This window comes from Paenibacillus sp. VTT E-133280, from assembly GCF_002264385.1.
GTDB classification, from domain to species: Bacteria; Bacillota; Bacilli; order Paenibacillales; family Paenibacillaceae; genus Paenibacillus_AQ; species Paenibacillus_AQ nitricinens.
Genome location: NZ_NFUX01000048.1, coordinates 1 through 57457 on the forward strand (window position 1 = coordinate 1; position 57457 = coordinate 57457).

Below are 57457 nucleotides of genomic sequence, written 5' to 3' on the forward strand. Positions count from 1 at the left end.
TACTTTATGTCTTATATTTCTCGCTTAAACACTCACCGTCCTTAAAAGGACGCCGAGAGCGTTTATACTTGGCGGACTCTCTTATTTGGAGGGACAGGTGCTAGATATGCTATAATAGAACCAATTTGAGAGTAGAGGAGATCATAGAAACAATGTATCCGCCGCGATCGCGTTCTAGACAGAAGAGCAAACATAAGAGCAAGCGTAAGCGCAGAACGGCCTGGATGTGGGTCAATGCAGGTCTACTTCTGATGATTATTGTGGCGCTCAGCTATAGTTTTTTGGATGACAGATTCAAGGGAAGTTCTGAGCCGCCTCCAGTGGCACAAATGACGGCTTTGCCTACGCCGGATAGTACTGCTCAGGAGACAGCACCTGTAGTGACTGCAACGCCTGAAGCCACGGAGTCTCCCATTCCTTCTCCAACGGTAACTCCGGAAGCTACACCTACACCCGAGCCAAAGAGAGAAGAAAATGTTGAAACACAGGCACCTGTACCAACTGAGACCCCTTCGCCAGATGAAGGTAGCTCCCAAGTCGCAGATAGTGGTTCTGTGTCTGGACTTCCATCAGATGACCAGGCTTCTGGCACTACAGTGACCTTGAATTTTGGTGGAGATGTTATTTTTTCGGGGAAAGCCGGGGAATTGCTCGAAAAGAAAGGTTACGACTATTCGTATGCCGCGCTCGATGGAATGTTCAAGAAGGATGACCTAACGGTCGTGAATCTGGAGACTCCTGTGACCACGGGTGGGGTTGGCGCCGCTAATAAGCAATACGTATTCAAAGGCTCGCCTAAAGCACTAGATGCTCTTAAAGCAGCCGGAGTGGATGCAGTAAATATGGCGAACAATCATACGCTGGATCAAGGGGAAGAAGGTCTGCGAGACACGCTTAGTCATCTGTCAGAAAGAGGCATTCCTTATGTTGGTGCTGGACTCAACAGTAAGGAAGCATTCTCAGCACAATATTTTGAGCGTAAAGGGATTAAGATCGCCCTGCTGGGGTTCACACGGGTGATTCCTGCATCGGACTGGATGGCGGGTAAAAATAAACCGGGGCTTGCTTCAGTATATGATAGTAGAGAAGGAATTAAAGCGATTGCTGCAGCTAAACAAAAAGCTGATTTGGTTGTCGTAGTTGTCCATTGGGGCAAAGAACGGGTAGAGCAGTTTGATAATATTCAGCAGACCCTTGGACGTAGTTTTGTCGATGCGGGAGCCGATCTTGTCATTGGTGGTCACCCGCATGTATTGCAAGGTGTGGAGCCATACAAAGGCAAGTGGATCGCCTACAGCACCGGTAATTTTATTTTTACGAGATCAACAGTACCCGCCACTTGGGAAACTGCTGTTTTTCAGGCGGAATGCAGTAAAAAAGGTCAATGTTCATTACAGCTGAAGCCTATGACTGCTGAGCTAGCTCAGCCCGTGCCCATGAATCAGGTGAACGGACAGCTTTTGCTGAAAAAAGTAGAGTCTTTATCTGCTGGTCGAGTTAAGATCGACAGTGACGGTAAAGTCACTCAAGTTACAAAATAGGGTTCCTGGGAGGTCCTTATGATGAACAATTTGTGTGTTGCCCATCGGGGATTTTCCGGTAAAGCTCCGGAGAATACATTAGCAGCAATCCGGATGGCCATTGCCATGCCTTTTGTCCACTGGATGGAATTGGATGTCCAGCTCTCCAAGGACGGTGTTCCTGTTGTCATTCATGACTTCACACTGGACCGTACAACCAATGGTCATGGTAAGGTGAAGAATATGGATTGGGAACATATCCGGCGTCTCGATGCGGGTAGCTGGAAAGGGCGTTCTTTTCGGGGAGAGCGGGTGCCTTCCTTGGAAGAGGTGCTTACCTTAGCCTCTGGTAGACTGCGTCTCAATATTGAACTGAAAACAGTGGGTAATATGTATCCTGGCATCGAGCAGAAGGTGACGGATCTTATTTCCTCTAAAGGCATGCGGGACGACGTGATTTTGACCTCTTTTGACAAAGATGTGTTGAAAAAAATCAAGGAAATAGACCCTCACTTTCGTACAGGCTTAATTTTTGATTCAAGATTTGGTAATCCTGCTCGAAGGCTGCGTGAACTGGAATGTTCTCTTTTGTCGATTAGCTTCTCGCGTCTAAATCCTAGATTGGCTAAGGTTTTGACGGAGCAAGGGGTGAAGATTATGGCCTGGACTGTGAACAAAGAGAAAGAGATGCGTCGCTTAGCAGATATGCATTCTGATATAATGATTTGTACAAACCGTCCGGATATCTGGGGCGACACATTTCTAAAAGTATAAATAATCCAATTCGATGGGAAAGAGAGCTGATTGTCTGTGTGCGCTGCTGTTAATAATTTGTATTGTGTTGGACGGAACTACAAGCTACATGCGGAGGAATTAGGAAATAACGTCCCCGTAGAGCCACTCATTTTTTTGAAGCCCTCACATGCGGCGGTTTCCCTCGATAAAGCAGTCATTCAGCTTCCAAAGGATTCAGGCCAGGTTCATTATGAAGGAGAGCTTGTGCTACGGATCGCGCGTGATTATGTACCGGGTATGAGCGTGGAGGATCTGGTGGATGTTATGGCACTGGGACTAGATTTCACACTGCGTGATGTGCATAATGATCTGCAGAAGAAAGGTCTGCCTTGGACACCGGCTAAAGGCTTTAAGAACGCTGCTCCACTCACACCTTACATTGCATTTCCTGACAAGGAAGAGCTAGAAGGAACGGATTTCACGGTTTTAAAAAATGGTGTTGAAGTTCAGCGAGGAAATGTTAAAAACATGATTTTTTCGCTCCAAAAAGTTGTCGATTTTATCGCTGCGCGTTACGGGCTGGGTAAAGACGATGTGATTTTCACAGGAACACCAGAAGGTGTAGGCCCTACCGTATCAGGAGATTCTTTTGAATTGTACTGGGGTGACAAGCTGATGGGGACTTGCCTGATCGGCTAAAAACATCTGTTGGAGTTGAATCTATGTTATGGATTATTGGCGCCCTTGGCGCTTTGTTAGTTGCGGGAGCGGCTTATAGGAAACAATCCTTAAGTCTCTCCGGCATGCTTGCCGCGGTAGCTATGGGGACCATCTATTTTGGTGCTGGAAATGCCTTTTGGTTTGGAATATTGTTAATTTTTTTCATCTCTTCAAGCCTGTTGTCTAAGCTTCATCATGATAATAAGGCAGAGCTTGAGCAGACTTATGCCAAGACGGGTCGCCGAGATGCTGGGCAGGTCTTTGCTAATGGCGGGCTTGGGATGGTTTTCGTTCTACTGAATGCGATGGTTCCGATGGAACATTGGGAATTTTTGTTTATCGGGGTGATGGCAACGGTAACCTCTGATACATGGGCTACGGAGATTGGTACACTCAGCAAGAAGTCACCTCGGTCTGTCCTCACAGGTAAAATACTTCCGGCCGGTGCCTCGGGTGGCGTATCCAGCCTGGGCACGCTGGCCGCTGCCGCAGGAGGTGCACTTATCGGTGCATCTTCATGGCTGCTGCGGATGATATCCGGCATGTCAGATCAATCCTTCTTGTTGCTTACATTGGCTGGACTCACTGGAGGTCTTGCGGGTGCGTTCACGGATTCTATTCTTGGGGCAACCGTTCAGCAGATGAATCGCTGCACCGTATGCGGACGCGAAGTGGAAAGTACACATCACTGCGGTAAAAAGGTTGAAAACGCACGTGGCTGGAAGTGGATGACCAATGATGCAGTTAATGCTATTAGCTCTATCGTCGGAGGGGCTATTGCTTTACTGTGTGGAATGATGTTTTAAAGGAGGAACCGATGAGCAGCACGTCCAATCATAAACATACTGCCATTCTGGATGCCGCATACGAGCTCTTCGGTTCAGGTGGATTTTACGAAACGAAGATGTCGGAAATTGCGGTTCAGGCCGGAATTGCTAAGGGCACCGTTTACTTATATTTTAAGAGTAAAGAAGAATTGTTCATGGCGGTAACGCGCCGGGATTGTGAGGGATTCCTTCAGCAATTACAGGAAAAGCTGAAGGATAGTGATACTTTGGCAGGTAAACTGTCGATCATCGCCAAACATCATCTTTACTATTATTATGAGCGAAAGCGACACACGAAGCTCTTTTTCCGTGCACCTAACAATAACCCAGAGCTTGTGGCGTATATGACGCTTTTTATGGAAGAATATATGCAGGCAGTGGTGAAGGTGTTGCTGGAGGGCGGAGCGTCTGAGCCTGAGCTTATGGCGCAGTCCTACATAGGGATGTTGGATCGGCTGAAGATGGATATTTTGTTCGATCCATCTTTTAAGGAAGAAGATGCGTATAAACGTGCTGGTTTCGCTGCGGGTCTTTTTATTAAAGGGGCAATGGATTACTTGAATTTAGGTCAGGACGATAGATCGGTGGAATAGCAGCACTATGCTGCGACCGGTTTTATGAAAATATAAGGCAAGCGAGGAAATAGCATGAATATTATGACCGTGGAACATCTTTCCAAAAGTTATGGTGAGAAAGTACTTTTTAGTGATGCTTCATTTGGTATGGACGATCGGGATAAAATTGGTTTGATCGGTGTGAATGGAACGGGTAAATCAACGTTTTTACGTATTATTGCCGGTCTGGATACTCCGGATGGTGGGCAAATTGCGATCGGAAATAATGTTAGAGTGCAGTACTTGGCACAGAACCCTCCTTATGAGCCGACAAATACGGTACTGCAACAGGTCTTCGCCGGAGAGGATCCAGATCTTGCTACCATGCGTGAGTATATGGAGACTATGTCTCGCCTTGAAAAAGAACCAGGTAACGCAGAACTGGAAGGCAAACTGGTGCGGATTGGACAGGCTATCGATGCGGCAGGTACTTGGCATTTGGAGAGTGAAGCTAAGAGCGTGCTTACTAAGCTGGGTATAGTGAAATTCGATGCACTGATGGATACACTGTCTGGTGGTCAACGGAAACGTGTAGCACTTGCGGCTGCCCTGATTACGCCATCTGAGCTACTTATTCTGGATGAGCCTACGAACCATATTGATACGGACTCCGTGGCTTGGCTAGAGCAATATTTACAGAAACGGCGTGGCGCCCTCTTAATGGTAACGCATGATCGTTACTTCCTGGAGCGTGTCGCAAGTGTCATGCTAGAGCTGGACGGAGGACAGTTATACCGTTATGAGGCCAACTATTCCCGTTTTCTAGAGCTAAAAGCCGACCGTGAAGAACGTGAAGCTTCTGCGGAGCAAAAGCGTAAGAACCTGCTACGTACGGAGCTTGCTTGGATTCGTCGTGGAGCTAAAGCTCGATCAACGAAACAGAAGGCAAGAATCGACCGTTTTGAGAAGCTGAAAGAAAGTACAGGTAGCAGTTCGAACGGTTCGCTGGATATTTCGGTGGCATCCACACGTTTGGGTCGTAAAATCATTGAAATCAATGAACTGTCGAAATCGCTGGATGGCCGTCAGTTGATTAAAGATCTGACCTATATTGCTGTACCCCAAGACCGCGTAGGTATTGTAGGTCCGAATGGCAGCGGTAAATCAACCCTTCTGAATCTGATTGCAGGTAAGCTGCAGCCGGATAAGGGAGAGGTTCAGCTTGGCGCGACTGTTAAGTTGGGTTATTTTACGCAAGAACATCAGGATATGGATGACAGCATGCGAGCGATTGAATATGTGAAGGAAGAAGCGGAAGTCATACGAACGGCTGATGGTAGCGTCATTACGGCAGGCCAAATGCTTGAACGCTTCTTGTTCCCTCCTGCGATGCAATGGACGCCGATTTCCAAACTGTCAGGTGGCGAAAAAAGGCGCCTGTATCTGCTTCGTGTATTGATGGGAGCTCCAAACGTGTTGCTGTTGGATGAGCCTACGAACGACTTGGATATCGGAACGCTGGCTGTTTTAGAAGACTATCTGGATGAATTCCCGGGCGTAGTCTTCACAGTATCCCATGACCGTTATTTCCTGGATCGTACAATAGATAAGCTGATCGCTTTTGAAAATGGTGATATCCGGATTCATGTTGGCGATTATACGGAATATGAAGAATGGCTGGCCAAAAATGTCTCTTCACGCCATGCAGAATCGAACAAAGATGACGGAAATGCAAAGCGTAAAGAGACTACAGATGCTAGTAATAACACAGCGCCATCCTCAGCGCCTAAGACCAAACTCAAATTCAGCTTTAAGGAACAGCGTGAATATGAGGGAATTGACGAGCAGATCGAGCTTGCAGAGCAGCGCTTGACGGATATTAGTGCCAAGATGGAAGCAGCGTTTGCTGACTCTGGGAGACTGCAGGAGTTAATGGAAGAGCAGCGGCTTGCCGAAGCCGAGCTGGAGCGTCTAATGGAGCGCTGGACCTATCTGAATGAGCTTGCAGAGAAAATCGCTGGTAAAGCATAAAACGGATTGTCTTGGTGTGACGATAAGGGAGGGCTCAGTTTGAAGAATCAACTTATGTTAGCTGTAACCCTGCGAAACGAAGGTAAAGCTGAAGAAGCCAGAGTGATGCTGTTAGAGCTATATGAGCAGAATAGTAATGATGCTGAACTTCTGTATCAATTAGCTTGGACGCATGATGTGCTCGGCCTGGAACGCGGGGCAGTACCCTATTATGTGAAAAGCCTAACACTAGGCTTATCTTCGGAGCAGAGAGTCGGCGCTTTATTGGGACTGGGCAGCACCTACCGAACACTCGGAGAATATGAAAACTCCAAATTAATATTGGAGCAGGCCGTTCATGAATACCCAGAGAATAAGGAGTTTCCGGTGTTCCTTGCGATGACCTTGCATAATCTCGGAGATCATAGTCTGGCTATGGGGATTTTGCTTAAATTGCTGGCTGAAACCTCAGCGGATGAAGGAATAAGAAGCTATAGTAAGGCCATTTCATATTACTCAGATAGGCTGGAGCAAGTCTGGGATTGATCCCGGACACAGTTACTGCCAGTCAACAAAAAAACAGAGTAGGGTGCTCCAATTATTGGAGAATTCCTACTCTGTTTTTAATTGCAAGAGACTATTCCAGCATCCTTTATTTCGTTCCGTCCACCGCAATCATTTGCACCACAGCACGAGAGTCGCCAGGTAAGATGATTTCATCAGCATTCATCTGTGAGGAGCCATCTCCATCAAGAAAGATACCTTCGAGACCTTCAGCAGGCACGCTCTGTAGGATGGCTGTGCGGAACTCTGCCGCCGTCGAGAGTGTTGGCGTAACAATCAGCCACAGCTTGCCATTATCATCATACAGCATGCCTGAGCGCATTCGTTGCTCATCAGCATAAGGAAGATGTTCTTTCGCGATCACAGCTTCCCAGACATCTTCATGCTTAAGATTCATACTAATGCCGCCTTGCGCAAAATAATGCTGGCGATCCGTAACGTTCAATTCTTCTCCCGATGAGACGACTTGTACCGAAAAGCTACGACTGGCACCATCCCAGACCAGGGTTCCGCGTGCATATTTAGCGTTAAACCAGCCGGAGCCGTATGCCTTTTTAACCCCGTTAGTGGGGACATCATTCATTATAGCAATAGAGAGGAGTGCGTCTTCATAGAAGAAGCCTCCATTAATCCCATAAGCCATAACTTGCTGAAGAGGTGCACCAGCGGCTCTGAGTTGAACATCATCTGGCGAAAGTGACATCATATAGAGTTGAACATTTTCTGGACTTACAGCCTCTGAATAGGAGTAGGCGTGAGGAAGATCAGCAAAGGGATCTTCCGTGAGATTTCTGGATAACAGGATCATTGAGAGCACTGACGCTGCTACCAAGAGCAGCAGAAGTGAAACGATCAGCCATTGTCTACGTCTCCAGAGCTGCGTTAGCTTGCCAGTGCTTGACTCAGTTAGTGCCCACATAAGCAGCGAGAAGCTTAGCAGTGTTTACTACAGCTTGCTTATGTGTACGTTCCATGGAGTGGGAGGCGTGTACGCCTGGGCCGATCAGTGCGGCACGAATATTATTGCCGCCTCGAAGGGCAGCGGAAGCATCAGAGCCGTACATGGGATAGATATCAACGGCATAAGGAATAGCAAGTGCTTCTGCCAGCTCAATCAAACGGCCAGTCATAACATAATCATAAGGGCCGGAAGAATCCTTTGCACAGATGGACACATCGGTTTCTTTACAGCTAAGATCATCGCCCATAGCACCCATATCGACTGCGATCATTTCATTAATCTCGCCAGGAATCCAAGATGTGCCATGTCCCACTTCCTCATAGTTGGAGATGAGGAAAGAAAGGTTGTGGAGCGGTTTCCAGCCTTCGCGCTTCATGCTTTCCAGCAGGCCAAGAAGGGCAGCCACGCTAGCTTTGTCATCCAGATGCCGGGATTTAATATACCCGCTAGGTGTAATCACCGCACGTGCATCGAAGGAAATGAAATCACCAACAGAGATGCCTAGCTTAAGTACATCTTCTTTGTTAGATACTGGCTCATCAATCCGTACTTCCATGTTCTCTTCTGAACGTTTGAAATCACGAGCATCAGGATATACGTGAACGGATGGATGGCTGGTTAAGATGGTTCCAGTATAGGTTCTGCCGCTGCGGGTATGGATCACACAATATTCATTCTCGATGCTGTGCATTGTGAAGCCACCAACAGAGGTTAGTCGCAGTGTACCATCAGATTTAATAGAGCGAACCATGCCTCCAAGGGTATCCACGTGAGCACTGATGCCGATTGTACGGGAAGGATCTAGGCCTGGGACGGTTAGAATTACGCCGCCTTTTTCATTCCAGCTTAGCGGTACATTTAATGCTGCCGCTTCTTCGGCAACAAGGTTCATTACTTGTGCTGTGAAGCCGCTGGGGCTCGGTGTATCAAGTAATTTTTTTAGGATTGAGAGTATGTAATCTTCGTTTGGTTGAATAGTAATCATTAGTTAAGTCCTCCTGTTAGGCCATCATTGTCTGTGTTAAAAGAATCTAAAGAAGTGTCGGCATCACGAAGTTTGGTTAGCTCAGCATTTAAGCTTTTAATTTGTTTTTGTAGCTTGTACTGGCGAAAAATACCGTAAGAACCCACGATGATTCCACCAATTAACGCGCAGCCCAGAATAACTAGGATCAGCGGTATATTAACTACATCAAAACCGAAATTGACTTGAACGGGATCCACGTTGATGACTGCAAATATGGCTGTTAGCAGCGCGAAGATTAGACCTGCAATTAAAGACCATTGAATTCTCATTGAATTCTTCCTCCTCAGGGGATATAACAGAATAAAATCCCTTGCCCAAATAGGGCAAGGGATTAATGCAATACTAAGCTCTCTGCCTTATTTGGTCAACTGTTCCATTTGAGCGATAACATCTTCGAAGACACTCATTGCTTCGCGAATCGGCTCAGGAGAAGACATATCAACACCAGCTTTAGACAGAATATTAATGGAGTAGTCACTGCCGCCACTCTTCAGGAAGCCGAGGTAACGATCCACCGCAGGTTTGCCTTCTTCAAGAATTTGTTTGGCAAAGCTAGTCGCTGCTGAGAAGCCGGTTGCGTATTTATAAACATAGAAGCTGTTATAGAAATGCGGAATCCGCGCCCATTCCATCTCGATATCTTGATCTACAACCATTTCTTTACCATAGTATTTAACATTCAGGTCATAGTAGATGCTCGAAAGATCTTGTGGAGTAAGCGATTCACCTTCTTCAACACGCTGATGAATGATTTTCTCGAACTCAGCAAACATCGTCTGCCGGAAAATCGTTGTCCGGAACTGATCAGCATAGTAGGTGAGCAAATACATTTTTTCTTTAGGATCTGTAGACTTTTTGAGTAAATAATCCATTAGCAACGCCTCGTTAGTAGTAGAAGCAACCTCTGCTAGGAAAATCGTATATTGCGCATCCCGATAATTCAGAGCGTTATCCGAAAAATACGAGTGTAATGCATGGCCCATCTCATGTGCCAGTGTAAACATACTGTTTAAATTATCATTATGGTTCAGCAGTACGAAAGGATGCGTACCATATGGCCCCCAGCTGTAAGCCCCGGACCGTTTATTCTCGTTCTCATACACATCGATCCAACCGTTGTCGTAGCCTTTTTGCAGCACATTCAGATAATCTTCACCAAGCGGTTTGAGACCCTCTTTAGTGATTTTCTTGGCTTCTTCATAGGTGATATCTAATTTATATTCATCAACAAGCGGTGCAAACAGATCATACATATGTAACTCATCGACACCCAGCAGCTTCTGACGCAGTTTCATATAACGGTGCATCAATGGAAGGCTTTCGTGAATCGTATCAATCAAGTTGGTGTAAACCTCTTTAGGAATGTTATCTCCATAGAGTGACATTTCCATTACAGAAGGATATTTGCGAATCCGTGAGTAAAAGACATTTTTATTCACATTGGCGCTAAGCGTTGCTGCGATCGTGTTCTTCTGCTTCCGGTAGGTATCATAGACTGCCTTAAAAGCATTTCGGCGAACCTCACGGTCGCTACTTTCGAGAAACTTGATATAGTTGCCATGAGTCAGTTCAACTTCTTTGCCATCCTCATCTTTGATCTTAGGGAATTTCAGATCCGCATTGTTCAGCATACTGAAAATATTCTGAGGTGCTTGAGCTAAATTTCCGACCTGAGCGAGCAGTGCTTCTTCAGCCTTAGAAAGCACATGGGCTTTTTCACGTTTCATTTCAGTTAAGGTGAATTTATAAGCGGATAGGTTCGGATCAGCGATGAATTGGTTGAGCTTCTCAATTGGCAACGCCAGAATTTCTGGGGTTACAAAAGATAAGGCTTCACCTGCTTCAATACCAAGCTTTTTCGCTTTGGAGGACAAAGCTTGATATTCAGGATTAGCTGTGTCTTCATCTTGACGCATATGTGCATACACGAAGAGTCGTTCAGTTAAGATGGACAACTTGTCATCCAGCTCAAAACATTTTTTTAGAGCATCTGCGGAATCTAGTGTACCCTGAAAATCCGCAGCTTTTTTGATTAGGGATTTTGCTTCAGCAAATTCTGCATCCCAATCCTTCTGAGAAGCAAACACATCTTCAAGCTTCCAACGATTCTCAGCAGGTACTTCGCTTCTTTTCAATAATTGTTCCATAGAAACCCTCCTAGAATGATGAGATGTAGTAGGCATAATCTCCCTCGGCAATACTGTAGATGATAAATCACCCGGTAGCAAGCTGAGCACAAGTAGAAGAGGGATGGACTTGGGTGAAATAGGCATAACGTCCTCCTCTTGAAAGTAGAGTCGGCTTATTATGCCCTGTTAAGTCCTGATTATTAATATTTAGTGTTCTTTAAATATATGAAAGGATAAGTTATGCCAATAAGCTATAAATAACAAAGATGAAGGCGAACAGAATCATAATGACTGCAGTTAAGGCCATGCCCCGCTTAAACTGCGGCGGGACACGATCCTTGGTCATAATTAGAACTGCGCCTAGACATAAGACTAGGACAACATAAATCGCGATATTTTCTGTGTTCATATTCTGTTATACCTGTTTGAAAGCTGCGATGATATTTTTGTACTCTTCTTCATTATCTTTATAAGATTCTTTGTTGAATCGGTTGTTCACCCACTGCATCATAGCTGGACGACTAAGGAAAGTATGTGTTTCTTCTCCCCATTGATCGGAGATTTCGCGAAGTACAATATAACGTCCTTGAACTTCTACCGTCATCATATTCCATTTGTCTGTTTTGTATATTTCATGTTTTTTGATCATTATCAATACCACCCTGGCGATTTTTGGCTTTTGGCTCAATGATAACGCACTGGTGAAGGGAAAAGCAAATTAAATCACATATTTATAGGTTGAGATAGATTGATTTGAGCAGAAGATTGCAGTATAATATAGTTATACGCCATATATGGCGGTTATTTTTTAGGAGGTTGTTCAATTGAAAGGTACAGTAAAATGGTTTAACGCAGAAAAAGGTTATGGCTTTCTTCAAGTAGAAGGCGGCGAAGATGTATTCGTACACTTCTCAGCAATTCAAGGTGAAGGATTCAAAACTTTAGACGAAGGTCAAGAAGTTGAATTCGATATCACTGATGGTAACCGTGGACCGCAAGCTGAAAACGTAGTGAAATTATAAGAAACGGCAAAGGCAGCTAAGCTGTCTGCTATAAATATATAATTTACTTGGCAAGCCCTTGCAAGAGTGGTTACCAACTATAAAACACAGTTCTTTCGGGAACTGTGTTTTTTTACGTCTAATAGACATCAATTTAGATGAAAGGTCTTCGCACTCCCAAGTGAAGGGATAGCAAAGACCTTTTTAATATTTTTGAATATCAGAAGTGTTCTATTATAGAGAAGCTTTTTTGTTTTTTTTCTTAAAATAGCGCATTGAATCTCGATGGGTATCCAATAAATGCTGTCCTAAAAAGCCTACAAAGGCAAGAAGGCTGAAGCCAACCGCTACCATATAAAAGGTGAAGCGCCCAGCTTCTTGATAGATCATTCCACCAAATGTACCACTTAGAAGTCCAGCTGCACTTGACCAAACAACCGTGTAGATGGCAAGACCGGTTGCTCGGAGACGATCAGGAATAATCCGAGTGATATAACGGACACATGTTACAAAAAAGACGCCAAATGTCAGGCTATGCAAGGCTTGAATCGCGATTATAGAGCCTGGATGCTCGGCGAGCGCCATGAGTAGAAAACGAAGGGCATACATGAGACTGGCTAAAATTAATAAGGGCAGTTCTTTAAATTTGTCGCCGTATTTGCCGAGTATAAATAATACAGGGATTTCACTTAGTGCTGAGGCAAGTAGTGCCCAGCCGATCACTTCCTCACCAGCGCCCAAATTCTTTAAACTGATGGTGAGAAAAGCTTCGTTCATTCTATGGCCCAGTGCGAGTACAAAGACACATCCGAAGAACCACAGCACCTCTTTTTGCAAAAGAATATCTTTAAGCCCATGTTCTTTCTTATCTGGTTTGGTATTAACAGCTTTCTGATTGGAGAGCTCTGGAACAGTTTTTTTGACATCCTTTAGGCCAATTGTAATTAGAAGTGCGATTATAATGATGATAATACATAAGGTAAGACTCCAAGTAGCACCTAAAGCTCTAAGCGCATAACCAACGGTTAAAGCAAAGAAAGAATAGCCTAAGGAGCCAAATACACGAATTGTAATGAAGTTTCGTCCGTGTCGCTCCGCAATTTTGATGGCCATTGTATCAGCAAGCGGAAAAACTGGGTAATAGAAGAAGTAGAAAAAGGACAAAATAAGCATAACGGAAGAAAATTCGGTCGCTCTGGCTAATAAAAGTCCGGTAACTAATTGCCCCGCGAGTAAAATAAACATGATTTTTCGAATGGTACCCAGCTTATCGCTCATCATACTCCAGAAGAGATTGGATAGGATGGAGATGAGGGGACCGAGGGAATACAAGTAGCCCACCTGAGAACTGCTAAACCCTAAATGTGTGTAGAATAAAGGAAAGTAGGATACTACAAGAACGCTAGTGCCATAAATCGTAAAAAGAAAGGAACGAAGCCAATTCTGATCACTGTAAGGGCTTCCGGTCCGATTTGAAAACATGAAAGTGCACTCCTCTGAGATTGAAATATGGCTAGTATAGCATAAAGCAATGGAGGGTTATGTGTTTTATTCTTGAATTGCGTTATTTCTGAATCTTTCATAATTTTACGAAAGTGATTTTGTTGTTTGTACAAATACGTCTGATCATATTATAATAAGTGGTGATTTGGATAAGGAGACAACAATGTGGAGGCACTATCATTGAGTGAATTAGAGCAAGGCCGTTACCTTAGCCCGCGTGGCCCTATTGGGCTTATGAACAGGGTCTATAAGTACGTGCTGCCCGAAGTGAGAGAAAGTCTAAACTTCTGGCGCCAAGATGCGAATGGGATTCCCGATCCCGAGCTCCGGAAGCAAGCACTTGCCAGCATTGAGACGAAAGAGTTTCATTGCATAGGTGGAGGTATTTATGCCGCCGGCAATTTATCGATGAGACATATACTTATTCCGCTTATTGTTGCTTATCAAACTATCAGTGATTATCTAGATAACTTATGTGATCGCAGTACTTCGCTTGATCCTGCAGATTTCAGGCTGCTGCATCAATCTATGCTGGATGCCATTGATCCAAACGCTGAACCTGTCAATTATTATGCGCTTCGCGATGAACAGAATGACGGCGGATACTTGTATAGGCTAGTTCGAAAATGCCAGGAGATGATCTCTTTGCTGCCAGGTTATTCCGCTGCTGCAGCGGAGATTCGTGATTTGGCTGTGCTGTATACAGATTTGCAGGTATATAAGCATATCCGCCCGGAACTCAGGGAAACAGCCCTGAAGGAATGGTGGGAGCAGCAGGGTAGCCGTGCTCCGCATCTGCACTGGAACGAGTTTGCGGCTGCGACAGGCTCTACTTTAGGCGTATTCATGCTTTTTCTATCTGCATGTGATCCGAAGCTAAATAAGTCTTCTTCGGAATCGATTCGAGCTGCATACTTTCCACATGTGTGTGGATTGCACATTATGCTGGATTATTTGATTGATCAGGAAGAGGACCGAGCAGGCGGTGATCTTAATTTCTGCAATTATTATGACGACACGGATACCATGTTAAGTCGGATCGCTTCCATGGTTGAGTGGGCCCGTAAGGATGTACGTGAACTACCGGAATCATCTATGCATCGTATGGTGATTGAGGGATTGCTGGCACTTTATTTATCTGATCCGAAAGTTAGCGAACAGCGGGAAGTTCGCAGTGTGTCTAAAAGCCTAATGAGAGGAAGTCCGCTTACAAGGCTGTTCTTCTTCGCTAATAGCCGCTGGATACGCAATCGTTTTTTGTAACAAGGCTGCGAAGCTTCACCTATACAACGGATGGGGCATTGCATAACTTTAAGGAGGAACAACAGAATGACAAAAATCAAAAAAATTGCAGTACTGACTAGTGGTGGAGATTCACAAGGTATGAACGCCGCTGTTCGTGCGGTTGTAAGAAGCGCACTTTATTACGGCATTGAAGTTTTTGGAGTTCAACGTGGATATCAAGGTCTTCTGAATCGCGATATCTTCCCTATGGATCTTCGCAGCGTAGGTGACATTATTCAACGTGGGGGAACCATTCTGCAATCTGCAAGATGTCTGGAGTTCACAAAACCAGAAGGTCAGCAAAAGGGTGCAGATATTCTTAATGAAATGGGCATCGATGGCCTAGTAGTTATAGGTGGAGATGGTTCATATAAAGGCGCTAATAAACTAAGTAAACTCGGTATCAAGACGATGGCATTACCGGGAACTATTGATAATGATATTTCCTACACGGATTACACCATAGGGTTTGATACAGCCGTTGGTGTCGTTGTAGATGCTATTAACAAACTGCGTGACACAATGTCCTCCCATGAGCGTTCTTCCATTGTAGAAGTTATGGGACGTCATTGTGGAGATATCGCGCTGCATGCAGGTCTGGCTTCTGGAGCAGAAACCATTCTTGTGCCAGAAATGCCATATGACTTGAATGAAGTTGCGGATCGTATGCGTGACAACTTTGTCAGAGGTAAACGTCACAGTATCGTCATCGTTGCAGAAGGTGTGGGTAAAGGCGAAGATGTAGCCCAAGCGTTGAAGGATCGTCATGCTTCTCTGGATGCACGGGTTACTGTACTTGGACATATTCAGCGCGGAGGAACACCAACCCCTGGAGACCGGAATCTTGCTAGCCGTCTTGGTGACTTTGCCGTTCGTAAACTAATTGAAGGCGAGTCTGATAAAGGTTGCGGTATCATCAAGGGAGAACTAACACTTACAGATATCGATCTTGTAGTGAATACGAAGAAAGACTTTGACGTGGAGTTGTACGAGCTTGCATCCCGTCTTTCTCAATAATTAACACACAAAAAAGGAACAGCTGCGAACTTCGCACTGTTCCTTTTTTGTGTTCTTTAGATTATTAACGATGTGTTTGAGCGTCTGTATATTGTGTGGTATAACGGCGTTGGAGTTTAACAAGCCGAGTTAAGAGCAGTGTGGCCCCAATCGCAAGACCGGTGATCAAGCCGATCCAATAACCATAAGCTCCTAGATCCGTATAAGTAGCAAGTACATAGCCTGTAGGAAGCCCTATAACCCAATAAGCTATAAAGCAAATAATGAAGGCTGGATTAACATCCTTATATCCACGAAGTGCTCCTTGTGTAGGTGTTGCAATCGCATCGGAAATCTGGAAAAAGATCGCATAGATTAAGAAATGCTGAATTAATGAAATGACATCAGGTTCATCAGTGTATAGACCAGCTACATGATGGCCAGCAAATAAGAGCAGGAGTGCAGTTGCCAGGGAGAGGATGGTCGCAAGTCCAATTCCCATAATGGCATATTGACGGGCATCCTTTTGCCTGCCGGATCCAGTCTCGAAGCCGACGAGAATGGTAAGGCTCATACAGATACTGAGCGGAATCATATATAACGTTGTTGCAAAATTAATGGCTGCTTGATGAGCTGCAATCGTTACAGTATCGAACCGACTCATCAACAAGGTTACAGCGGAGAAGACTGCAGTTTCAAAAAAAATCGAGAAGCCAATAGGTACACCGATCTTTAGTAGATCTTTGAAGCTTTTTAGCGATATAAAGTAGAACTTTCGGAAGATTCTAAGGCTTGCAAAGGGTTCTGCCCGATAAATGAACAGCAGGGCAACCGAAAAGATTACCCAGTAGGTGATAGCTGATGCCACTCCAGCTCCAACACCACCAAGTCGAGGAAACCCGAATTTCCCGAAGATTAGCAAGTAGTTTAAACCAACATTCACGGGTAGGGCTATGAGTGTGATCAACATGGACACTCGTGTTTGTCCCAGAGCGTCTATACAACTACGGAGAACTGTATATCCAAACAGCGGGATAATTCCGAAGGAGATCGCACTAAGGAAACGAAATGCAACATCTCTTACAGTAGGCTCCAGATTCATGAAATTAAGGATAGGTGCCAAGGCGAGGCTCCCGATTAATAAGACAATTACAGAGACGATCAGTGATAACCAGATTCCCTGTGTGACTTGATAGGCTACATCCTTTTCTTTTTTGCTTCCGATGAGTTGAGAGACGATGGGGGTAATCCCCATAAGAATTCCACTTAAGCCCGTTTGAATTGGAATCCAGAGACTGGTTCCTATCGCCACACCTGCCAGATCGGCTGTACCAAATTTACCTGACATGTTCGTATCAAAGAAGGTTATCGCTGACAAAGCAATCTGTGTAACCAGAATTGGAAATAAAATATGAAAAAATTGTATTGCTTTTTGTTTTAAAGAGGTGGTTTGTATCATCGTTCAGTAAAATGCTCCTTTTTCTCCATTAAAAGACCCGGCAGATGCCGGGTCTTTATCTTTATATATCATACCTGATTTCAATTATAAATAATAAGGGCTATATACATTATTTCTCATAATCGACATCGGAGGTATATCGGTTATTGGCGTTCCAGAGCAGAAACTCCTCTACATTTTCATCTTTTAAAGCGCGGATTTGATCCTCCACCTGTTTTTTACCGTATTTAATATAATGACCTTTTCCGAGCCAGCTTGCTGTAAAATCCTGAATCCAAGGACGAATAACAGGTTTGTAGCTGCCAAGAGGATCGAGCTTTTTATGGGTATCAACCATGGAGCCTTTAATGGTAGCATACGGATCTAAGTCAGGCTCTTTCACTCCAAACCATCCCGTTGAATAGTGACTCGGATAAACCATCGGGCTGATAACATCCACATTTTTGGATATTTTAACGAAGTCTTGCCCTATGCCCTCAGCAGGAGCAGATGCGGCATATCCAAAAATATCTACGGATACACGAACACCAAGCGGAGCAAGCTCTGCTTTTGCGTATTTTACAAAATTAGAAATGATATCTACGCGAGAATCACTGGTTTTAGTGTATTTAAGTGTGTCTGCACGTTTTTCGAAACCTTCAGGAAAACGCACATAGTCGAATTGAATTTCTTTAAAGCCGAGTTTGACAGCTTCTTTGGCGATATCGACATTGTACTTCCAGACATCTTCATTATAAGGATTAACAAAGCTATCGCCGCCTTTATTCTTCCATACTGTGCCGTCTGTATTAACAAAGGATAATTGCGGGTTCTTTTTGGCAAGTATAGAGTCTTTAAAGACAACAATGCGAGCGATGGGATAAACATCATGTTTATTCAATCTTTCCATCAGTTTGTTGATGTCGCCAATAAATGGCTGCGGATTACCGAGTTTCTGAAGTTCGGGGTTATCAGTTTTGTACGTGATGTAACCTGCATCATCCTTAATGTCGATGACCATAGAATTTAGTTCCGTCTGATCAAGTAAAGAAAGAAGCTTTTCCATTCGTTCTCCACCGGCACTGTATGCGGTAACATAGATGCCTTTTACTTTTGGAGCATCAGGCTGAGGATCTGCGTGTAGCATACTTTGTGAGTCGCTTGTCTCTGTTGTAGCATTTGGAGCTGAAGTTGCAACATTTGAATTATTATTTTGCGTAGCGATGATGGGGGGATTCATGGCAGACTTCAATGCAATTGCCACTTCAGCGTCATGTTGATTCTGTTGCACGCCTACACTTCCCAAGGCCATCATCAGTAGAGCCCAGGTGATGTTCATTCGTATTCTCTCCCTTTATGTACATTTCCTAAATTATATAGGAACGGTTGCTTCTAAAAAGAACAGTGTTGTAATAATAATGTTGACTCAGATCGGGTCTGGAAAACCATCCTTGTTGTATATAACCGGGACGCACACATTCTAAACCTTTTGTTAAAAAGTAAATGCCGCCTCAACACGGCAACATGGCCGAACTTAAGGCGGCAACTATCAAGACTTCTCTTGCGGCTTACTCATTGAAGATACGCAGAATTCTGATGTTCACAGATACTGTAATGGATGATATCCATGGCATCTGCAGGTTCCAGAATACTAAGCCCGTCACGCAGAACGATTACGGAATTTAATTCGTCCTGCTTGAGAAACGGCATCATATCAGGATACCACCTCATGACGATTGCTGACAGCTTTACCGTTTCCATTTCCACAAAAATCACCCTTTCCTTTTTCGATAGGTCTGAATGGAATTCAGTAATCATCGGAAAACGAAGTGCTTGGAAAAAAGAGGGGTAAATCTCAATCTTTATGAAATTGTTAGGGTTCTGCGTGATTATAATATATCACAATTCTGTGATTGGTGCATTTTCCAAATTAATACTTTTCGCTGCCGGTTTTTATCTTTTTCGGAAGGAGCCCATAACACCAACTGTCTCGACAATATTTACAAATGCCTGAGGATCTGTCGTGCGAATAATACGTTGCAGTTCAGCAAGTTCGTAGCGGGTTGTTACTGTCATTAGCATGTCCTTTTCAACATGAGAATAAGCGCCTTCTGTTTTAATCTTTGTGACACCTCGCTGGAGTCCCATTAGATGCTGAAGGAGCTCATCTGTACGATTCGTTACTATATATACGGTTACCTTTAAATGGCTGATGTGAATCATGTCCAGTACCTTACCCGTTACGTATATAGATACCATCGATGCAAGAGCCAAGTTCCAGTTGTTATCAAAATATGCCGCGGCAAGAATAACGAGTCCGTTTAAGCTCACCACCACGTTTCCAACTGGGAAATCGCGGAATTTAGTGATGATGGATCCCAGGATATCAAAACCTCCCGATGAACCACCTGCACGGAAGCTGAAGCCACAGCCAATACCGACCAACACTCCACCAAATACAGAAGAAAGCAGCATATCAGTAGCTACCAAATATTCGGGGATGACCGTCAAAAACCAGGTTGTTGCCACAACGGATAACATGCTTAGCATAATAAATCTCCGGCCTAACTGGAACCAACCAGCTACAAGCAATGGGATATTAAAGAGCAAGTATAAGAGGCTTATGTTTAGTGGTGTAAAGTAACCCACTAACATCGAAAGCCCGGATACTCCTCCGCTGAGTAAGCGATGAGGGATTAGAAAAAGATTAAATCCACTGGCAATCAACGCTGCTCCGAAAATAACTGCAATACAATTCCAAATCTGTCTTAACAAGCAAATCCACCTCTATAAATAAATTTAAAAATAAACCATGTATGCAATGAAAAGAAAGGAACCCACTGGTATTCCTACTTAGAGTTGTGATATAATGTACAGGATATTCTTGAGTAGGACGTTACAATGGTATTTTTGCATTGCATCGGATGTAAAGCTACAGTTGCTCAGGTACAATGAAGTACCTGATGAAAGGGAGGCTTTTCGTCCCAAAAGCGCTATATCATGCAGAAAAAAGAGCATGATTGGACAGCATATAAATGTGTTTACCGCTACTTAAGAATACAGACAAGCATGTGGAATGTCCACTGTATAGAAGGAGCATGAATAATTTGAAAACATTCGCAGAATTTGGCTTGGAGCCAAAAGTGCTACAAGCAATCACAGAGTTAGGATTTGAGGAGGCAACACCGATACAGGAGCAGTCAATTCCATTGGCATTGACTGGGTCGGATCTGATCGGTCAAGCACAGACTGGTACAGGTAAGACTGCTGCTTTTGGTATCCCCCTCATTTCGAAGATTAATCGCGAAGACGAAAAAATTCTGGCGCTTATTATGGCACCGACACGTGAGTTGGCCATTCAAGTATCAGAAGAAATCGGTAAGCTAAGCCGTTTTAAAGGTCTTCGTTCGTTGGCAATTTATGGCGGACAAGATATTGGTCGCCAAATCCGTGGTCTTAAGAAGAAACCACAAATTATTATTGGTACACCAGGACGTTTGCTTGACCATATCAACCGTAAAACCATCCGTTTGGATGATGTTCAAACTGTTGTATTGGATGAAGCAGATGAAATGCTGGATATGGGCTTTATGGAAGATATTCAGACGATCCTCAAGCTCGTTCCTGAAGAGCGTCAAACGATGTTGTTCTCGGCTACAATGCCTCCAAACATTCAACGTCTTGCACAGCAATTCTTGAACAACCCGCAACACGTCTCCGTTATTCCGAAACAAATCAGTGCTCCGCTGATTGATCAAGCATATGTTGAAGTACCTGAACGTCAAAAGTTCGAAGCGCTTAGCCGTTTGATCGATATGGAATCACCTGAGCTTGCGATTGTGTTCGGACGCACGAAGCGCCGGGTTGATGAGCTTGCAGAAGCTTTGCAGAAACGTGGATACTCTGCTGATGGATTACATGGTGACCTGTCTCAGAATCAACGTGATGCTGTAATGCGTAAATTCCGTGATGGCAGCATTGATGTGCTGGTAGCTACTGACGTAGCAGCTCGTGGTTTGGATGTATCTGGTGTTACTCACGTAATTAACTTTGACTTGCCGCAAGATCCAGAAAGCTATGTACACCGTATCGGTCGTACTGGTCGCGCTGGTAAAGAGGGTACAGCTTGGTCTTTCGTTACCCCACGCGAAATGGATCACCTGCATTTGATCGAACGCGTTACTCGTCACCGTATTACTCGTAAACCATTGCCAACTATGGCTGAGGCTATTGAAGGTAAACAACGCGTAACAGCAGAGCGCTTGCTTGAAATGGTTGAGAGCGGTGAATTGAATGAGTACAAAGGTATTTCTATTCAATTGCTTGAGCAATATGATTCCGTTCAATTGCTGTCAGCTGCAATGAAGCTTCTGACTGGTGATAAGAAGGATTCTGCAATTGAATTGACTCCAGAAGATCCAATTCGTGCTAAACGTCGTGGTGGTAAGAACGACATTCGCAGTGGCCGCAAACCTAATGGCGGTTATGGTGGCAACCGTGGTACTTCCGGTGGCAGCACTGGTGGATACCGTGGAAACCGTGATAACAACGGTGGCGGAAGTCGTGGTGGCTACAGCAGCGGTAGTGGTAACTATGGTAGTGGCAGTGGCGGTTATGGCGGTGGCTATAAAGGCAACCGTGATGGCGCAGCTAGCCGTGATGGTGGAGCGAACCGCAGTGCGGACCGCAAACCATCTACTCGCCCAAGCAGCACAAGCACACGTCCAGCAAAACGCGAAGATTTTGATAATTAATACGTGATCAGAACCCGCGGGGGATGATTTATCAAAATACAAAGAAGACGAGATGCCGAATAGCGGTTCTCGTCTTCTTTTTGCTTAAATATAGTATTTATTGAATTAGCAGCTTATTTAAATGAAAGTACGAGTGATGATAACGAGCAGGATAAACAATACGAGGATCGTACCAGTGGAAGTCCAGCCGCCGTAGCCAACAGGTGAGGACATACAATAACCTCCTTTAGAATGTGGTGATTTTGGAAATTCTTATGATTACAATTCCAATATATGGACTTTATAGGCTTGATGTATAGACAATGACCTAGAATTCAGAAAGTTGGGCTATGGAAAAGAGTAGGTCAAATGAGGTATAGTTAAGATAAGCAGTATGCAAGAGACAGAGGAGGAAGGGAATTGGAGTTTAAAGGAGCAATGGGTGGTTTATACCGCATCACAGAATGGATTACACGTATCGCAGCTAGTAATATCTTATGGGCACTATGTTCCGCCCCGTTTTTATTTTTTGGATTGATGAAATTGATGATGCTTGGGACAAGCTCAGGTGGAGTAAATGAGCAGCTCACATTAAACTGGGCTATGGGGATTCTGGCGCCATTTACTGTATTTCCTGCTTCGGCGGCCTTATTTACCGTTGTGCGCAAATGGGTTATGGGGAACACGGATGTAGGAACTTTTCGTACGTTTTTTCAGGGGTATAAAGAGAATTATTTAAAAAGTATGCTCGGTGGAATTATCTACACATTGATGTTCGTTATTATGTACGTCGATGTAACGGTTTACATGACACAAATGCCTAACTTCAGAATTGTTGGTATTTTGATGTTAGTGCTCATGATTATTTTATCGGTGTCTATGTTTAACTTCTTTTCTATTGTCGTTCATTATCAAATGAGCTTTAAACAAGTGATGAGTAACTCAATATTGCTGACTATAGCACGTCCAATTCGCGTGTTCTCAACTTTGATTGCAGCTGCAGTGCTAGCTTATATTGGTCTTAGATATCCAGCACTGTATTTCATCTGTATTCCAACGTTGATTGCGATGGCTGCTTTCTTTAACTTCTATGCTACCTATAATAAACTGCAATTGCAGGTGGAGCAGAAGAAACTGAAAGAGGAAGAAGAGAGAGAAGCTGCTTTGAACAATCAAGAGGATGACGACGATGACGATGATGATTATGAAGATGATGTTGAGGATAAAGATGTAAAACGTATTTAACAAAGACGAGTATTAAGCACTCGGAAATCGTCAGTAATTTAATTCCAGTGTAAAATAAAGCGCATACAGGTTTACTTTTTCGTTAAAACGCAATATAATAATAACAAATCCTGCGATGTTCGTTACGGTTGCTCGTTGTTTTGAACCAATGATAATGTCTTGGGAGATCTACACGAAGCGCAGCTGAACAGCCCTGTCTATATGACTTGGGGAATTCAAAAACGTTTTCTGCGATCACCCACCTGCTCTAGCAGGTTCAGAAGACACTGTAGCCGGACGGCATAAGCGGGTTTTCTATTGTTTAGGCCAAAGCGCCCTGTATCCCGTGAAAGTTGGGGAACGGGCGCTTTTTTGTGTGTCTGGAACAAGGATAAAGTGAGTAATACCCTTTTGTTCCTGAGACAAGAGTGTTACACTTAGAATAATGAACTTGGGATTTGTAGAGGGGGAAGAATTTTGTCGTTAAAAAGAACCTTGGTCGGTTTATTCCGTAGTCATGATGGAACAAGCGACCGCGCAAAAGATCCGACATTAAAAACGCGTTATTACAATCTTACGAAAGACAAAGCTTGGGAGGAAGTTTCATCAACGCTTAAGAAGGTTCCTGGATTCAAGGTGCTCCATGAAGTGGAGTCAGTAGGTGAGATCACTCTGGAGAAGAGAACGGCATTCGGCCGTACACTGGACATTACTGTCTCTGTGCTCAATACCACACCTGTACGTTGTGGCGTAGATATGTACTCTGCATCTAGAGGTTCGCTAGGTGATTTGGGTGCTAATTACCGTGTCATTCAGCGGTTGTATGCGTCTTTGGACAAAAAATTAGGAAAATACAAAGCAGACTAATTTTCAGAGATTCTTACTAAACCTTCTTACTTAGGGATTGTATGAATGCGTTTACGCAAATGTGGCTGCTCTGGACGTTATCGATAAATCTTTCTATTACAAAAAAGCGGGAGAAGGATGGACCTTCTTCCGCTTTTTTCAAAATATAAGAAAGCAAAGTTCTACACCTATACTTTAGGTCTTATATTTCTCGCATAAACGCTTGTCGTCCTTATAAGGACGACAAAGGAATTATGCTTGCAGTGATAAGTAAGTATTGTCGAAAATGGCCGCTGACTTACTGTTCTAGAGAATTAGAGCAAACTCTTCACAGCAGCTATAGCGTCTTCGTAATTAGGGTGCTCAGTCATTTCACTCAAATATTCAACATAGGTGAGTGTGTTGTTCTTGTCTAGTACAAAAATTGAACGCATATCTAACCGGAATTCTTTGATTAGTACGCCATAAGCTTGTCCGAATGAGGCTGCTTTGTGGTCGGATAGTGTGATTACACGATCGATCCCTGCAGCGCCACACCAGCGGGCTTGAGCAAAAGGTAGGTCCATACTTACCGTGAGAATAACTACATCGTCACCTAGCTCTGCAGCTTCGCTATTGAACCGGCGGGTCTGTGCATCACATACACCGGTATCTAGAGAAGGTACAACACTGATCAGCTTGATTTTACCGGCATAATCACTAAGAGAAACTTCTTCCAGTAGATTCTTACTGAGAACAAAATCAGGAGCGGGATCACCAGCTGTAAGCTTGGGTCCTACGAGAGTGATGGGGCTGCTTTTGAAAGTAGCTACGCCTGTTCTTTCTTGCGTCATATCCTTGTTTTCCTCCTCGAATTGTAATATTGGCTCTTACTGCCACAATAAATTATAATCTTATTTACAGGGAGATGTCCAACAGGGCAAGATATAAATGTAAAGGGATGGGTGTAATGATATTTATTCGGTATGAAAATTGGAAAAGTTATCTCCGGTATTACCCGGTAACATGTCTTCTCATTGTAGCTAACGTGATTATGTTTATGCTCATGGCGTTCAATGGTGGATCCACCAATATACAAACACTTGTTGATTTTGGTGCAATAGTTGATGTTAGCCCGTATAAAGAGGAACTGTGGCGTTATGTGGCGGCAATTTTTTTACATAATGGGTTTTCCCATCTATTCTTTAATAGCTTCGCTCTACTGGTATTTGCACCGCCTCTGGAGCGCTTGCTTGGCTGGTGGCGATATGCAATTCTTTATGTGGTAGGTGGAGTTATTGCGAATATTCTAACGGTTGCAATCAGCAGTCGCTCAGTATTAGAGGTAGGTACGGTCTCGGTAGGTGCTTCTGGAGCAATCTACGCCGTCTATGGCGCATTTTTATACATTGCTGTTATTCAACGGGCGATGATGGACGAAGGCTCGCGAAAGACGTTATACGGTTTGCTTGTAATTGGGATCATTATGTCGTTTGCAACACCAAATGTGAATTGGGTTGCACATATCGGAGGCTTGGTTTCTGGCTTTTTCCTATATGGACTTATTATTCGTATATTCAATAAAAGCCTAAGACAGGGGCGATGATGGAGTGGAGCTAAGACAGCTGCAATATTTTCTAAAGGTAGCCCAAAAAGAACATGTAACAAGAGCGGCGGAGGAACTTCATGTAGCGCAGTCTGCGGTAAGCCGTCAGATTCATCAATTGGAGCAAGAGCTAGGGGTTGACTTGTTCATGCAAAAAGGGCGTAATTTGCAGCTTACGCCGGTTGGACAGCTCTTTTGCAAGCGGGTGGATAGTATTCTTAAGGAATTGGAACATTCGGTAAATGAAGTGCATGAATTTCTAGATCCGGAACGTGGAGAGATTCGTATAGGGTTTCCTCACAGTCTTGGAACGCATCTTATCCCGACTATCGTTGCAGAATTCCGCCAGCACTATCCCCATGTCAAGTTTCGCTTTAAGCAGGGCTCTTACCCTTCGTTGATAAAGGACGTATTATCTGGAGAGGTGGATTTAACATTTATTTCGCCTTTTCCGGAAAATGATGAGCATGTCTCTGGAGATATTGTTATGACTGAAGAGTTATTTGCAATACTTCCTCAGAATCATCAGCTGGCAGGAGAATCTGAGATCCGACTGGAACAGCTTCAAAATGAAAAGTTTGTGCTATTCAGTCAAGGTTATTCTTTGAGACCGATCGTTTGGCAAGCGTGCTTGCAAGCGGGTTTTCAGCCGCAGATTGCATTTGAAGGTGGGGAGACTGATACCATTCGTGGTTTAGTGGCGGCAGGAATGGGTGTAAGCCTTCTTCCGGAGATGGCGTTCTATCAGACGAACCCTCTCCAACCGGCTCAAGTAAGGGTTGTGGAGCCTGCTGTGACGAGGACGGTTGGTTTGATATACCGAACAGATAGTAAGTTACCGCTGGTTGCACGTTCGTTTCGGACTTTTTTGATATCCTATTTTAAAGCAAGACAAAATAATACCCCGGTTGGCTCTTAGCCTACCGGGGTTTCTTTTTGCGCTGTATTTGTATTAGTCGCGGTTACCTAAAAAGACGGTAATCAAACGTAGCAGCTCGAGTAAGGAAACAAGCGCGGCGGCAACGTACGTTAATGCAGCTGCGTTTAGGACTTTGGCTACTCCGCGTTCCTCTTCGTTACGAATGTAGCCTTGCTCTACCATGACTTGACGTGCCCGGTTGCTGGCATTGAATTCAACAGGTAGTGTCACAAGCTGGAAGGCAACAGCGGCCGAGAAGAAAATGATACCAAGGCCTACAAGATTAAAGTAACCGAATATAAATCCTGCCATAAGCATGAATGGTGCTATACCTGATGCGAAATTAACTACTGGGAACATCCGGTGACGTAGTGTTAACATAGGATAACTTACTTTATGCTGAATGGCGTGACCCACTTCGTGACAAGCGACTGAGACAGCTGCGATAGAACTCTCATAATATACGGGTTCTGATAAGCGTACAACTCTGTGAATCGGATCATAGTGGTCAGAAAGTGTACCTCTTACAGGCTCAATCGGAACATCGTGAAGTCCATTTGCGTCGAGCATACGTCTAGCTGCTTCATATCCTGTCAGACCGTTTAAGTTGGCCACCTTGGACCATTTGCTGAATGTCCCTTTAACTCTGAACTGGGCCCATAATGAAAAAATAAAAGCGATAATTACTAATAGATACATTCCCATAGCTGCATTCCTCCACTGTATTGTAAATATGGTATTTACATTGGCGGTCCTTGCGTAAGCAATAGAAGCCGAATCGCCTCCATGCAGGCCACTCCTTGTGGGAGTAGGTTAGAGAGCGCGCGTCTAGCCTGTCCCGGCTTCAGACCGCTTATAATTGGTTCAAGTGCCTTTACTTCACGTTCTAGTCGCTGCATATGCTGCTCAAGCTCGACTAATTTATCAGATACGTCAGTTTCAGGAGTAGCCTCGCTCCATTTGCTCATCATGGATTTGATTTCTTCCAATGAATACTTGTCATGCTTTAATTGATTAATACGTTCTAAGTCGACCAAGGTTTCATGACTGTAAAGTCGGTAATTCTTGGTGCTTCTTGACTCTGGGGAGATTAATCCCAGCTTCGTGTAATAATCAATAGTACGCTCACTGATATGAGCAGCCTTAGCTAATTCTCCGATTCGATATAGAATCATATCCCCATGTTACCTCGCCTCACTAATCGAATTCGACTGCCCACTGAGGGGAGTCGCTCCTATATTGGTGGTTTCTATTATGCTATCTGTAATGATAACAAACTGGAAACCATACAGTCAAACGTCATACTTTCATAAAGTATATGCATTAATAAGAGGTTAATTCATGAAATGAAAATGCGTTGTTTATATACAATACACTCAAACTCCATATGATATCAAATTTGAACCGATTATGCTCCTTAAAATAGCTCGACTATAAACATTACATTTAATGTTATGTTTATAGAATAATCAATAAGAATAATTCGATAAAAAGTAATATTAGAGCGGATGTTCACGTAGTTATTTCAATGTATTTCATGGTTGTATGGTCCTAATATTCTGATATAGTCCAAGCGCACTGTGGAAAATTTGCGGGTTTGATGAAAATAAAATAAAAACATTCCCAAAAATAGTCTTGTCAATTTACCTGACTTCTGATTATAATGACATTAAGAGTTTCACGCTTTGTTAGAAAATATAACACTGGGGAGTGGGGTAAAAATGAAAAAGAAATGGTTGATGATGTTACTGGCCATGATTACGCTGATGGTTTATCCGGTGAGTGCTTTTGCGGCGGACGGTCCAACAAATGCAGATTTGCAGGTCGGATTGGATACCGCGTTTACCTTCCTGGCATTCATCTTAGTTTTCTTTATGCAAGCAGGGTTCGCAATGCTTGAAGCAGGATCAGTTCGAATGAAGAATGCAGGTCACGTAGCCGGTAAGACAGTACTGACACTAGCCATTGCGAGTGTATGTTTCTGGGCCATTGGCTTTGGACTTGGCTTCGGTAACGGTAACGGCTTCTTCGGTACCACAGGCTTCTTGTATGGCGGAGATTCAACAGCATCTTCATTTGAATCACTTGCATTTTCTGATGTTACTTTAAATGTTAAATTCTTGTTCCAAATGGCATTTGCAGCAGTTTCCTTAGCTATCGTATCTGGAGGCATGGCAGAACGTGCAAAGATAAGTGTGTACATTATATTCGGAATTCTATTCTCAATCGTAATTTATCCTGTCGTAGCACACTGGGTATGGGGCGGCGGCTGGTTGGCTGAGCTGGGAATGCAAGATTATGCAGGTTCCACGGTTGTCCATCTTACAGGTGCCACTGCAGCGGTAGTGGCAACCATATTGCTTAAGCCACGACTTGGTAAGTTTAATAAAGAAGGTAAACCTGTTATTATTCCAGGTCATAATCAAGTATTTACTGTACTCGGTGTGATTATCCTCTGGTTTGGTTGGTTCGGATTCAATCCAGGTAGTGCTTTGTCCCCAATGGGAGGTTTCTTTGGTCACGTAGCATTAACTACGAATATCGCAGCAGCAGCAGGCGGCTTGGCGGCATTAATTGCTTCTTGGTTGTATTTTGGTAAATCTGATATTCCAGCAATGCTGAATGGTGTTTTAGCTGCATTAGTTGCGATCACTGGTGCATGTGCTTACGTTGAACCATGGGCAGCAATCATTATTGGTTTAGTAGCGGGTGCGTTCACATTCATGACTTCCCAATGGCTGGAACGTGCTGGACTTGATGATCCAATTTATGCTTTCTCAGTACATGGTATTGCGGGGATGTGGGGCGCGGTTTCCACGGGTCTGTTCGCTGCACCGGATCTTATCACTAAAGGCGCTTTGGTAGGGGAAGCCGGATTGTTCTACGGTGGAGGTTTCCACCAATTGGGTGTTCAAGTGCTTGGGGTAGTAGGAACATTTGCTTTCGTAGCCGTGCTTTCTTTCATTATTCTATATGTAATGAAGGTAACAACAGGACTTCGTGTTACGGAAGAAGAAGAATTGATGGGTCTGGATATCAGTGAGCATGGTACTTATGGATACCCTGAACAAATGAAATTAATTGCAGAATCGGAATCCAAAACCCTTAAACAATAATATTAATCCTGAGAATAGGGAGGCGGACCGTGTGGCTTCGATGGAGTTAACAGATGGGTATAATGAAGAAAGCTTTAGGACCATCGTTTTAGCCGGTTCGCCACAGGAACTTAGAGAGAGGCGAATTGCCTGCCAAAGTATTCTTCTGGAACAGTTGAATGTAATTCCTATTGAGGAATGGATGTTTCGTGTGAATACAATGCATGATCTTATTGCAAAGACTGCAGTACTAATATGTGAGGCGCAGATGAAAGAGGCGGGCTATGGCCCGCCTCCCTGTGCTTACTCCTTTATTGTGTTTGGTAGTTGTGGAAGGCAAGAAGCCACTCTGTGGAGCGATCAGGATAATGGTTTGATCGTTGAAGGTGAACCGGATGGGATGAAGAATAGATACTTTGAATCTTTTGGAATGATGTTATCCGATCTGCTTGAAGAAGTTGGATATGAGAAATGTGCAGGAAAGGTAATGTGCTCCCAAGGGATGTGGAGGAAGACGTTATCGGAATGGAAGGAGCAGTTGAAGGAATGGAGAAACCAGTTGGAATGGGAGCCTATTCGGTATCTTATCATTTCTTCGGATATGCGCCATGTTGCGGGAAATAGGGAGTTATCAGCATTGTGGCAAGCGGCTTTCTATGAGGGTTTTATTGATAATGAGGAGTTGTCTGTGGCTGTTCTTCGCAATACAGTCCGCCATAAAGCGACTTTAAATCTTTTGGGGAAGGTGTTGACAGAGCGCTTTGGGGATTATGCAGGTGGATTCGACATTAAGTATGGAGTCTATATCCCGCTAGTGAACATTGTCAGACGCTTGTCGTTATTGCATGGCATTAAAGCTAGCTCGACCTTAGCGCGAATTGAAGCGCTTGACCGGCTTAATGAGTATCAATATTTGAATGCTATTCGGCAAGCTTTCTTGTTGGCTATACGGATGCGAGTGAACACGCCTATTAGTGTGCAGGATGGATTGTTAGTCAGTAGTGATTATGTTACGGAGAGTGAACTGAAGAATAAGCAGCTGTTGTCTGAGCTGCGTGAAAGTCTGCTGCTGGTTAGACGCCTTCATCGGGTGTTGCAGCGTCAGCTCCGCTCAGCGGAAAGGTGGCGAACATGAGGGAGCCGAACAAGAACGGAGGCTTTTGGAATAATCTGAGACAAGGTGGAATGCCTTCGGCAATTGCTTCAATGAAAGGTGGAGAAACGGCTCATCAAACTGCGCAGCAAATGGCCTATATCCGCTCACTTATGCGAGAGAAGCGTCGTCCTGAGGTGCTACGTACTCCGCTGTGTGAACTGGAGACGGTTATCTTTGATTTAGAGACAACTGGATTCTCCCATCAGCATGGGGATGAAATCATGTCTTTTGGTGCAATTAAGGTGGTTGGAGAGGAAATTAAGGAAGAGGAATGCTTTTATACCTTGGTGAATTGTCAGACAGCAATTCCGGATGATATTACAAGATTAACAGGAATAACGGAAGAAATGACGGGGTCTGCCCCCTCCTTAATAGATGGTCTTCATAATTTCATGTCTTTTGTGGGACAAAATGTGCTGGTAGCACATGCAAGCTCACACGATAAAGCTTTCCTTAATGCGGCGCTATGGAAAACTTCTAAAGTTCAGCTTACACACAGGGTGCTGGACACGATGATGCTTGCACGTTGGCTCGAGCCACAGCGAAGTAACTATTCGCTCGATGAACTGCTATTAGTTCATGAAATTCCAATTCAAGGCCGTCACCATGCGTTAGAAGATGCCAAAATGACAGCCCAGCTGTGGGTAGCTTACCTTCGGGAAATTTCGGAACGGGGCCAAGTAGATACCTTAGGTGATTTATATGCTTATTTAAGTAGAACGTGAAGCGGGGCATGAGATAGTTCAGGGAATGGTATTCCTTGTTCATTTAGCGACCGCTCAATATAAAATCCATTCAGCAATGGAGAACAATCATCTTCAGTTCTCGGAGAACCAATAAGGTAGACCTTAAATTCAGATCCTAGTGCTGCTAGTCCTATATAATCAGCGACCGAAGGGATAGGTTCTGAATTAGGATGGGAATGAAATAAACCGATGAGTGTCGGCTCATTATAAAGCACATGAATCCACTCTTCAGGGTGGGGAATAAATGTGTGCAGCGGGTCTGGCGCTACGTTGCGCATAGGTACGTAAGTATCGATGAGCATGCCACCCGCTGCGGCAGCACCCAGCAGGACTCCACATGCTTCATGTGGATAACTGGACAGCAGGTGCTTCCCCAGTGCTTGCTGTACGGAATATTTCAGTCTTATAGGCTGGACATTTCCCTGTAATGCTGCCATTTGTTCACCCCTCTCTCTTCATTAGGGTTTCGTCGCTGACGAAACTCTCTTTTTTATTATAATCCATATATTTTTCCATAAAAATTGGATGGTTTGAAATTTAACCTGATGAGGGTACAATAGTAGAAAACTATTCCAATTGCAAAGGAACAGAGCGCTATGAAACCAAGCAACAAATTAAATATAACCGTATTACTCTTAGTTGTGTGTATTGCAGGTTTTGCTGTATGGCATAATCGTGAGCCGAAGGCTGAAGCTGTTTTTGGACAACAAGATGAGTCGCCGATGAAAGTAGGACCTAAAGCTGGACTGCTCGCGCCTTCATTTACACTCCAAGGTACGGATGGGACTACCTATGTAGTAGATGGGCCAAGAGAGAAAGCGGTCATTGTTAATTTCTGGGCATCTTGGTGTGATCCCTGCAAGCTGGAAGCTCCAGAGCTCAACGCCATGGCTACTAAGTATAAGGATGTTCTAGATATTTACGGTATTAATGTGAGTAGTCAAGATTATAAACCCAATGCAGAACGTTTTATCAAGAAATACGGTCTTGTGTTCCCGGTGATGTTTGATATGAAAGATGAGGTGTATAGCAAATATAACGGAGCTGTATTTCCTACCAACGTACTTATTGACAAGAATGGAGTGATTTCTGAGATCATTTTGGGCGTTATTAGTCCGGAAGAGCTGGAGGAGAAAATTATCAAGCTTACCGAATCGTAAAATTGATTCACGCTATCAAAATCGCAAAGGTTAACAAAATGGTTGTGTTGTACAAGGGTAACGGAGGCTAAAAAAAATAATCAGGGAAATTCTCCCTAAAATACAGAGATTCTTCGTCATCCAACTCATAATTAGGGAAAACATCCCTATAATTTAGTTGTTTTGGTTGGAAATAACGAAATCACCCTGACTTTTAGGGAGGAATTCCCTGTTTCTGTTCATTTAGAGCGAAAATCAGCTATTTTTAGGGAGTTTTTCCCTGATCGCTCTAACGCCTAACGTACATAATCTATGGCTTTAAGTCAGACGTCGTTATACAGCCTATTTGATAAAAAAAGAAGCCACCCCATACGTAGAATACTACTTTTGGGAAGCTTCTTTTTTGTCTTACAAAAGTCTATAAGGGATTAATTAATGATTGACCAGGCCTCTTGGCTCGTTGCTGGTCGTCTTCTCATTCTCCAACGAGAGCTCATTGAGAAGTGCGTAACGCATACTGTCAACAAGCGCTTCCCAGCTGGCTTCAATGACGTTACCGGAGACGCCAACCGTACTCCAAGTGTCTGTGAAGTTCTTGGATTCAATCAATACCCGTACTTTGGCAGCAGTCTGATCCTGTTCGTCTATAACACGGACTTTATAGTCGGACAGATGCATTTCCTTCAGTTGCGGGAAGTAGGTCTGCAGCGCTTTACGCAGCGCGTTGTCGAGTGCATTGACCGGACCGTTACCTTCAGCAGCGGTATAAAGGTTCTCATTGCCAACCTTCAGTTTAACGAAGGCTTCAGATACAACTGGATGCTCTGCGGTTTTTTCGACTAGCATCTTGAAGGATTCAAAGGTAAAGGTTTCATTCATCTCGCCTGTAGCTTCCCGAAGCAATAGCTCCAGCGAGGCATCGGCACCTTCGAATTGATACCCCTGATGCTCCATCGTTTTGATTTTCTCGATCACCCGGCGAGCTTGCTCGCTGCTTGGATCCAAATTCAAACCCATATCTTGCGCCTTGGAGAGCACATTGCTCTGTCCAGCCAGTTCAGAGACCAGCACACGTTGTTTATTCCCGACAAGCTCAGGAGCAATGTGCTCATAGGTCCGTGAATCACGCATGATAGCGGAGACATGGATTCCACCTTTGTGTGCGAAAGCTGCATTTCCGACATAAGGTTGATTTACCGGCAGATTAACATTGGCAACTTCACTAATATAACGTGCTGTGTTCGTAAGCTGCGGTAAAGAATCATCAGGAATACAGTGGTATCCCATTTTAAGCTGAAGGGTAGGGATGATGGAACATAGGTTGGCATTGCCGCATCGTTCGCCGTAACCATTAATGGTACCTTGAACTTGCCGTGCTCCAGCACCGATGGCGCTAAGGGTATTAGCTACCGCCAGCTCACAGTCATTGTGAGTGTGAATTCCGAGGTTTGCTCCAGGTAGCTGCCCAGCCAGAGCGGTAACAATCTCATGAATTTCAAAAGGCAATGTTCCACCATTGGTGTCGCACATGACAAGCCAATCTGCTCCGGCTTCCCGGGCTTTGGACAGGACGGCTGCTGCATACTCAGGATTGTTCTTGTATCCGTCGAAGAAATGCTCGGCATCAAAAATCACTTCAAGGCCTTGGCGTTTCAAGTAGGATATGGAGTCGCCAATCATGGCGAGATTCTCCTCAAGCGTAGTCTGTAATGCAGTGTGTACATGAAAATCCCAAGATTTTCCGACGAGTGTAGCAGCAGGAACCCCTGCATCAATCATACGTTTTAAATTGTCATCGTTTTCGGCCAAGGAATTCTTCCGCCGAGTGCTGCCGAACGCTGTGATTTTGGCGTTCAGATGAAGCTCCTTGACTCTTTTGAAAAATTCAATGTCTTTATTGTTGCTTCCCGGGATGCCACCTTCAATATAGTGCACACCCAGATCATCGAGCTTCTTGGCAATCTTCAGCTTGTCGTCAGCCGACAGACTGATGCCTTCACCTTGGGTGCCGTCGCGTAATGTAGTATCGAAGATGGAGATGGACTTAGACATGAGTGTCCTCCTAAAAGTTTTGTAAGCTTCGTCTTCCGGATTCACTTCGTGCAAAACTCACATCGGAAGCATTGGCAAGGGAAATGAATTTATATATTATAGCATTTTTACGCGGGAATGTAACAAAGAACTTTACAGCCTCTTAAGTTGACCTAACCGCAGCGGAGAGGTATTCTAAATTGGACAATAGAGACCCTGAGGATAAGAAGGTAGATATTGTGCAGAATGTTGATCAGTATTATCCAACGAGTGGCAGGGTCATCCTGCATGTGGATATGAATGCTTTTTATTGCTCGGTACATGAGGCAGAGGATCCTGACCAATTCAGAGGTAAGGCTACTGCGGTTGCGGGTAGCGTTGAATTGCGGAAAGGGATTATTGTTACTTGTTCCTATGTCGCCCGCAGATTGGGGATCTCGACGGGTATGCAGGTTCAGAAGGCGCTTCGTATTTGTCCATCGCTTATCGTTATTAAGCCGGACTTCCATTTATACCGCAAATATTCTAATGCGTTTATGCAGATTTCTTATAGCTATACACCATTATTGGAGGCAGTGTCGATAGATGAATGTTACTTAGATATAACTGGCTCTCGACAATTCGGTACGCCTATGGAAATTGCGGAAACTATTCAGCGCCGTATAATGGAGGAATTGGGCTTGCCATGCTCCATTGGTATTGCTCCAAATAAGCTCCTGGCGAAGATGGCTTCGGATTTAAAAAAGCCAAATGGTATTTCGGTGCTGCGGCTGCGTGATGTACCTAAGATTTTATGGAACAAGCCATGTAATGAAATGTTCGGTATCGGTGGAAAAACGGCAGAGAAGCTCCGTAAGCTGGGAATTTACAGCATTGGTCAATTAGCGGCGTCTGATGAGAAAATGCTGGTTGAGAACTTTGGAGTTATGGGCTCATGGCTAAAGCGTGCAGGGAACGGCATCGATCATGGGATAGTAAATCCTGAGCGAGAACAAAGTAAGTCGATCGGACACACCACTACACTGCCTCGGGATGTTATTGGCCTCGCTGAGGTACGCCCCATTTTGCTGAATCTAAGTGATCAGGTAGCGCGGCGCTTGCGAAAGCAAGGGCTTGTGGCTTCAGGTGTGCAGCTTACCATTCGGACGCCGGATATGAAGACCATTACTCGTTCGCGTCAGCTTGAGGCACCTTCAGAGAGTGGAGAAGATATTTACAAGTCTGTCTGTGATCTTTATGTTCGACATTGGAATGGCGAGAAACCAGTCCGACTGCTTGGTGTGACCTTGCAAGGATTAATCGCAAAAGAGGATTCTGCCATTCAGCTGGATTTGTTCGATTACGAACAGCAGCCTAAGAAAGAGTCACTGACCAAGGCCATGGATATGCTTCGCAATAAGTTTGGTGAAAATGCAGTTTTGACCGCTGGGATGTTAAGTGACACCCATTCTGCAAGACTCCGTAATCATAAGGAACGAGGCACCTCACTGCAAAAGGATAATCTGTTGTCTGTTGAGTCAGATAAAGATTGAAAAAACGTGTCGAAATTGATACTATAGAATGCGTCAGAAATGCAAACGTATTGAAATCAATTGAAATTGTATTCTTTTTATATTAATATGAGAAAAATAAGACGCTGGTTCAACAGCGCAGCATTGCTTAACGGGAGGCAGAGAAAAAATGGCTAAGTACACTTGGGTCGAAAAAGACACTTGTATCGCTTGTGGTGCATGTGGCGCAACGGCTCCTGATATTTTTGATTACGATGATGAAGGTTTGGCAGAAGTTATTTACGAAAATGACAGAAACTGCGGTGTGACAGCGATTCCGGACGATTTGTTTGATGATCTCCAAGATTCCTGTGATGGTTGCCCAACCGACTCCATTAAAATTGCGGACGAACCTTTTAACAAAGAAGGTTAATTACTCGATAAAGAGTAACGTGCGACACCAGATAAAGACATCTTCTGCGAACATTTTGTTCGGCTAGGGATGTCTTTTTTGCTGTGTCTGACCGATATTAATAAAGTAGGAATTATAAACTCTCGGAGGTTCCGATGAAGAACTCACAGCACCTCAAAGCATATGTACAGATGCACCCAGATAACAAAATGGCATGGTACTTGCTGGGGAAGGAATACTATAAGAACGGTCAACATGGAAAAGCTAATTATTGCTTCAATCAGGCTGGTGAAGTGTATGAGGCTTTCGAGCATAGTAAGGTACCTGCTGAAATGCTGCGCGATTACGAAGATGGATTGCTGCAAGCGAGTCGCCAGCGTGAGCGCGGCCAACAAAGATTGCGATACATATCACTGGCGCTAATGCTTCTTATACTGTTAATGGTACCTTCAGCAGTGGCTCCGGGTATTGGTGTTACAGAAGAGCAAGAAGTCCTTCAAGACACGGCAGCTCCAGAAGTCAAAGATCTGTCAGATCCAAAAGACTCCGTCCAAGAGCCAGTTATTGAGGCGAAAAAAGTGATGTATACAGCGCAGGAAAATGCAACTGAGGCTTCGCAAGGGAAATTAATGGCGAAAATGCTAATACGTAAAGAACCTTTTGAAGCTGCTGCGTTAGGGATGGAGCGAGAGGGAAAGTGGCTACTCTGGAAAGAAAAGCTTCCGCTAAATTTCACACTGCAAAAGAATGGAAAGGGCCGGATGGTATATCAGTCTTACGATCCTAAGGTATGTGCATGTGAGCCGCCAGAGCAAGGGCAACTCGCCAAGGATGGAGCAGAATGGCAGGGTGAACAAGAGGAGCTTGCCACACTATGGAGTGCAATCCGGGCTTATCAAGATGCTAAAGGGAAGCTTCCAGATACAATAGCGGATTTGACGGGATCTTTTCCTGAGAACTGGATAGGTGGGACGACAACCGTCATGAAGCGGGAATTCAGCCCTCTTAAAGCGGTGGCTAAGAACAAGATGGCACCGGGAACAGAAGACATAGCGCAGCCTTCAAGCTCATCTAACGATGGTGTGAGGATTATACCGACAGCATTAAGTGTGAGTGGAAGTGTTGCGAGTGACGTTCCTTTTTTTGATCAGCCGCTAAGGGTCGTTGTAGATAAACAAAATCACCGATTGGCGGTAGTCAGCGGTTCTATTATTCTACGAAATTATGAGGTAGGACTTGGCGGAGATAAGACACCAGAGGGCAATTTCGTGATTACAGATAAAGTAGTCAATCCAAATGGTCGAGATGATGGGGATTTCGGTAGCAGAGGGCTTCAGCTTTCAGACAGTAATTATGCTATTCATGGCACGAATGAGCCTGACAGTGTGGGTAAGGATGAATCCCTTGGATGTATTCGAATGGGCAGAGGAGATGTGGAGGAGCTCTTCGCGCTGATTCCTAAAGGTACAACAGTAGTGATTAGTAAAGGGGTTCTGCCTGAAAAGCAGCTTGTGCCGGCTAAACGCTTCAGCTCTACTGCTAAGCATGATCAGACCAACCCCCATAAAGTATACCACTGGCTGAATTAGTTTCCTGCAACGATAAACAGAACGATGATTAGAAGAATTAGTAAAGTTAAACTGACGCCGATCCACATTAGCGCTTTACGGTTAACTTCTTCTTTCTTTTGCTGCAAAGTTGGTGGTTTACGTTTAGTAGACATACTGGGCATACCTTCTTTCTCTCTTAATCGCTGATTACACCTATATTGTAATGCGTTTACAAGAAAATTACTATACTCTGCGTTATGTACGCAACATACTCGCACTGTAAAATACTTTTCTTTTGTTCAAGAAAAGGCTAAAATTAAGAAGAAACCTACAGAAACGGGTAGACACGTGGATTAGTGAAGTACCCCTTAAGGAGCGAGAACGGTGTTGTATCGTAATTTTGGTAAACCAATTTTTTTCAAGATTGATCCCGAGAAGGCTCACCATCTCGTCATAGGTGGATTGGATAAATCGTCATCCGTGCCAGGTGGAAGCGCGGCGCTACGCTTAATGTACGGAGTTCCTGAAACGGCGGATTTAGCGGTTGATCTGTTTGGCACGCATTTCCCGACGCCAGTTGGTCTTGCTGCAGGTTTAGATAAAAATGCCGATGCGGTAGTCGGATTCTCTTCGATCGGGTTTGGATTTATGGAAGTGGGCACGGTTACCCCTAAGGGTCAACCGGGTAATGATAGCCCTCGATTGTTCCGTCTTCCTTCGGATGAAGCGCTGATTAATCGAATGGGCTTCAATAATGAAGGGGCTGATGCTATGGCACAGCGTCTGAAGAAATTAAAGAATCGGAGAATTCCTATAGCAGTTAATATTGGCCGGAATAAGATAACTAGTAATGAAGCGGCTCATGAAGACTATCGTCAGTGCATCCGTACGCTTTATCCGTACGGTGATTTTTTTGTGGTCAATATCAGCTCTCCGAATACACCTGGTCTTCGCAATCTCCAGCATGGCAGTGAATTATCGTTCCTGCTGGCGCAAGTGAAGGAAGAAATGGAGATTCAGCGTAAAGCGACCGGGATTACCAAAAGCTTGTTGGTTAAGATAGCACCAGACGTAAGTGATGGAGAGCTGGAGTATATGGTTCAGACGCTGACAGAAGCTGGTATGGATGGTATTATTGCTACGAATACTACATTGAACCGTGATGGACTTAGTCATGAAAAGGCTAATGAGACGGGGGGCTTAAGCGGCAAACCGCTGCGGGACCGCTCAACGGAGATCATTCGCAGTATTTATCGCCAGACGGAAGGGAAGATGCCGATCATAGGATCAGGCGGCATTTTCACCAGTCAGGATGCGTATGACAAGATAAGAGCAGGTGCGAGTCTGGTTGAAATTTATACAGCTCTCATCTACGAAGGACCGGAGGTTAACCGCAAATTGCATGCCGGATTACGGCAGCTATTACGGCGGGATGGATTCAGTCATATCTCTGAAGCAGTGGGTGCTGATCATCACTGAAGGAGACGAAAGGACAGGAGGACGAAGGCGATGGACGGCAGGGACTGGGGAACTTTTTTGCTTCCATATGAACAGACTGTGGAAGAATTGAAAGTTAAATTCAAAACAATGCGTTCGGAGTTGAAGAAAAGAGAGGAATACACGCCGATAGAATTCGTAACGGGGCGTGTAAAACGGCTGTCAAGCATTCTGGAAAAGGCGAAACGGCTGAATGTGAAGATGGAAGATCTGGAGACGGGGATTGAAGACATTGCAGGAATTCGGATCATGTGCCAATTCGTGGAGGATATCCGCAGAGTAGCCGAATATATCCGGGCCCGTAAGGACCTTGAAGTACTCTATGAGAAGGATTACATCACTAATTATAAAGAGAGCGGCTACCGCAGCTTCCATATGATTATTAAATATCCTGTGCAAACAGCGCTTGGCCAGAAAATTGTGCTCGCGGAGATCCAAATTCGTACGCTAGCTATGAATTTCTGGGCTACCATAGAGCATTCCCTGAACTATAAATATCGGGAGAGTCTGCCCGATGAAATGCGTGTTCGACTAAAGACGGCAGCCGAAGCAGCATCGATCCTCGACAGTGAAATGTCCAGTATTCGGGAAGAGATTCTGGAAGCACAGAAGACATTTGAGGAAAACTCGAATATGACCACTCAGATTCTCAAGGCTATTCATCAATTGTATTTCTATCACTTGGTGAATGAGGCTATAGATACGCAGGCTCGCTTTAACGAAATATGGCAGGTTCAGGATATGGAAGCGATGAAGGAACTTCTAGATCATGTGCGGGGACTTCTTTCCGCAGCTAAAAAGGATAGTTTGCCGGATGGCTTATGAACCATTGTACTTGGAATACCTAGTGTACTTTAATCGTGACAGGGATTATTTCGAATGTCACGAGGTACTCGAAGAACTGTGGCTTGCCCAGGAACGAGATCCTTTGTACAAAGCACTTCTCCAAGTAGCGGTAGGGTTATACCATTTTCGCAATCAGAATGTGCGCGGTGCAGCTATTATGCTGAGTGGTGCTTCTGCCAAACTGGAAGAATATCCAGCAGCGACACTCGGGATTAATCTGGCGAAACTCGTGGAGGAAGTGAAAGATTATGTTCGGCGCTTAGCATCATATGATGAGCGGCCATTTTCTTATTACGATCTAACCATAGAGATTATTGATCCAAGTCTAGCGGACCAAGTGGAGAATGCAGCTGTAGCTATCACACCAAATAACCCTCAACGACGTGGTCCTCAGAGACCGACATCCTTTCATCGTAAGTAAAAGATCCTCTATATATGAGTATTGTATAAGGGACACCCGTAAGGGTGTTCCTTGAATCTTTAAACACCTAAATTTTTGCAATACTATCAGGAGGACGGCATCATGGCGGCACAATTGCCCAGTTCTTTCAGCGAGCGTATGATGGCCATGCTGGGAACAGATTATAATCAATTTGCGGATTCTTATAAGGAAACCCCATACGGAGGCGTCCGTGTTAACACCTTGAAGATTTCCGTGGAGAGCTTAAAGGCTCTTTCTACTTTAGGACTGGAACCCATTCCTTGGTGTCCGACAGGATTTTATACAGAGAACGGGGCTAGACCTGGTAAACATCCTCACTACCACGCAGGTTTGTATTACATTCAAGAGCCGAGTGCGATGGCACCTGTGGAATTGCTTAATATTGAACCAGGTGATCGTGTACTTGATTTATGTGCCGCTCCTGGAGGTAAATCTACGCAGATTTCTGCCAAGCTGTTAGGTGAAGGATTACTGGTTAGTAATGACCTTCATCCAGAACGGACTAAAGCCCTAGCCAAAAATCTGGAGCTTTACGGGGTTCGTAATGGTATTGTACTGAACGAAAGTCCAGATCATATCGCGGCTGCATTCCCGCTTTTTTTTGACAAGATCTTGATTGATGCTCCTTGCTCAGGTGAAGGGATGTTCCGTAAAGATGAAGACATGGTGAAGCAGTGGGATTCAGGTACACCTGCCAAATATGCTTCCATGCAGCGGGATATTTTACGTTCTGCTGCAACAGCATTGGCACCGGGAGGTACACTTGTCTATTCCACCTGTACGTTTGCCACAGAAGAAAATGAAGAAATTATAGCGGAGTTTATTTCTGAACATCCACAATTCTCAGTGGTAACGGTAGGAGGTACAGGCTCATTCGCTCCTGGCTTTGGAGCACTCTCAGGTACAGCAAGACTGTGGCCGCATAAGGTGAAAGGCGAAGGACATTTCATGGCTGTACTGCAACATGGAGGAACAAAGCTTTCAATGGAGGAACGTGATCACTTAGAGGTCAAGTTTAAGGAATCTGCAAGAACTACTACTCCAAAAGGTGTAGCACATGTTAAATCATCCAATAAATCAGAAGGAAGACGGGGGAAAGAAGGGAGACCTTCTCACAAACCTACTGGGGGAGCTGACCGTGGTCGGCAAGGCTCTGTTGAGGAGCAAGCTTTGGCTCTGTATGGGAATTTTGTACGAGATCAGCTTGGGTGGGAACCTAAAGGATATCCGGTTCTGTTCGGTGACCATCTGTACATTTCTCCACTTCCTAAGGAAAGACTAAATGGATTAAAGACGATTCGTCCAGGATGGTATGTAGGACAAATCCGTAACGGAAGATTTATCCCGGGACATCCGATGGCTACAGCTTTGCATCCGGAAGAAAGCTGCCGAAGTGTCTCACTCTCCAGTACGAATCATGAAGCTATTTCCTATCTTAAAGGAGAGACGTTGTCGATTTCTCAAGAACGTCTCTCTATTAGAATAGGAAGTGCCCAAAAGGGATATGTTCTGGTCTGCATTGATGGCTACAGCGCAGGCTGGGGTAAGTGGCAGGATGGCATACTCAAGAACGAATATCCCGCAGGCTGGAGGTGGATGTAACAATGAGCCAATCAGGTAAGCCCGCCAAAAAACAACGATTAGATAAAGTGTTGTCCCATATTGGAGTGGGGTCGCGCAGTGATATCCGTAAACAAGCTAAACAAGGCTTAATATTGGTGAACGGGACAGTGGTAAAAGATAGTGGGTTTCATGTGGATCCTTATGCCGATAAAATAGAGGTAGGGGGAGAGGTTGTTACCTACCGTGAATTCGTATATCTTATGATGAACAAACCCCCGGGTGTCCTGTCAGCTACGGAGGACAAGCGGGATCGGACAGTTTTGGATCTATTAAAGCACGAATATGCACAGTTTGAGCCGTTTCCAGTAGGAAGGCTAGATAAGGATACTGTAGGACTGCTGCTGATCACTAATGATGGGAAGCTTGCCCATGAATTGCTGTCGCCACGTAAGCATGTCCCGAAAACGTACGAGGCAACCATCGAGGGCGATGTAGACGCGGATGATGTCGCGGCTTTTGCAGCAGGGGTGGAGCTGGAAGATGGCTACGTTACTTTACCTGCACACTTAACCATTCTTGGTAGAGAGCGTGGCGGCAAAGTGATTTCTCATATTTCACTTATCATCACTGAGGGGAAATTTCATCAGGTGAAGCGTATGTTTCAGGCGGTTGGCAAAAAAGTCGCTTTTCTGAAACGTGTATCTATGGGAGAATTGAAGCTGGATGAAAGTCTGCCGCTGGGAGCTTGTCGGGAACTGACGTTAGAGGAACTGGCACTCTTAGGTACAGAATCATCTCAAGGATAATATAGAAAAAGAAAGACAAGGATGGTGGAGTATGAGATACAAACTGATTGCACTAGATGTGGACGGTACGCTATTAAATGATGATCACCACTTAAGCTCTGAGAATAAGGAAGCTATTGCTGAGGTTACACGTCTTGGCGGTCAAATTGTATTATGTACGGGACGCAGTCCACAGAACTCGATTCCTTTCATGGAGGAAATGGGGCTGACCGGTTACGTGCTTGGTCACAATGGAGCAGCGACGGTACGAGTGGAAGATCGAGAAGTGCTGCATCAATATGGTATGGATGCACGTGGTCTTGACCCCTATATTGACTATTGCCGTAAGCACAATATTCATTATGATGTGAATACTGCTTTTGATATGTATGTTGATAATGTAGAGAATCTGACTAAAGAAGCTAATTATATGTATGAGCACTTCCGCATTGTGCCAGCGACGCTACCAGCCTGGGAAGATTTCCGTGAACCGGTTGTTAAGTTTACTGTATTTACACAGCCAGAAATCCTTGACGAAGCTGAACGTGAATGGCGTACTTGGGCTCCTGAGTACAATATTTTGCGGAGTGGTGAATTTTTCGTTGATTTGATGCATCCCGAATCTTCTAAGGGCAACGCATTAAGAAATCTCGCTGTGAAGCTGGGAATTCCGCAAGAAGAAGTCCTCTCTATCGGTAATTATTTTAATGATATTTCTATGCTTACTTATGCGGGGATGGGCGTGGCGATGGATAATTCTCCTATAGAGGTAAAAGCGGCAGCGAATGCTGTTACGGGTTCGAACAACGAGCATGGTGTGCGTGATGCACTGGTTAAATACTGTTTATCCTAAGTTCTTTTGAATTTGAAGAATAAGTTTAGATGCAAAGCATAAAGCGGGCTTAAATCCGTTTTATGCTTTTTTGTTATTGAAAAAGTCGGTTGTTCCACTACTCTTTGATTTGCAAATTTCATTTTCTCCTTCAATCTCTAATCATATTTGATATAATTGATAGATATTAATTCCAATATTTAGTTGATATGTAATTAGTAACATGATGGGATACGGACTCCGATAAGTTGTTAGCTTTTACTGATATGAATACGAAGGAGGGAAAGGATGAGGCGTACTTCTTATTATGTGTTATTAATTTTGATTATTCTAATAAGTGGATGTAGCGGTGGTAATCCAGATAGAAATTTATCAATGAATTATGATTTCGCTGAACCGTTTAGATTTCCATTTGAAGTGAATGAAGTTCGTACGGAAGTAGAAATGGATGATCCATATGCACTCCAACAATATGTATTTCATTATAAAAATAAGCAGACTACACAGGAAATAAAGTTAATTCTTAGTAAGGTTATTGATGATCCAGAGAATGTATCAGAGGTAGGTAAGTCACCTTTTACACTAAAAAATGGTAAGCAAGCCTATTACGAAGAGGATGAGAATAGTCAATCCATTTGGTGGGAAAGTAAAGATGGTTTCTTGGCCCGCTTTGTTTATTATATCAACGGGTATCTTGATCCGTTAGGTGATTACAAATTGAATGATTCTGTTTTAATAGACTTAGCTGATCAGGTTCAGTAATTTTATGAATGCACATCCGTCTAGGATTAAGCTATTGGAACCCATAGTAAAGCTATGATCATTAAAGGGGTGAAATGTTATTCGAAGTTCTTTAATACATGTACTCCCGTTAATTCTCCTTATATTTCTGTTGGGATGTAATAATGACGGATATATTCTAAAAGGGGAAAGTGAAAGTTGGAAAGGTGACTATAGAGTTAGTGTTACAGGAAATAGCAGGAGTGGAAAATATACCTTTAACTATCAGAAAGATGATTGGAAAGATGTTGGTAAATACACTGTAACCGTCGGTAAGAACGAGCTCATTTTAGAAGAAGATGGTTTGTTAAACCGCTCAATAATAATCACGGATGATCAAATTAGTTCAATTCACGATCAAGAAAGTACTAAAGATGTAAGCATTGAATGGGACGGGAAAAAAGAAAAAATTGAATTAAGCAGGTAGGCGTAACATACGCCATTACTATCCCCAGGCACCATAAGATGTCTTATGGATCATAAGGCTTAGCTGATGGAGAGACTGTTCAACCCAAAAGCGTAACATGGAAATTATTCGTTAATACTAAGGTAGAACAGCGTTTTCAGCTCGATTCATGGCAGCAGCCAACTGGAAGCGAGGCCGTATAGAATATTTAAATATAAAGTTGACCTTCCAGTTTGGTGGCTTTTGTTGTAAGAATAGTAGTGTAAGGGTATTATTGGTAAGGTGCATATTTACATTTTTGAGAATTGATATTGCAATTCGTAGAATGATAGGGGGAGTGCGAATCATGTTATCATCCACAGAGCTAAGCAAGCTGAATGAGGCGAATTACAGGGAGGATCGTTTAGAGGCACTTAATCATTTTTATGAGGATCTCTGTGATCAGAAAGTGGCTGATGGTTATATTTATTCTCTTAGTCGTTATGGAAAAATATTTGTTAATGGAGCGGGGGGACGCTTCAGTTACGAAGAAGATAGCACCCAAGGAATGAAAACGGATACAATCTTTCGGATCGCTTCAATTACTAAGCTCTTTACGGCAACAGCGATCTGGCAGCTAGCAGATGACGGTAAGATTTTCATGGGGCAGCCAGTTAGTTCTATTCTTCCTGAGTTTGATGCCGATCCTTTTAAGCCGATTACAATTGCTCATTTACTGACGCATACCTCCGGCATCGCACCTGATCATGGCACTATAAGTGATACCTACTATAAAAGTGCATGGTGGTATATTTATGAATCAGAGCTCGGAAAAGAAAACTGGATAAAAGCCGGACTTTCTTATGGTATTCGTTTTCCGGTAGGCACGCAATGGATGTATTCCTCGTTCGGATACGTGGTTCTTGGTGCAATTATCGAGAAAATAACAGGTGTGTTTGCAGAAGATTACATAATGGACAACATTGTAAAACCGTTAGGCATGACAGATACTTTCTTTGATATACCGCCTGAGAAAGCTGGTAGGATCGCCATTCGTTCGGAAGAGGCTAAGGAATATCTTCAGAAACTTCAAGCAGGCGATCTAACCGATGAAGAAAGAAAGTCTGATGAGGAAATCAAGACTCCCGGGACTGGTGGGGGACTGTATTCAACCGTTAATGATCTACAAAAGTTCGGAATCATGCTGCTTAACCAAGGGGAATACGAAGGGGGTCATATCTTAAGTCGTATGGCTGTTCAGAAAATGACCAAGCGGTTTAACTCTGAGAAGCTTCCAAATTACGCATGGGGAGATGGAGGAGCAGATAGACCCTACGGTCTTGGGCCAGACCTTCGATATAATGAAAGTACATCTTATTCTGAAGGCACTTTTTTTCACGAAGGATGGGGGTCTTGTTCTTTGGTCGTTGATCCGGTAGAAAAGCTGATTGCCGTTTGGTATATCCCTTTTCATAAAAATATATGGGACGGTAGAGGGATTTTCGGCTCAAACAATGTGATCTGGTCCGGACTCGAATAAGAAAAAGATTATATGTTGTGAGATATCAAAGATAGGCAGGATGTGACTTATGTTTGAGAAGATAAAGCACCGCTTTCACGTTATGAGAGCGGTTGCTTTTGTTACTTATAAGGAATGGAGTGCGTACAGAACGCATTCGATGGTTTCTATTTTTGTAGGCCCGGTATATTTTCTAGTGCAGTATTATATATGGAGCGCTGTTTATAGCGGAGAATCCTCTATTAATGGGATGTCGCTCTCTCAGATGCTCTCTTATTTTTGCGCCACGATGTTGATCAACTACTTGACCATGGATTTTGCCGATTGGAACTTACAAATGCTCATTCGCACCGGGAAGTTCATTACGTTCTCTTTAAGACCAATGAATCATATGTTCTATGCATTGTCTCAGAAGGCAGGGCATAGGGTACTTGGGCTTCTATTTGAATTTATACCCTGCTTTATGATCTTCTTCTTTATTTTTCATATTGATGTTATACCCGCAAATTTACTATACGCAATTCTTTCTATAGCGATGGCGTTCATGATGAATTTTTTCATTCATTATAGTATTGGAATGGTCGCCTTTTGGATGGTGCAATCCTCCAGTATTCGTAACTTTTTCAGTCTTTGTGAGGGGATATTCTCAGGATCACTGATTCCATTAGTCTTTTTCCCAAAATCCTTACAGATGGCTTCCTTTTTCTTACCGTTTCAATATACGACCTTTCTGCCTGCAATGGTCTATACAGGTAGCTATACTTTAGCTGATATAACCTTACCTATTCCTCAAGTTTTGTTGTTACAGTTCATAGCTGTTATTATTGCCGGAATAGTCTGCCGGGTGCTGTATGCGGTATCGCTTAAGCATTTTACGGGGGTGGGCGCATGAAACGTATGTATCTAATCTACAAAACTTGTATGAAGGCGAATATTGCTTCTGCGATCACCTATCGTGTTAATTTTATTCTTAATAGTTTGATCATGCTCATAGGGAATGTGTTGTTTCCCTTAGTAACGGTGTTCATCTATAATTCGAATGCTTCATTTGAAGGATGGACCTTTAAAGAGGCACTATTAATTCAATCTGTGTTTATTCTGTCTACGGCTTGTGCCGGGATTTTTTTTAACGGAATTATGTGGAATACGATGTCCCATGTAGTCGAGGGTACGCTGGAAGTGGTATTAATTAAACCGACCTCGAGCTTATTTTTACTGTTGGCTAGATCTTTTGAATTCGAAAGTATCGGGCTTTTGGGTGGTGGGGTAATTATGTTCGCGTACGCTCTTAGTGGAATCGAAGGGGTGACTTTCAGCTCTTGGTTATTATTCCTGTTGTTGTTTGGAGTTGGGCTGCTGGTCATGTTCGGCGTGGCGCTTATCGTTGCAGCGATTTCCTTCAAATGGGTGGCGAATTCCCGCTTGCCGGAGATGTTTGAAAGTATTAAGTCTTTTGGGCGGTATCCAGGGACGATTTTCCCTAAAGCAGTCGTAGCCGTAAGTTCTTTTCTATTTCCGGTTTCCATGATTGCTTACTTTCCAGCATCTACTCTGATTGGACGATGGGATGCCTATTTTTTTATAGCGATTATCCCTTGTGTGTTATTTGCTGCCTTCGGAATTTGGCTCTATACGTACATGCTTCGAAGTTACAAAAGTGCCGGAGGATGAATTTGTATGAAGGAGAATTACATTGGACATTATTACCGTCAAAAACTTAACTAAGCAATATGAAACCTATCACCGTGGACAAGATGCAAAAAGCGTATTTAAAAGTCTGTTTCACCGTGAAAAATCGATAATTACCTCTGTAGAGGATCTTTCGTTCAGTGTTGGAAAAGGAGAGATCATTGGCATTCTAGGTCCAAACGGTGCGGGGAAATCAACGACGATTAAAATGCTGACAGGCGTTCTCTATCCCACATCGGGAGAAATAAATGTTCTTGGGTACAACCCTCATAAGCAGAAAAATCAATATGTAAAACAAATCGGGGTATTGTTCGGACAGAAATCGCAGTTAATTTGGGACATTCCTCCTTTGGATAGCTTTTATATGAACAAGGAAATATATGATATTCCCATGAATGATTTTCGTACAAGACTAGACCGGTTTGTAAGTATGTTCGAAATTGGCGATATTATCACTAAACCTACGCGAACCCTCTCTCTGGGGGAACGAATGAAATGTGAGTTTATTATGGCCATGCTTCATTCTCCGCCAGTGGTTTTTTTGGATGAGCCGACGATCGGGCTGGATGTTATAGCTAAACAAAGAATCAGAGAATTCATTAAGCAAATGAATCAGGAAGGCACCACATTTATTCTAACGACACATGATTTGGAAGACGTTGAGCGTTTGGTGCAAAGAGTACTAATTATTCATCAAGGTAAAAAAGTTTATGACGATAAGTTCTCCGAACTTCGACTTCATCTGGGCGCTAAAAAAGTGGTCAGGCTTTCTGCAGCTACAACGATTGGAGATATTGACCTGCCTGGGACTCTGATATCGGATAGAATATCGGATTACGAAGTGGAATTAGAAATCGATACCGAGCAGTGTAAAATGGGTGAGTTTCTTCATATTCTTAGCGAAAAGGTAGAGATTCTTGATATATCCATTAAGGAAATCCCGATTGAAAAGATTATTAGCTCTATTTATGAGATAGACAATGACAGTCTCAAGACTGAGTACGGATCATCTGCAGATTAAGATCAAGCATGGACCATAACTTTTCGGTGATCTCTTTTGCAGAACAAGGATTGTTATGAGTAAACCACCATTCAATTACGCCGACAGTCGCCGAACTCAAAAATTGCACGGATATATCCTTACTTAACTCATCTAGGTTTAAATTGTTTTCTAAGAATTGTAATTTGATCTGATTATTTATCATATCTTGTAATTGGTTTCTAAAGGAGAGCAGTGTTTTGTTTCTTAATAAAGTCTTATAAAAGAGAGCATTCTCCTCCAATTGTTCCAGCGTGCGGAGTAATGATGACTTAGAGGGATTAGGTTCGGTTTCATCCTCCACTGCGGAGCAGCTTTCGATTAGTTGTTGGAGCTGAGCCGCCAGGCATTTATCCATCAGATCGTATTTATCCGCATAATGGGAATAAATCGTTCCGCGGTTTACATCAGCGCGCTCTGCGATTTCGTTAATTGTTATTTTTTCAAAATCTTTTTCAGCCATCAGTTGAATGAATGCATTCATGATGGCTGTTTGGTTTTTTTTAATTCTTCTATCCATGGTAATACTCCCTTTTTATTAAACAATATGTTGTGATCTGTTGAAAAACCAACAAAACCGATAAATCTAGCGATTGATACATACTGGAGATGTGCTAATCTGATTTTATCGAACAGTTGATTGTAAATCAACAAATGTCTAAAAAGGGATAGAGGGGTTACTATTATGAGAGTATTAGTTTTTGGAGCGGGAGTTTTAGGCAGCTATCTTGCGCATGTCCTAGTGCGTGGGGGAAACGATGTTACGGTGCTTGCCAGAGGGAAGCGTGCGGAACAATTGACGAAAGACGGACTTGTACTTCGTCATTATTTTCAATATAAAAACACTGTTGATGCTGTAAAAGTCATCTCTGAGCTTCAAACGGATGATCGCTATGATCTAATTTTTGTTGTTATGAAATACAATGATTTTCCAGCCGTCTTACCTACTTTAGCTAATAATCAGAGTCTGAATATAATTCTTGTGGGGAATAATGGCGATGCCCATGGGATGCAACAAGATTTACAGGAAATGAGCAATGTGAGGAAAAATATAGTCTTCGGATTTCAGCTTAGTGCAGGAATTCGTGAAGCTAGCGGTCGCGTTATCAAAATACACGCAGGAGGGCAAATGGTACTTGGCAGTCTAGACGGTGAGATTCCAATAAAGCCTTTACTGGAAAATGCGTTTAACAATGTTAAGTATAAGCTAACTTATCATGAGGATATGGATGCTTGGCTTAAAAGCCATATCGTGCCGATCGTGGCATTAAACTCTCTTAGTTATCTTCATGACGGGGATTTGAAAAAAGTATCCAAGGACAAAAAGTTATTAAAACAAGCTATTTCAGTCATGGATGAGGGATTTCAGATCATGGAGGCATTAGGGTATACGATCACGCCTGCAGGTCAAGTTAACGTTATTCGAAAACATAAACAGGCTGTATACTATGGCCTAAAAATCATTCATAAATTACCGTTTATGAAATTAGTAGATGGTTCTTTCAGCGAAATTGTTGCGATGTTTGATTCGTTCGATATTTTGAAGCAAAAAGCAAACATTGCGACGCCCCATTGGGATCAACTTCAAAAACAAGCGATCTCGAAGTATAATGGATAGTCTATACGAATTGGCAGTAGGAATAAATACTCAGCTTAAAGGGCTACCGATGAGACGGTGGCTTTTTTAGCTGGGAGGATAGAAATGTTTAGCAAAAATGGAGGATTAATAAAGTGTGTTATGGAAATGTATAACAATCTTTGATCTGGAGGTATACATTCAATGGCTATATATTTTATGAGGCATGGAATAGATGATGAGGGCTTTCGTGGGGGGTGGAGTCAACGCGGACTTGTAGTAGAGGGTTATAGGCAAGCCGAACGTCTTGGTTCTTATCTTAAGGGAAATCAATCTAGCTTTAACATTACCCGTATTCTTTGTAGTGATTTGCAACGTGCATTAGATACAGCAAATGAGATCGCCCGAGAGCTTAGCTTGCCTGTTGAAAGCAGTTCAAATTGGAGAGAAACAAACAATGGTGTAATCGCTGGAATGCCCCATGAAATCGCAAATGAACGATACCCGGGTCTTTATTTCTCGGCTTTAAGAATGGATGAAAGATTTCCAGGAGGAGAAAGTCCTCAGGAGTTTTTTACGCGAATAAGTTCAAGTCTCTCAAATTTATGTATTGAACTGGAGAGTACTGATCCAAATGAAAATGTAATTGTGGTCACTCATGGTGGCGTAATCAATGTTATATACCATATTTTAAAAGGGCTAACATGGACGAATAAGAATGCCCATTTCCCGACTTCATATACTAGTATTCATAAAATAGAGTATCAAGTAGATAAGTGGTTAGTTACAGCTGAAAATCTTACGGAACATATATCAAGTGATCAGGCTGCTGGTATGGGCAATTGATAGGGAGGTACAGATATGGGATTATTGAATACGCTGATCGATCAAGCTAAGAACCCGAGAGGGTTTGTGGGGAATATCATGATCAAGATCATGAACCAGGCGCATACTAGCATAACAGCGTGGGGGCTTAAAAAAATTCAGATTATAAACAACGCACCTATTCTGGACATAGGCTGTGGTGGCGGTCAAACTATACATATGCTTTCAAACCAAAATAAACATCAGGAAATCTACGGAATAGATTATTCACAACAAGCTGTGGAGACATCCATTCAAAAAAACAATAAGGCTGTAGCTGCGGGTAGGGTAAAGATTAGTCGGGGAGACGTATCAGCGTTACCATTCAACGATGGATTTTTCGGGACGATTACGGCTATTCAAACGCATTATTTCTGGCCCGATCTTGAACATGATATAAGTGAAGTGTTTAGGGTGCTGAAGGCAGGCGGAACGTTTGTTATGATTTCCGAAATCTATAAAATCAATTATCACATGAAAAAATATACAAAAAATGATGAGATCGATCAGTTATTTCGGCAATCCGGCTTTCAAACGGTGAATATTCACGAGAACAATAAATGGAGATGCTATATCGGAAAGAAATAAAGCGGCCGCACCGCCCTAAAAAGGACGACACAGCCGCTTTAATTTCACCGTCTATTTAGTCGGGTTGGTATTAAACGAACAACGAACGGGAGATGATTACAAGCAAGATAAAAAGTACCAAGATCGCACCAGTCGAAGTGAAGCCTCCTCCAAATTCACCCATGATATATTCCTCCTTAACGTATGACTTATTCTCATTGCTGCAGCGGGTGTCGCAGCTTTCTGAGATAATGACATCATATGCCAAAGTGGACTAGATGAACTGGTCAATGGCCTATTGCTCGTCAATATGGGCTTTTAAGATGCGGAGTCCTTTAGGAAGATGATTCTTAAGTTGGCCTGCACTCGCTTTGCCCCAACTAATTGGCAAACCATCTAAAGTTACAAGTGTCCAACCATGTAATTCCACGGGCACAGGTAAGCTTTCGCCCCGGAGCCAAGCATGAATTTCCAGCCCCCCACTACTGAGATCAAAACTACGAGTTACTTGTGTGTGTTGAATCGCCATTGCAAAGGCGTGAGCAGGCTCAATCCGATTTTTCTTCAAATGGGCAATATGTAGCCCGGCTCGTGGAATACGCAAACCATCCAGCAGCCCCGTATGGAGGTTGCCTTTAAAGGATTCAGGCAGCAAATAAAGGGATTCTCCGAACAGCAGAGGGACGCCTTGATATGAGAAACCAGGCAGTTCTACCGCTGCCCAGTCTTGGAATAACTGATACGCATCGCGAACGGAAGAATTAATTTTTAGGTTGCTTTTGCCTCGACGTTTATTGGTGCTGCGTTTGGCATCATCATTAACGTCGTTTTCGATGACACTTTGTTTACGTAGGAGTGCAACAAAGTGGCCTTCGCCTTTTTCTAAATGTGGCCAAAGGCGCTTGTGGGCAAGAAGTTCCATATCGGGGTATCGATCCGTCATTCGGGAAATGGTCTCTTCATTCTCTTGGCGGTTAAAGGTACAAGTAGAGTAGGCTAGAGTCCCCCCAGGCTTAAGCATCAGGTAGGCGTCTTGCAGAATGTCCCATTGTCTCGCTGCACACATAACCACATGATCAGGAGACCACTCTTGAACGGCTTTTGGGTCTTTTCGGAACATGCCTTCTCCTGAGCAAGGTGCGTCTAACATAATTCGATCAAAAACTTGCGGGAAGCGCGAAGACAGCTGTTCTGGCGTTGCACAGGTTACGAGGGTATTCATTATGCCTAAACGTTCTACGTTCTCTGCAAGGATTTTTGCGCGCTCTGGATGAATTTCATTAGAGATTAAGAGGCCTTGTCCTTGCATTAAACCAGCGATATGCGTAGTTTTACCCCCAGGGGCTGCTGCAAGGTCGAGAACGGTTTCACCTGGTTTAGGTGCCAGCATTTCAGCTGCGGACATTGCGGAAGGCTCCTGAATATAATATAGTCCAGCAGCATGGTAAGGGTGTCGACCTGGGCGAGCGGGTTCTTCATAATAATAACCATCAGGGCACCATGGGATAGGTTTTAAATCAAATTGTGAGACTGTGCGCTCTACTGCGACTTGACCTGCATCAGAGATACTTTTCAGTGGATTAAAACGAAGTCCCTGCGTTCGTGGTGCTGAATAACTTTCTAGAAAAGCATTTGCCTCTTCCCCCAGCATTTCTTGTATATATGCGGTGTAAGAGGCAGGCAGCTGTTCTTCCTTCATAGTTCATTCTCCTTTTTCTTAGTTGCTGTTTCATGTTTATACCGATAAAATCAAGGTATGGGGAACGTAATCGTACCTGAAATTCTACATATACACAACTATATCATAATTGCCAAGTCTTACTGTACGTAAGGCAATTGTAAAGGGGATGTACCATATGAATTTGCTGCAAGCGCTCTTCTTCCCGCCGGAGCAACCCGGTGGTGTATCATCCATGATCCCTTATCTTCAGGAGAGGTTCCGTTCAAGCCGCTGGGAAATGGATTTGTTTTGGTTACCTAAGCGGATTCGCAACAAGGGACATGAAGAAGTCATATTCGAGACCTTTGATTGGACCCAGTTTGGGGAAAGTCAGATCGTTCAGAAATATATTCAGACCTATCGTGATTATCTATGGTGGACTAAACTGCGAATGAGCAAGGCCTATGATCTAATCCATTCCCATCATCCAATTGCTGGTTTAGCGATGAAAAAAATATTTCCAGATACTCCGTTAATTCAAACCTTACACTCGAGTTATGAGCGAGAGCTGATTCTTAATGGAGCTATTTCTGAGGGTGGGCTTGAGCATCAGTTTCTTGTTTCGCTTTATCGTGAACTTGAGCATGTTAGTGATCGCTTAATGACCGTGTCACAAGCTTTTGCAGAGTATGTGGCACCTTATATTCTAGATCCTTCTAATATAGGAGTAATACCGAATGGTTTTGATGAAAAAAGGTTTAAGCCAGTTCCGCATGACAATGCTGTACCGCAGCTAGTAACTGTGACGCGCCTAGTTCCAGCCAAAGGCATTGATACTTTACTTAAGGCCTGTGCTGAGCTTAAAGATCGCGGCCATGAGTATGTCCTGCATATTATTGGTGATGGGCCTTCCCGTACGGATTTGGAAAATATGGCTAAACAATTAGGGATTTATAATGAAACGATTTTTTATGGATACACCCTTCATCCAGAAGAATTTATGCCATTCTTTGATATTTTCGTGCTGCCTTCTCGGGCCGAAGCCTTCGGATCGGTGTTTGCAGAAGCGGCGCTTAGCTGCCTGGCTTTAGTGGGGACGAATGTCGGCGGGATACCAGAGCAGATTGAAGATGGTGTGAATGGTCTGCTGGTCAGTCCGGATGATGAGATTGCTCTTGCTGACGCTTTAGAGAAGGTGATCTCCGATCCGGCTTATCGTTACGAGCTTTCTCGTTCAGCTTGGGATAAAGCGAAAAGCTTGTATTCGCTGACTCGTGTCGCGAATGAACTTAAAAAAACATACTTACAGTATCCCTCAGGAACGAAAGGGTGAGCAGCTATGATTCCATTTCGATTTCTACATGCTGCTGACTTACATCTGGATAGCCGTTTTGCTGGGCTGGCGCATATTTCGCCAGCCATTCGTTCTTATTTACGTGAGTCAACCTTCGCCGCCCTCGGGCGGCTTGTCCGCGTTGCCATCCAAGAGAACGTTGATTTTATTGTCATCAGTGGAGATGTGTACGATGTTTCTGACGCTTCCTTACAGGGTCAGCTACGATTTCAGGAAGCACTCAAGGAACTGGGTCAGCAAGGAATACACGTGTTTCTGATCCATGGCAACCATGATCCACTTGACGGATTGCGTCTGACTACAGAAATGCCAAAGCATGTTACCGTGTTTGGAGGAGAGAAGCCAGATCTCGCTACGGCTTACCGACGAAAAGATGGACAAGAAGTGGCTATTGTTAGTGGAATCTCCTATCCGACAGCGAAAGTGACGGACAACACTGCAGTGACCTTTTCTCGAAAGCCTGGCAGCCTTCTGTTTCATATTGCTATGCTGCATGGGAATGTAGACGGTGATTTGCTGCACGAGACGTATTCTCCATGCAGTCGTAGGGACCTTATCGAACGGGGGTTTGATTATTGGGCACTTGGACATATCCATAAACGAAGTGTATTGCATGAGAAACCAGCGATTGTGTATCCAGGCAATATACAAGGGCGCAGCATCAAGGAAACCGGAGCAAAAGGTTGTTATGTTGTGGATGTTGATGAAGCTGGAAGTACACTGTTAGAGTTTCATGAGCTTGATTATGTTCGCTGGCAGGTACGGGATCTGTCCATTGAGGGATTGAGTAATGAAGCAGAATGGATACAAAGGGTAGAGCAGGTGATTGACGATATCAGAGAGGAACTCCCGGAGCTGATGTCAGTGGTCAGACTTCGTCTGATCGGACGCGGGGACGTACATAAAGTATTAGCAGAAAAAGGAGCGGCAGAGGATCTGCTGTCTGAACTCCAGCGCCGTGAGACGATTCGGGCGGAACGTAAGGATTATAAGGGACTTGTCTGGGTGGAAGGATTTGCTGTAGAGTCCGGGTTAGCTATTGACCGGGAAAGGTTATTAGAGGAGGATAGCTTTCTTGGAGAAATGCTGCGAATTACAGAGCGTACGGAACATTCAGCAGAAGCGCTTGAAGAATTAATAAACAGTGCGCTTAAGCCGCTCATGGAGAATCAGGAGCTGCGACTGCTGCTCTCGGTGACAAGTCAAGAGGAGAAGTTAAGTTGGCTTCGTAGTGCAGTGGAACAGGGAATCACAATGCTCGGTGGAATGGAGGGTGCTCCAGATGATGAGAATTGAACATTTGCAGATCCATGGCTTCGGACGATTGCATAACCGAGAGATTGAACTATCGGAAGGAGTTACCATACTCTATGGACGGAATGAAGCAGGAAAAAGCACGACGTTACAGTTTATTCGCTCCATGCTGTTTGGAATTCCAAGTCGTGGTAACCCTACGGAGAGGTATGAACCTATGCAAGGCGGATTACATGGGGGAATACTAAAGGCACGTGATAGTAATGGTGCCCTGTGGACCATTCGTCGCCATACAGCTGGTGGTGAGGGCTCAGGAAGAAATGAGAAGCTGAACATCACGGTTAACCATCCGAATGGAACCACGCAAGAGCTAGGGCAAGCTGAAATGGAGCGCCTTCTGCTTGGTGGTATCTCTCGGAGCATGTTCCATCAATTGTTCGCGGTTTCTCTCGATGAACTGCAGGAGCTTGCTGCGCTTCAATCAGAAGAGATGGGCAGCTTTCTCTTTCACGCAGGTATGGGCGGTGGAGGAACGATCATGCGGGCGGAACGTCGATTGGTACAGGAAGCTGAGAAGCTGTATAAACCTCGGGGCAAGCTGCAGGAAGCT

General features: G+C 43.8%; 60 protein-coding genes and 1 other RNA gene (1 of these 61 cut by a window edge). 40 read left to right on the forward strand and 21 right to left on the reverse strand.

Going from position 1 to position 57457, the window contains the following annotated elements; genetic code table 11:
- Positions 1-152 precede the first annotated feature (152 nt).
- Genes CA600_RS19685 through CA600_RS19715 form a run of 7 tightly spaced genes read left to right on the forward strand, consistent with a single transcriptional unit; the run spans position 153 to position 6912 of the window.
- Positions 153-1541 (forward strand): CapA family protein, encoded by a 1389-nt coding sequence (locus CA600_RS19685; RefSeq protein WP_094872255.1) that lies wholly within the window; start codon positions 153-155, stop codon positions 1539-1541.
- A 21-nt stretch (positions 1542-1562) separates the two neighbouring features.
- Positions 1563-2294, forward strand: coding sequence for a glycerophosphodiester phosphodiesterase (locus CA600_RS19690; protein WP_094872257.1), 732 nt, complete (start codon positions 1563-1565; stop codon positions 2292-2294).
- A 36-nt stretch (positions 2295-2330) separates the two neighbouring features.
- Entirely contained in the window at positions 2331-2954 is a 624-nt protein-coding gene (locus tag CA600_RS19695; RefSeq protein WP_094872259.1) for a fumarylacetoacetate hydrolase family protein, read from the forward strand.
- 23 nt (positions 2955-2977) lie between these two features.
- Positions 2978-3781, forward strand: a complete 804-nt coding sequence (locus CA600_RS19700) for a DUF92 domain-containing protein (RefSeq protein WP_094872260.1) — start codon at positions 2978-2980, stop codon at positions 3779-3781.
- Between the two features lie 11 nt (positions 3782-3792).
- Positions 3793-4395, forward strand: a complete 603-nt coding sequence (locus CA600_RS19705) for a TetR/AcrR family transcriptional regulator (RefSeq protein ID WP_094872262.1) — start codon at positions 3793-3795, stop codon at positions 4393-4395.
- 54 nt (positions 4396-4449) lie between these two features.
- Positions 4450-6387: an ABC-F family ATP-binding cassette domain-containing protein gene (locus tag CA600_RS19710; RefSeq protein ID WP_094872263.1), complete on the forward strand. Its 1938-nt coding sequence runs from the start codon at positions 4450-4452 to the stop codon at positions 6385-6387.
- A gap of 54 nt (positions 6388-6441) precedes the next feature.
- Positions 6442-6912, forward strand: coding sequence for a tetratricopeptide repeat protein (locus CA600_RS19715; protein ID WP_094872318.1), 471 nt, complete (start codon positions 6442-6444; stop codon positions 6910-6912).
- 106 nt (positions 6913-7018) lie between these two features.
- Here the strand turns inward: CA600_RS19715 and CA600_RS19720 are convergent, their stop codons facing one another.
- The 6 genes from CA600_RS19720 to CA600_RS19740 form a co-directional block, all read right to left on the reverse strand.
- The gene (locus CA600_RS19720; RefSeq protein WP_094872265.1) at positions 7019-7849 is read right to left on the reverse strand and encodes a hypothetical protein; all 831 of its coding nucleotides are present in this window, start codon (positions 7847-7849) and stop codon (positions 7019-7021) included.
- Complete coding sequence (locus CA600_RS19725; RefSeq protein ID WP_094872320.1) at positions 7833-8873, reverse strand: M42 family metallopeptidase; 1041 nt, start codon at positions 8871-8873, stop codon at positions 7833-7835. The genes CA600_RS19720 and CA600_RS19725 overlap by 17 nt, the downstream gene beginning before the upstream one ends.
- A 2-nt stretch (positions 8874-8875) precedes the next feature.
- The gene (locus tag CA600_RS19730) at positions 8876-9187 is read right to left on the reverse strand and encodes a LapA family protein (protein WP_042186819.1); all 312 of its coding nucleotides are present in this window, start codon (positions 9185-9187) and stop codon (positions 8876-8878) included.
- Positions 9188-9274: 87 nt separating this feature from the next.
- Complete coding sequence (gene pepF / locus CA600_RS19735; RefSeq protein WP_094872267.1) at positions 9275-11065, reverse strand: oligoendopeptidase F; 1791 nt, start codon at positions 11063-11065, stop codon at positions 9275-9277.
- A gap of 220 nt (positions 11066-11285) precedes the next feature.
- The gene (locus CA600_RS31310) at positions 11286-11456 is read right to left on the reverse strand and encodes a hypothetical protein (RefSeq protein WP_167348490.1); all 171 of its coding nucleotides are present in this window, start codon (positions 11454-11456) and stop codon (positions 11286-11288) included.
- A gap of 6 nt (positions 11457-11462) precedes the next feature.
- Positions 11463-11696 (reverse strand): hypothetical protein, encoded by a 234-nt coding sequence (locus CA600_RS19740; RefSeq protein ID WP_036689271.1) that lies wholly within the window; start codon positions 11694-11696, stop codon positions 11463-11465.
- A gap of 175 nt (positions 11697-11871) precedes the next feature.
- Here CA600_RS19740 and CA600_RS19745 point away from each other — a divergent pair, with 175 nt between their 5' ends.
- Positions 11872-12069 (forward strand): cold shock domain-containing protein, encoded by a 198-nt coding sequence (locus CA600_RS19745; protein ID WP_042126303.1) that lies wholly within the window; start codon positions 11872-11874, stop codon positions 12067-12069.
- A 213-nt stretch (positions 12070-12282) separates the two neighbouring features.
- Here the strand turns inward: CA600_RS19745 and CA600_RS19750 are convergent, their stop codons facing one another.
- Entirely contained in the window at positions 12283-13530 is a 1248-nt protein-coding gene (locus CA600_RS19750; RefSeq protein ID WP_094872268.1) for an MFS transporter, read from the reverse strand.
- 201 nt (positions 13531-13731) lie between these two features.
- Here CA600_RS19750 and CA600_RS19755 point away from each other — a divergent pair, with 201 nt between their 5' ends.
- Positions 13732-14814, forward strand: coding sequence for a tetraprenyl-beta-curcumene synthase family protein (locus CA600_RS19755; protein WP_179281672.1), 1083 nt, complete (start codon positions 13732-13734; stop codon positions 14812-14814).
- 66 nt (positions 14815-14880) lie between these two features.
- Positions 14881-15852, forward strand: a complete 972-nt coding sequence (gene pfkA, locus CA600_RS19760) for a 6-phosphofructokinase (protein WP_094872270.1) — start codon at positions 14881-14883, stop codon at positions 15850-15852.
- Between the two features lie 64 nt (positions 15853-15916).
- On the opposite strand, the gene CA600_RS19765 is transcribed toward pfkA, so the two are convergent.
- The 4 genes from CA600_RS19765 to CA600_RS19780 all read right to left on the reverse strand — a co-directional run bounded on the left by CA600_RS19765 (position 15917) and on the right by CA600_RS19780 (position 20044).
- Entirely contained in the window at positions 15917-17290 is a 1374-nt protein-coding gene (locus CA600_RS19765; RefSeq protein WP_094872271.1) for an MATE family efflux transporter, read from the reverse strand.
- A gap of 109 nt (positions 17291-17399) precedes the next feature.
- Positions 17400-18608 carry a putative glycoside hydrolase gene (locus CA600_RS19770; protein WP_094872273.1) on the reverse strand — a complete coding sequence of 403 codons (1209 nt, stop codon included), beginning with the start codon at positions 18606-18608 and terminating at the stop codon, positions 17400-17402.
- A gap of 233 nt (positions 18609-18841) precedes the next feature.
- A complete protein-coding gene (locus CA600_RS19775; protein ID WP_036689649.1) occupies positions 18842-19030 on the reverse strand; it encodes a hypothetical protein in 189 nt (62 codons plus the stop codon).
- A 192-nt stretch (positions 19031-19222) separates the two neighbouring features.
- Complete coding sequence (locus tag CA600_RS19780; protein WP_094872274.1) at positions 19223-20044, reverse strand: YitT family protein; 822 nt, start codon at positions 20042-20044, stop codon at positions 19223-19225.
- Between the two features lie 332 nt (positions 20045-20376).
- Here CA600_RS19780 and CA600_RS19785 point away from each other — a divergent pair, with 332 nt between their 5' ends.
- Positions 20377-22023 carry a DEAD/DEAH box helicase gene (locus CA600_RS19785; RefSeq protein WP_094872276.1) on the forward strand — a complete coding sequence of 549 codons (1647 nt, stop codon included), beginning with the start codon at positions 20377-20379 and terminating at the stop codon, positions 22021-22023.
- A gap of 117 nt (positions 22024-22140) precedes the next feature.
- On the opposite strand, the gene CA600_RS19790 is transcribed toward CA600_RS19785, so the two are convergent.
- Entirely contained in the window at positions 22141-22236 is a 96-nt protein-coding gene (locus CA600_RS19790; RefSeq protein ID WP_042186834.1) for a hypothetical protein, read from the reverse strand.
- A 186-nt stretch (positions 22237-22422) separates the two neighbouring features.
- Between CA600_RS19790 and CA600_RS19795 the strand changes: the two genes are divergently transcribed.
- The 3 genes from CA600_RS19795 to CA600_RS19805 all read left to right on the forward strand — a co-directional run bounded on the left by CA600_RS19795 (position 22423) and on the right by CA600_RS19805 (position 24093).
- Complete coding sequence (locus tag CA600_RS19795) at positions 22423-23247, forward strand: YesL family protein (RefSeq protein WP_094872277.1); 825 nt, start codon at positions 22423-22425, stop codon at positions 23245-23247.
- A 104-nt stretch (positions 23248-23351) separates the two neighbouring features.
- Positions 23352-23543: non-coding RNA, 6S RNA (gene ssrS / locus CA600_RS19800), on the forward strand.
- A 160-nt stretch (positions 23544-23703) separates the two neighbouring features.
- A complete protein-coding gene (locus tag CA600_RS19805; protein WP_036689295.1) occupies positions 23704-24093 on the forward strand; it encodes a DUF1499 domain-containing protein in 390 nt (129 codons plus the stop codon).
- 293 nt (positions 24094-24386) lie between these two features.
- Here the strand turns inward: CA600_RS19805 and tpx are convergent, their stop codons facing one another.
- Complete coding sequence (gene tpx, locus CA600_RS19810) at positions 24387-24905, reverse strand: thiol peroxidase (RefSeq protein ID WP_042186841.1); 519 nt, start codon at positions 24903-24905, stop codon at positions 24387-24389.
- Between the two features lie 116 nt (positions 24906-25021).
- Here tpx and CA600_RS19815 point away from each other — a divergent pair, with 116 nt between their 5' ends.
- On the forward strand, positions 25022-25657 hold the full coding sequence (locus CA600_RS19815; RefSeq protein WP_094872279.1) for a rhomboid family intramembrane serine protease: 636 nt from the start codon (positions 25022-25024) through the stop codon (positions 25655-25657).
- Between the two features lie 4 nt (positions 25658-25661).
- Positions 25662-26576: a LysR family transcriptional regulator gene (locus CA600_RS19820; RefSeq protein WP_042186843.1), complete on the forward strand. Its 915-nt coding sequence runs from the start codon at positions 25662-25664 to the stop codon at positions 26574-26576.
- A gap of 33 nt (positions 26577-26609) precedes the next feature.
- On the opposite strand, the gene CA600_RS19825 is transcribed toward CA600_RS19820, so the two are convergent.
- The gene (locus tag CA600_RS19825) at positions 26610-27281 is read right to left on the reverse strand and encodes a zinc metallopeptidase (RefSeq protein ID WP_042186846.1); all 672 of its coding nucleotides are present in this window, start codon (positions 27279-27281) and stop codon (positions 26610-26612) included.
- Positions 27282-27316: 35 nt separating this feature from the next.
- Positions 27317-27751 (reverse strand): MerR family transcriptional regulator, encoded by a 435-nt coding sequence (locus tag CA600_RS19830; protein ID WP_042186848.1) that lies wholly within the window; start codon positions 27749-27751, stop codon positions 27317-27319.
- 546 nt (positions 27752-28297) lie between these two features.
- Here CA600_RS19830 and CA600_RS19835 point away from each other — a divergent pair.
- The 3 genes from CA600_RS19835 to CA600_RS19845 are packed head-to-tail and all read left to right on the forward strand — an operon-like array spanning position 28298 to position 31552.
- Positions 28298-29692 carry an ammonium transporter gene (locus tag CA600_RS19835; RefSeq protein WP_094872280.1) on the forward strand — a complete coding sequence of 465 codons (1395 nt, stop codon included), beginning with the start codon at positions 28298-28300 and terminating at the stop codon, positions 29690-29692.
- Between the two features lie 40 nt (positions 29693-29732).
- Positions 29733-30806 carry a DUF294 nucleotidyltransferase-like domain-containing protein gene (locus tag CA600_RS19840; protein WP_094872322.1) on the forward strand — a complete coding sequence of 358 codons (1074 nt, stop codon included), beginning with the start codon at positions 29733-29735 and terminating at the stop codon, positions 30804-30806.
- Positions 30803-31552: an exonuclease domain-containing protein gene (locus tag CA600_RS19845; RefSeq protein WP_094872282.1), complete on the forward strand. Its 750-nt coding sequence runs from the start codon at positions 30803-30805 to the stop codon at positions 31550-31552. The genes CA600_RS19840 and CA600_RS19845 overlap by 4 nt, the downstream gene beginning before the upstream one ends.
- Here CA600_RS19845 and CA600_RS19850 read toward each other — a convergent pair.
- A complete protein-coding gene (locus tag CA600_RS19850; protein ID WP_094872284.1) occupies positions 31534-32010 on the reverse strand; it encodes a Mov34/MPN/PAD-1 family protein in 477 nt (158 codons plus the stop codon). The two genes, CA600_RS19845 and CA600_RS19850, sit on opposite strands and share 19 nt — an antisense overlap.
- 159 nt (positions 32011-32169) lie before the next feature.
- Here CA600_RS19850 and CA600_RS19855 point away from each other — a divergent pair, with 159 nt between their 5' ends.
- Positions 32170-32733, forward strand: a complete 564-nt coding sequence (locus tag CA600_RS19855) for a TlpA family protein disulfide reductase (protein ID WP_094872285.1) — start codon at positions 32170-32172, stop codon at positions 32731-32733.
- Between the two features lie 411 nt (positions 32734-33144).
- On the opposite strand, the gene cimA is transcribed toward CA600_RS19855, so the two are convergent.
- Positions 33145-34764, reverse strand: a complete 1620-nt coding sequence (gene cimA / locus CA600_RS19860) for a citramalate synthase (protein ID WP_094872287.1) — start codon at positions 34762-34764, stop codon at positions 33145-33147.
- Positions 34765-34943: 179 nt separating this feature from the next.
- Here cimA and CA600_RS19865 point away from each other — a divergent pair, with 179 nt between their 5' ends.
- The 3 genes from CA600_RS19865 (at position 34944) to CA600_RS19875 (ending at position 38234) form a co-directional block, all read left to right on the forward strand.
- Positions 34944-36275: a DNA polymerase IV gene (locus CA600_RS19865; protein ID WP_373455897.1), complete on the forward strand. Its 1332-nt coding sequence runs from the start codon at positions 34944-34946 to the stop codon at positions 36273-36275.
- Between the two features lie 148 nt (positions 36276-36423).
- The gene (locus CA600_RS19870; protein ID WP_042186857.1) at positions 36424-36666 is read left to right on the forward strand and encodes a ferredoxin; all 243 of its coding nucleotides are present in this window, start codon (positions 36424-36426) and stop codon (positions 36664-36666) included.
- A 134-nt stretch (positions 36667-36800) separates the two neighbouring features.
- Positions 36801-38234: a L,D-transpeptidase family protein gene (locus CA600_RS19875; RefSeq protein WP_094872289.1), complete on the forward strand. Its 1434-nt coding sequence runs from the start codon at positions 36801-36803 to the stop codon at positions 38232-38234.
- On the opposite strand, the gene CA600_RS31315 is transcribed toward CA600_RS19875, so the two are convergent.
- Complete coding sequence (locus tag CA600_RS31315; protein WP_167348489.1) at positions 38231-38368, reverse strand: hypothetical protein; 138 nt, start codon at positions 38366-38368, stop codon at positions 38231-38233. The two genes, CA600_RS19875 and CA600_RS31315, sit on opposite strands and share 4 nt — an antisense overlap.
- A gap of 211 nt (positions 38369-38579) precedes the next feature.
- Between CA600_RS31315 and CA600_RS19880 the strand changes: the two genes are divergently transcribed.
- The 11 genes from CA600_RS19880 to CA600_RS19935 all read left to right on the forward strand — a co-directional run bounded on the left by CA600_RS19880 (position 38580) and on the right by CA600_RS19935 (position 49554).
- A complete protein-coding gene (locus CA600_RS19880) occupies positions 38580-39674 on the forward strand; it encodes a quinone-dependent dihydroorotate dehydrogenase (protein ID WP_094872290.1) in 1095 nt (364 codons plus the stop codon).
- Between the two features lie 30 nt (positions 39675-39704).
- Positions 39705-40517 (forward strand): GTP pyrophosphokinase, encoded by an 813-nt coding sequence (locus tag CA600_RS19885; RefSeq protein WP_042126350.1) that lies wholly within the window; start codon positions 39705-39707, stop codon positions 40515-40517.
- A complete protein-coding gene (locus CA600_RS19890) occupies positions 40507-40959 on the forward strand; it encodes a DUF309 domain-containing protein (RefSeq protein ID WP_094872292.1) in 453 nt (150 codons plus the stop codon). The genes CA600_RS19885 and CA600_RS19890 overlap by 11 nt, the downstream gene beginning before the upstream one ends.
- Positions 40960-41061: 102 nt before the next feature.
- Positions 41062-42582 carry an RsmB/NOP family class I SAM-dependent RNA methyltransferase gene (locus tag CA600_RS19895; RefSeq protein WP_094872294.1) on the forward strand — a complete coding sequence of 507 codons (1521 nt, stop codon included), beginning with the start codon at positions 41062-41064 and terminating at the stop codon, positions 42580-42582.
- Positions 42583-42584: 2 nt separating this feature from the next.
- Positions 42585-43349: a pseudouridine synthase gene (locus CA600_RS19900; RefSeq protein WP_094872295.1), complete on the forward strand. Its 765-nt coding sequence runs from the start codon at positions 42585-42587 to the stop codon at positions 43347-43349.
- A 31-nt stretch (positions 43350-43380) separates the two neighbouring features.
- Complete coding sequence (locus CA600_RS19905) at positions 43381-44181, forward strand: Cof-type HAD-IIB family hydrolase (protein WP_094872297.1); 801 nt, start codon at positions 43381-43383, stop codon at positions 44179-44181.
- A 267-nt stretch (positions 44182-44448) separates the two neighbouring features.
- Positions 44449-44922: a hypothetical protein gene (locus CA600_RS19910; protein WP_094872299.1), complete on the forward strand. Its 474-nt coding sequence runs from the start codon at positions 44449-44451 to the stop codon at positions 44920-44922.
- Positions 44923-45692: 770 nt separating this feature from the next.
- Positions 45693-46865, forward strand: coding sequence for a serine hydrolase domain-containing protein (locus tag CA600_RS19920; RefSeq protein ID WP_179281673.1), 1173 nt, complete (start codon positions 45693-45695; stop codon positions 46863-46865).
- Between the two features lie 49 nt (positions 46866-46914).
- Positions 46915-47736: an ABC transporter permease gene (locus tag CA600_RS19925; RefSeq protein WP_094872305.1), complete on the forward strand. Its 822-nt coding sequence runs from the start codon at positions 46915-46917 to the stop codon at positions 47734-47736.
- Entirely contained in the window at positions 47733-48515 is a 783-nt protein-coding gene (locus CA600_RS19930; RefSeq protein ID WP_094872306.1) for an ABC transporter permease, read from the forward strand. Before CA600_RS19925 ends, CA600_RS19930 begins: the two co-directional genes overlap by 4 nt.
- 22 nt (positions 48516-48537) lie before the next feature.
- Positions 48538-49554 carry an ABC transporter ATP-binding protein gene (locus CA600_RS19935; protein WP_256989927.1) on the forward strand — a complete coding sequence of 339 codons (1017 nt, stop codon included), beginning with the start codon at positions 48538-48540 and terminating at the stop codon, positions 49552-49554.
- On the opposite strand, the gene CA600_RS19940 is transcribed toward CA600_RS19935, so the two are convergent.
- Complete coding sequence (locus tag CA600_RS19940; RefSeq protein ID WP_094872308.1) at positions 49523-50092, reverse strand: TetR/AcrR family transcriptional regulator; 570 nt, start codon at positions 50090-50092, stop codon at positions 49523-49525. The genes CA600_RS19935 and CA600_RS19940 overlap by 32 nt on opposite strands.
- A 165-nt stretch (positions 50093-50257) precedes the next feature.
- On the opposite strand from CA600_RS19940, the gene CA600_RS19945 reads away from it, so the two are divergent.
- The 3 genes from CA600_RS19945 to CA600_RS19955 all read left to right on the forward strand — a co-directional run bounded on the left by CA600_RS19945 (position 50258) and on the right by CA600_RS19955 (position 52600).
- Positions 50258-51190, forward strand: a complete 933-nt coding sequence (locus CA600_RS19945) for a ketopantoate reductase family protein (protein WP_094872309.1) — start codon at positions 50258-50260, stop codon at positions 51188-51190.
- Positions 51191-51352: 162 nt separating this feature from the next.
- Positions 51353-51994 (forward strand): histidine phosphatase family protein, encoded by a 642-nt coding sequence (locus tag CA600_RS19950; protein WP_094872311.1) that lies wholly within the window; start codon positions 51353-51355, stop codon positions 51992-51994.
- Positions 51995-52009: 15 nt separating this feature from the next.
- Positions 52010-52600: a class I SAM-dependent methyltransferase gene (locus tag CA600_RS19955; RefSeq protein ID WP_094872312.1), complete on the forward strand. Its 591-nt coding sequence runs from the start codon at positions 52010-52012 to the stop codon at positions 52598-52600.
- A 70-nt stretch (positions 52601-52670) separates the two neighbouring features.
- Here CA600_RS19955 and CA600_RS31575 read toward each other — a convergent pair whose 3' ends face one another.
- Positions 52671-52763: a YjcZ family sporulation protein gene (locus tag CA600_RS31575; protein WP_218832587.1), complete on the reverse strand. Its 93-nt coding sequence runs from the start codon at positions 52761-52763 to the stop codon at positions 52671-52673.
- Between the two features lie 111 nt (positions 52764-52874).
- Complete coding sequence (locus CA600_RS19960) at positions 52875-54278, reverse strand: RsmB/NOP family class I SAM-dependent RNA methyltransferase (protein ID WP_094872313.1); 1404 nt, start codon at positions 54276-54278, stop codon at positions 52875-52877.
- 157 nt (positions 54279-54435) lie between these two features.
- On the opposite strand from CA600_RS19960, the gene CA600_RS19965 reads away from it, so the two are divergent.
- The 3 genes from CA600_RS19965 to CA600_RS19975 all read left to right on the forward strand — a co-directional run.
- Positions 54436-55572: a glycosyltransferase family 4 protein gene (locus CA600_RS19965; protein WP_094872315.1), complete on the forward strand. Its 1137-nt coding sequence runs from the start codon at positions 54436-54438 to the stop codon at positions 55570-55572.
- A gap of 6 nt (positions 55573-55578) precedes the next feature.
- Positions 55579-56889, forward strand: coding sequence for a metallophosphoesterase family protein (locus tag CA600_RS19970; protein ID WP_094872317.1), 1311 nt, complete (start codon positions 55579-55581; stop codon positions 56887-56889).
- Positions 56876-57457 carry part of the coding region annotated (locus tag CA600_RS19975; RefSeq protein ID WP_179281674.1) for an AAA family ATPase on the forward strand (this coding region is incomplete at its 3' end). 1076 nt of the annotated region lie beyond the right edge of the window, so 582 of the 1658 annotated nt are shown. The genes CA600_RS19970 and CA600_RS19975, both read left to right, overlap by 14 nt.

What these genes read in the sequence shown, in the direction of transcription:
- CA600_RS19970 (WP_094872317.1), top strand. Translation starts at nt 55,579, where the DNA reads ATGATTCCATTTCGATTTCTACATGCTGCTGACTTACATCTGGATAGC.
- CA600_RS19705 (WP_094872262.1), top strand. Translation starts at nt 3,793, where the DNA reads ATGAGCAGCACGTCCAATCATAAACATACTGCCATTCTGGATGCCGCA.
- CA600_RS19790 (WP_042186834.1), bottom strand. Translation starts at nt 22,236, where the DNA reads ATGTCCTCACCTGTTGGCTACGGCGGCTGGACTTCCACTGGTACGATC.
- CA600_RS19835 (WP_094872280.1), top strand. Translation starts at nt 28,298, where the DNA reads ATGAAAAAGAAATGGTTGATGATGTTACTGGCCATGATTACGCTGATG.
- CA600_RS19965 (WP_094872315.1), top strand. Translation starts at nt 54,436, where the DNA reads ATGAATTTGCTGCAAGCGCTCTTCTTCCCGCCGGAGCAACCCGGTGGT.
- CA600_RS19925 (WP_094872305.1), top strand. Translation starts at nt 46,915, where the DNA reads ATGTTTGAGAAGATAAAGCACCGCTTTCACGTTATGAGAGCGGTTGCT.
- CA600_RS19870 (WP_042186857.1), top strand. Translation starts at nt 36,424, where the DNA reads ATGGCTAAGTACACTTGGGTCGAAAAAGACACTTGTATCGCTTGTGGT.
- CA600_RS19815 (WP_094872279.1), top strand. Translation starts at nt 25,022, where the DNA reads ATGATATTTATTCGGTATGAAAATTGGAAAAGTTATCTCCGGTATTAC.
- CA600_RS19850 (WP_094872284.1), bottom strand. Translation starts at nt 32,010, where the DNA reads ATGGCAGCATTACAGGGAAATGTCCAGCCTATAAGACTGAAATATTCC.
- pfkA (WP_094872270.1), top strand. Translation starts at nt 14,881, where the DNA reads ATGACAAAAATCAAAAAAATTGCAGTACTGACTAGTGGTGGAGATTCA.
- CA600_RS19910 (WP_094872299.1), top strand. Translation starts at nt 44,449, where the DNA reads ATGAGGCGTACTTCTTATTATGTGTTATTAATTTTGATTATTCTAATA.
- CA600_RS19920 (WP_179281673.1), top strand. Translation starts at nt 45,693, where the DNA reads ATGTTATCATCCACAGAGCTAAGCAAGCTGAATGAGGCGAATTACAGG.
- CA600_RS19930 (WP_094872306.1), top strand. Translation starts at nt 47,733, where the DNA reads ATGAAACGTATGTATCTAATCTACAAAACTTGTATGAAGGCGAATATT.
- CA600_RS19960 (WP_094872313.1), bottom strand. Translation starts at nt 54,278, where the DNA reads ATGAAGGAAGAACAGCTGCCTGCCTCTTACACCGCATATATACAAGAA.
- CA600_RS19750 (WP_094872268.1), bottom strand. Translation starts at nt 13,530, where the DNA reads ATGTTTTCAAATCGGACCGGAAGCCCTTACAGTGATCAGAATTGGCTT.
- CA600_RS31575 (WP_218832587.1), bottom strand. Translation starts at nt 52,763, where the DNA reads ATGGGTGAATTTGGAGGAGGCTTCACTTCGACTGGTGCGATCTTGGTA.
- CA600_RS19765 (WP_094872271.1), bottom strand. Translation starts at nt 17,290, where the DNA reads ATGATACAAACCACCTCTTTAAAACAAAAAGCAATACAATTTTTTCAT.
- CA600_RS19940 (WP_094872308.1), bottom strand. Translation starts at nt 50,092, where the DNA reads ATGGATAGAAGAATTAAAAAAAACCAAACAGCCATCATGAATGCATTC.
- CA600_RS19955 (WP_094872312.1), top strand. Translation starts at nt 52,010, where the DNA reads ATGGGATTATTGAATACGCTGATCGATCAAGCTAAGAACCCGAGAGGG.
- CA600_RS19900 (WP_094872295.1), top strand. Translation starts at nt 42,585, where the DNA reads ATGAGCCAATCAGGTAAGCCCGCCAAAAAACAACGATTAGATAAAGTG.
- CA600_RS19945 (WP_094872309.1), top strand. Translation starts at nt 50,258, where the DNA reads ATGAGAGTATTAGTTTTTGGAGCGGGAGTTTTAGGCAGCTATCTTGCG.
- CA600_RS19845 (WP_094872282.1), top strand. Translation starts at nt 30,803, where the DNA reads ATGAGGGAGCCGAACAAGAACGGAGGCTTTTGGAATAATCTGAGACAA.
- CA600_RS19700 (WP_094872260.1), top strand. Translation starts at nt 2,978, where the DNA reads ATGTTATGGATTATTGGCGCCCTTGGCGCTTTGTTAGTTGCGGGAGCG.
- CA600_RS19855 (WP_094872285.1), top strand. Translation starts at nt 32,170, where the DNA reads ATGAAACCAAGCAACAAATTAAATATAACCGTATTACTCTTAGTTGTG.
- CA600_RS19690 (WP_094872257.1), top strand. Translation starts at nt 1,563, where the DNA reads ATGAACAATTTGTGTGTTGCCCATCGGGGATTTTCCGGTAAAGCTCCG.
- CA600_RS19830 (WP_042186848.1), bottom strand. Translation starts at nt 27,751, where the DNA reads ATGATTCTATATCGAATCGGAGAATTAGCTAAGGCTGCTCATATCAGT.
- CA600_RS31310 (WP_167348490.1), bottom strand. Translation starts at nt 11,456, where the DNA reads ATGAACACAGAAAATATCGCGATTTATGTTGTCCTAGTCTTATGTCTA.
- CA600_RS19890 (WP_094872292.1), top strand. Translation starts at nt 40,507, where the DNA reads ATGGCTTATGAACCATTGTACTTGGAATACCTAGTGTACTTTAATCGT.
- CA600_RS19740 (WP_036689271.1), bottom strand. Translation starts at nt 11,696, where the DNA reads ATGATCAAAAAACATGAAATATACAAAACAGACAAATGGAATATGATG.
- CA600_RS19875 (WP_094872289.1), top strand. Translation starts at nt 36,801, where the DNA reads ATGAAGAACTCACAGCACCTCAAAGCATATGTACAGATGCACCCAGAT.
- CA600_RS19905 (WP_094872297.1), top strand. Translation starts at nt 43,381, where the DNA reads ATGAGATACAAACTGATTGCACTAGATGTGGACGGTACGCTATTAAAT.
- CA600_RS19825 (WP_042186846.1), bottom strand. Translation starts at nt 27,281, where the DNA reads ATGGGAATGTATCTATTAGTAATTATCGCTTTTATTTTTTCATTATGG.
- CA600_RS19895 (WP_094872294.1), top strand. Translation starts at nt 41,062, where the DNA reads ATGGCGGCACAATTGCCCAGTTCTTTCAGCGAGCGTATGATGGCCATG.
- CA600_RS19770 (WP_094872273.1), bottom strand. Translation starts at nt 18,608, where the DNA reads ATGAACATCACCTGGGCTCTACTGATGATGGCCTTGGGAAGTGTAGGC.
- CA600_RS19840 (WP_094872322.1), top strand. Translation starts at nt 29,733, where the DNA reads ATGGAGTTAACAGATGGGTATAATGAAGAAAGCTTTAGGACCATCGTT.
- CA600_RS31315 (WP_167348489.1), bottom strand. Translation starts at nt 38,368, where the DNA reads ATGTCTACTAAACGTAAACCACCAACTTTGCAGCAAAAGAAAGAAGAA.
- CA600_RS19885 (WP_042126350.1), top strand. Translation starts at nt 39,705, where the DNA reads ATGGACGGCAGGGACTGGGGAACTTTTTTGCTTCCATATGAACAGACT.
- cimA (WP_094872287.1), bottom strand. Translation starts at nt 34,764, where the DNA reads ATGTCTAAGTCCATCTCCATCTTCGATACTACATTACGCGACGGCACC.
- CA600_RS19685 (WP_094872255.1), top strand. Translation starts at nt 153, where the DNA reads ATGTATCCGCCGCGATCGCGTTCTAGACAGAAGAGCAAACATAAGAGC.
- CA600_RS19715 (WP_094872318.1), top strand. Translation starts at nt 6,442, where the DNA reads ATGTTAGCTGTAACCCTGCGAAACGAAGGTAAAGCTGAAGAAGCCAGA.
- CA600_RS19730 (WP_042186819.1), bottom strand. Translation starts at nt 9,187, where the DNA reads ATGAGAATTCAATGGTCTTTAATTGCAGGTCTAATCTTCGCGCTGCTA.
- CA600_RS19775 (WP_036689649.1), bottom strand. Translation starts at nt 19,030, where the DNA reads ATGGAAACGGTAAAGCTGTCAGCAATCGTCATGAGGTGGTATCCTGAT.
- CA600_RS19950 (WP_094872311.1), top strand. Translation starts at nt 51,353, where the DNA reads ATGGCTATATATTTTATGAGGCATGGAATAGATGATGAGGGCTTTCGT.
- pepF (WP_094872267.1), bottom strand. Translation starts at nt 11,065, where the DNA reads ATGGAACAATTATTGAAAAGAAGCGAAGTACCTGCTGAGAATCGTTGG.
- CA600_RS19720 (WP_094872265.1), bottom strand. Translation starts at nt 7,849, where the DNA reads ATGTGGGCACTAACTGAGTCAAGCACTGGCAAGCTAACGCAGCTCTGG.
- tpx (WP_042186841.1), bottom strand. Translation starts at nt 24,905, where the DNA reads ATGACGCAAGAAAGAACAGGCGTAGCTACTTTCAAAAGCAGCCCCATC.
- CA600_RS19710 (WP_094872263.1), top strand. Translation starts at nt 4,450, where the DNA reads ATGAATATTATGACCGTGGAACATCTTTCCAAAAGTTATGGTGAGAAA.